The sequence below is a fragment of the Paraburkholderia sp. JPY419 genome (assembly GCF_050435705.1).
In the GTDB taxonomy this organism is placed as follows: Bacteria; Pseudomonadota; Gammaproteobacteria; order Burkholderiales; family Burkholderiaceae; genus Paraburkholderia; species Paraburkholderia youngii.
This window is the reverse complement of record NZ_JBNDKV010000003.1, coordinates 919,386-975,454: the sequence shown is the minus strand read 5'-3', so window position 1 is coordinate 975,454 and position 56,069 is coordinate 919,386. Positions and strand designations below refer to the sequence as shown.

Genomic DNA, 56,069 nt, shown 5'->3' with positions numbered 1-56,069 from the left:
TGCGGAACTGATCCGCACCAGTCACCCATCGGGTTCAAGGCGAGTGCCGGTGTTCTGGTCTTCGCCCCTGGCTCACGTGGAGCCCCAGAAAGCCGTCGGTACCAGGCCAATGTCCATGGGGTGAGACAACAATATGGTTACCTGTGTGGGCACCAGGCTTGCTCGGGCTCATGGTCTGGGCGTCTCAGTCGTTACGCTGCATCGGGGATGGCCGGGGGTGTGTCCCAATCAACTTGCTGGTTTGATGTCAACAATGCCGCCGGGCTCGTCACCCCCCGCCAAGGTCAGCTGAAACATCGGTTGAGGTCAAAGGGTTTGCCCTCCCGCATCATGTAATAAGCGGCGCGCGCGAGCTTGTGGGTTCTGTTGCAGTAAGGCCCACGTTAAAATTGGGTAGCGAATTTTTGAACTGTGCGATGAAGAAGACGAAGACACCGCAAACCACACTCGCGCCGGGCCTGGCCAAGGTCCTGAAGCGCCTTCACTACCCGCTTGAAGTGATTTTGCTGTGCGTGCGATGGTACGTGGCCTATTCGCTGAGTTTGCGCAATCTTGCGGAAATGATGGACGAGCGTGGTATCGCGGTGGATCATTCGACGGTGTACCGCTGGGTCATCAAGCTGCTGCCGCTCTTCCAAAGGCGCTTCCACAAGCACAAGCGTCCGGTTGGGAAAAGCTGGCGAATGGACGAGAGCTATAGTACGCCCAGCCAGCGTAGCCCGCCCGTATGGGGGTGAAACTGCTTGAGCATGTTTGGAATGCAGTACCCGGAGGAGTAGACATTGTAGTACCGGGCATGCCCTTCCTCTGCTGCGAGAGGAAGTGAGCCGAAGCGGCGGTGACTTGCCGACACTGGCAAGGTGACGTAGTCCGTGGGAAACGGGGCTTGCGGCGAAGCGGTTACGCCAAGATGAGCCTCCAGGCTGAGCATGGGACGGTTGAGGAACACGAACCTGTTAAACCGCATCTGAGGGTTGAAGTGTCACCCCTGCCCACACCGCTTTACGGGCAGGACGCGAACTGTCGCCGGTCACACGTATGGCCCGGTGACACGAATGCTGACTGGATATGTAGCGGGTCAGTATGGAACCACGGGGAGCGCGCAGCTAGACCGTGGTGTTCGCGACGACTTGCGGCAAGCAAGGATAAAGACTGCGACAGGCAACCTCCCCCATGCGTTGAGTCCAGCATGTGAACTGGGGAAGGCTTGCAAAGATGTTAAGGGAGTGTGCCCCCGATGATGTGCGAGCTGGCGGAGCCTCCGTAGTAGTCCGAGGCCGGGAAAGCCGGTCACATGGCGAAGGGAGGCAGTTGAAGTGGTTTGCTTGGTTGATTAACTGACCACAGTGAGGTGAAGACCTTTGATAATCAGTGAAATGCAAAGCAAACTGGCGGCATGGTCGACGGAGAACAAGGAGCGCAAGTTCGATCGACTCCTGAGACTGACTGCTGACAGGGATTGGCTGAGCGAAGCGGCTCGCATCACGCTGGCATCCGGCGGAGCCCGCACACCGGGAGTGGACGGCGTTGACAAGCGCATGATGGAAGCGAATCTCCAGCATGAACTGGCGACGATACGCGACGAACTGTTGGCGGGCTCGTATAGTCCGCTGCCTGCGCGGCGCGTGTACATACCGAAGGCGAACGGCAAGCTCAGACCACTCGGCATCCCTTGTCTACGGGATCGAATCGTGCAAAGGGCCATGCTGATGGCGATGGAGCCGATATGGGAGAGTGATTTCCATCCGGCTTCATATGGCTTCAGACCTGCCCGTAGCGTACATCACGCAATTCGCACGGTGAAGCTTCAGTTGCAGGACAGTGGTGAGCCAAGTGTCGCCGGACGCTGGGTTATTGAGGGCGACCTCGCCAGCTACTTCGACACCGTTCACCATCGTTTGCTTCTGAAAGGAATCCGCAAGCGGATCGCCGACCAGCGCTTCCTTGCCCTGCTCTGGAAATTCATCAAGGCAGGCTGCGTTGATCGCGATCTGTTCCGCGCCGCAAGCGAAGGGGTTCCTCAGGGCGGTGTCATCTCACCCCTGTTATCCAACATCATGTTGCACGAATTCGATGCGTGGATGGAGAGGAACTACCTGAGCAAGAAGGTGCGGAAGGATCGGTGGGCGTGGCACTTCGCTATTCTCAAACAGCGTCCCATTACTGTGCGAGAAAACCGGCAGTGGAAACCAGCAGTGGCCTACTGTCGGTACGCGGATGACTTTGTGATTGTGGTCAAGGGCACGCGCGAACATGCCGAGGCAGTACGTGAAGCGTGTCGCAGGTTCCTTGAAGGCGAACTGAAGCTCACGCTGAATATGGAGAAGACCCATATCACGCATGTGAACGACGGCTTCGTCTTCCTCGGTCATCGCATCATTCGCAAACGGGGACCACGTGGCCGCATGCGGCCGGTGACGACGATCCCGTGGGAGAAGTACCGGGGTTTCGCCGAGCGGTTAGTCAAGCAACTGTCGGGCAACTACGGCATGAACAGGATGGACCTGATGGAAAGCCTGAATCGGCAGATTGCCGGCTGGGCCGCCTTCTATCAATACACGGACTTCACGGCCACCATGTTCAGAAAGCTTGATCGGACGGTCTTCTGGAAATTCGGATACTGGCTCGCGCGCAGGTATCGGCGTGGGTTCCGGTCGCTGATGCGCGACTACATCCGGGCACCGGAACCGGGACAAGCTACGACATGGGTGCTACAAGGCCAGAATAGTCGAGGTTGGTATGGGGCGGTGGCGCTTCGGCGTCTCGTCACCAGCCGGAAGGGCCAATTCAGGTGGCGTTCACCGTCGGAAAATCCGTACATCCTGCGCGATGAGACACGCAGTACTATCGAGTCGCGCTATACCGATGTCGCCTTTGCTATGAGCAACACTTGAGCGGAGAGCCGGATGCGCTGAAAGGTGCAAGTCCGGTTCGGGGAGGAGAGGCCGGGAGATAGCTCGACTACGCCCGGTCTCTTACTCCACTCCCGATGGCGCGCGGCTTCGTGTATCTGACCGCCGTGGTGGACTGGGCCAGCCGGAAGGTACTGGCCCGCCGCGTAGCGATCACGATGGAGGCGATACACGCTGTCGAGGCGTTGGAAGAAGCGTTCGCGAAGTACGGGCAACCGGAGATCGTCAATACAGACCAGGGCAGCCAGGGCGGATTCAACCGGTCGTCGCAACACCAGATTGTTGAACGGATTTTAGGTACTCGTCCAGAGCTTCGGCAGGCGTTTTCCAGCCGAGCGTTTTCCGGGGCCTGGTATTTAATGTTTGAGCAACGGCTTGGATCTCCCGAGCACTCCACCGGGACAGATCTGTGCCCTTAGGAAAATATTGTCGTAGAAGGCCATTGGTATTTTCGTTCGTACCACGCTGCCATGGGCTGTGCGGGTCAGCGAAGAATACCTTCACGCCGGACTCGATAGTGAAGCGGGCATGATCGGACAGTTCCTTGCCACGATCCCAGGTTAATGATCGCCACAAGTGGGCGGGCAGGTCCACCACTGTCTTCTTGAGTGCGTTAGCCATCGTAACCGCTCCGTAGCCGGCCAGCGCGGGTCCGTTTTTTGTGCGCGGAATCAGTCCATAGCCTTTCTCCCGAGGCAAGTGCACGAGCATCGTGAAACGGCTCGATCTTTCCACCAGCGTCCCGATCGCAGATCGATTCAGGCCAATGAGCAGATCGCCTTCCCAATGGCCCGGCACAGCACGATCTTCCGCCTCTGCAGGCCGACTGGAAATCATCACCTCCTCGCTGACGTGCGCCCACGCCTTGGCACGCGCTCTCGCTCGGGGAACGCGCAACGCGCGACCGGTGCGCAGGCAGCCCACCAGTTCGCGCTTGAGCGCGCCGCGCCCTTGAATATAGAGCGCTTGATAAATGGCTTCGTGAGAGATGCGCATAGACTCATCGTCCGGGAAATCTACCTGCAATCGATTGGCGATTTGTTCAGGTGACCAGCCGGTGACCCACTTTCGGTCACCGCGATGTGGTTTATTTCGCCCCTTGAACGGTGCCTGCCTGGGCCCGGCAATTTCACGACCATGAGCGTCATGTACTTTGCCCTCCAGGCGCTCCTGTACATATTGGCGCAGCCTTGCATTAGTCGCCAGCTTCGCTGGTTTTGGTCGTTTGGCGAACCGTTCCGCCTTCCACTGCGCGACCGAGGCGCGATATTCAAGGCAACCACCACGAGTCGCCGCGTTGCGCGTGAGTTCCCGCGAAACGGTTGATGGGCTGCGTCCGATACGGCGGGCGATATCGCGCACCCCGAGGCCTTGGGCAGAAAGCAATGCTATCTCTTCGCGCTCAGCGAACGACAAGTACCGACCAGCGATAGGTTTCGACATGAATAGTGGCATGCCACCACGATAGCGGAACCAGCGCGACCCCACCGCTTGAGATACGCCTACCGCCTCTGCTGCTTTCTCGCTTGTGATGCCGGTCGCGATCTGGCGCCAGAACTGACGCTCGATCTCATGTCCAAGTGATGGCGCGCCCGGCGAGTACATCGCTCCTCGCCCTGTCAACCGATACACCTGTTTTGCGCTTTGTCCCATGCAACACCTCATTGATCAAAGGTGTTGCGACGACCGGTTGAATCCGCCCAGTTCACCGCGACAGGGTTCACCGAGGCCGTGCTTAGCCGGGGCATCAGCTTGTCCATGGACGGCAAAGGTGCCTGGCGAGACAACGTGTTCGTCGAGCGCGTGTGGCGAAGCGTGAAATATGAAGAGGTGTATCTGAAAGCCTATGAATCGGTCGGCCACGCCCGGCGCTCAATCGGCAATTACATCAATCTGTACAACCAGAGACGACCTCATTCGAGTCTGGAAGACCGCACGCCGGATGAGGCATACTTCGCGACGCTGTCTGCAATCAAATTGGCAGCATGACCGCCCCGGACGTTCCACTTAAAAATCTCAGAAGACTGTCCGAACAAGTGAGGCCACCTCTCACCAACAAGTAGTGCCATGCATTCGTGCTCATCGAATTCTACGTGGAAATCGACGACGCATCGTGTTCCTAGATCGCCATCAAGGCAAGCCTGTCTCTGCCCCTTTCCCTTCTAAACCGAATCGATTGCTGCTCGTACAGTGAGTGCCCTGCGCCTGTAAAGCGTCGACCGTCGCCTGAGAACCCATCGTGGCGACAGGCGTCGCGTGGACGCGGCAAAGCGAGCGGCTTGACGCTCATGGAAAGCAGACCAAGAAGTCCACCTCGCGGGCGCAGATGCGATGGTCTCAGGCGAAGGCCAATTGACAGAATTACTGCGCACTGATGTGAATTGACAACTTTCCTTCGCAGCGCAACGAAGCAAAGTCGTCAATTCAATGGCGCACGCGCTGTCCTGTTGGACATGAATACCGCCGAAACCCGCAACCAGTTGTACGTCAACACGCTGATGATCCAGTGTGTACTGGCAGAGCCACGCTGGTGGCCAATGGTGCAGGCCGCCGACTTCCGCGCGCTGTTGCCGTCGATCTACACCCATATCAATCCATACGGCCGGTTCGATCTTGACATCGGAAAGCGGCTGCCGCTCGAGGCATTATCGGCCTGAGTGAAATCGCCCTCCTATCAATAGGGCTTGATTTTGATCAAGCGATGACGAGTTAAAGTCGGTGGTCCTATGCCTTGGTATATAAATTGGCTCAACTAGCGTCTACCTTTCCGGGAGACATTAGAGGGTGTTAGCAACCTTGGACAATCGGCGCAGCATGAACGAGCATCAACATTGCGAAGACGACGAAATGAAGCCCTGCAAGCGTCTGCGGAAGTCGCTCGTAATCTCGTATGAGCCGCCGAAAGCGGTTCAACCAGCCAAAGCTGCGCTCGACCACCCAGCGACGCGGCAGGAGGACAAAGCCTTTTTTAGCCTCCGGCAGCTTGATAACCTGCAGTTCAATGCCTTCATCACGCGCGGCCTGCGCCGCATCCTCCCCTGTATAGCCTTGGTCAGCGAATGCCACCTTCACTGTCTGACCCGTTACCTGCTGAACCTGGCGGGCAAGCTCGGCAACCTGCGCTCGCTCCTGCTCGTTGGCCGGCGTAATGTGCACAGCCAGCAGCTTGCCCAGCGTATCGACCGCCATGTGTACCTTCCTGCCACGCTTGCGCTTATAGCCATCGTAGCCCGCACGCGGGCCGCTTTCGCACGTGGACTGCAACGTGCGTCCATCCAGGATAACCGCGCTGGGTTGCCCCCGGCGCTCCTGGGCGATACGCAGCACCGAACGCAAATCGCTAACCATCGCCTCGAAACAACCCGCGTTCAGCCACCGTTGTGTTTGCTGATAGACCCGTTCCCACGACGGGAAGTTGGTCGGCAGCATACGCCACGAGGCACCGGCTCGCGCCATCCAGCGCAGCGCATTGAACATTTCGCGAAGTTCGTATCGGCGTTGCGGTGCCTCTTCGTTCATCAAGGTCAAGTAAGGAGCGGCGAAGCTCCATTCTTCGTCCGTCACATCAGTCGGGTATGGCTTGCGTGGTGTCATCACACCAGGATACCAAGTCCAACTGAAAGTTCATAACACCCTCTAGCTAGAGAATCGAGTGCCGTACTAGGCTTGATTGCTCTATGCATTCATACACCCGCATTAATTGAAGATCTTCTGATTTTGTAGGCCAGTATCGAAGTGTCATAAAGTTTTGTTTTCAATTCATGGGGATTGACATGCGCAAGAAGCTTAAAAAAATGGTATTCGTTGGTTTAATGGCGGCGACTGTGCTTGTTGGAGCTATGCCTGCAGTCGCAGCGGAAATGGAAGGGTGGTCCGACGACTGCTTGTTCCTTGAAATCGGAAAGGGTGATTGGAAGATTTGTTTGTAACGCTGACGGGCGTAGGCGCTGCAGCCCTGACGGATTTGTCAGGTTGACGGTAAGGCGGCGGCAGAACGAAGGTGATGAAGAAAGCGGACATGGGAATCGAGATCGATTTCGTTGGGCTCATTGACACACCTGCCCCGAGAACTTTTCAGAAATGACAATTTGAATATTGAGCAACGATTCGTTATGTCGATCTCCGATCACCGCCGCCGATCCGGACAGTCCAGGCAATTCCGTGCTTTCGAGTCCAGTTAGAGCGGCTAACACAACCTGGACATCAAGCCCTAGGTTTCGTATCCTAGGCGCATGTTCAGAAGAAAAAGAGGCACGAAAAGCTTCCGACAAGGCGCGCCGCAAGGCATACAAGGAGAGCAAAGCCGACCAGGCACGAAAGCTCGCGCTCGTGGGTGAGGCCGTCTTGCGGCGAGTTGAGCGCGGAGAAATGGACGAAGCCGACTTTCGGCAAATGATGGATGAGGCTCTCACCCGGCCGGCAGACCGGGCATTGTTCGACCTCGACTGAACGCGCCGTCCGATTCGGACGGTGAGCTTTTGCAGGTATCGCCGGTGAGTCTTTTCAGGAGCCTGGTCCGATGCCCCCCCACAATGGCGCGCACGGCGCCGTCCATCTGCTGACTGACAGCGACGCGCTGACCGCGAGCGTGCGGCGCACGGTGCGACTCGAAGCTGCGCCCGACGGCAAAAGCCTGCTCCTGATCGACGTCGACCAGCGCAAACCCGGGACTCAGCGCGAGGTGCGCTATGAGATCACGCCGGCCGAGCTGATTGCCGCGATCCGTGCGCACGGCGCCGAGCTGCCCGGCGAGAGTCATGGCGAAACTGGCAAGTGAAAGCGATCAAATGGGCGTTGGTGCATAGATAGGTCGATGAAAGGGCTCCGGTGCAAATAGGTAGCGTGGTCAAAATAATCTTTATAGATTTGGATACCTTATCGATTGAACAGGACGGCGTTCCAAACCGCGGGCGCGGTGGTATCGCTGAGCCTGAGCGCGCAGAGGTCGAACTGCGCCTTGCGAATGCGATGCATCAACTCGATGCCTGAAATCGTGATCGCGGCACTTCTGAGCCGTTTGAATCCAAGCATCACGTTCGTTCTTGACTTGATGTGACGATGGTCCTGTTCGATCAGATTATTGAGATACTTCGAAGAGCGCACCTTCGTGTCCTCGGGAAGCAGGCCGTCAATTTTCATCTCACGCACGGCCCGGTGCGACGCAGCATACCCATCCAGGGTGACCGTCTCCGGTGGCCGGCCTTGATGTTTGACCGCCTTGCCGAAAAAGGCTTTTGCCGCGGCCACATCGCGCTTGGACCTGAGCATGAAGTCTACCGTCTGGCCGTCGCGATCCACCGCCCGATATAGATAAACCCATTTGCCCCGGATCTTCAGGTACGTCTCGTCAACCCTCCACGACCGTCCCGCAAACGTGGCAAAATGATTCCAGCGCTTGACGAACTCGGGCGTATAGCGGCGCACCCAACGCAGAATCGTCGTGTGAGCCAGCGACAACCCTCGCTCAGCCATCATCTCGACGAGATCGCGCAGGCTGAGTTTGTAGCGCAGATACCAGCGCACACAAAGAATGATCACCTCACGGTCAAAATGACGGCCGGCGAATAGCCCGTCCAGACTCTTCAGCTTGTTCATCGCGGCTCCTCAAATCGGTCAGGGCGACACTCTAGCCGATCCTTGAGCGCTATTTGCACCACAACCCGCCGACCTAATTCGCAGGTAGTCTAGTTGACGCAAGACAGTCCGTGCCGGATCGCGTACCGGATCACGTCGGTGTTGTTCGTGATGCCGAGTTTCTGCATCAGCCGCATCTTGTGGGTGCTGATCGTTTTTGCACTGAGCGCGCACACATCCGCGATTTCGTTAAGGCTCTTTCCCGCAGAGAGCATTTGCAAGACCTGAAACTCGCGGTCTGACAGCACTTCATGCGGTGGCACGTCGCCGCGGTGCCTGTCGAAGACCATTGCGTCGACGAGCCTCGGATCGATGAAACGCCCGCCGCCCGCGATCTTGCGGATGGCTTCGAGCAGCACGGCGGGGTCGCTGTCCTTTGTCAGGTAGCCCGTCGCGCCTGCACGCAGCGCTCGCGACGCCACCTGCGCGTCGTCGTGGATGGTAAGTACCAGCACTGGCAGCGCAGGCTGCTCGACGCACACGCGCCGGACGAGGTCGATTCCGCTGATGCCCGGCATGGTCATGTCGAGCAGCAGCACGTCGACGGCGCAGCTGCGCAGCTTGTCGATCACTTCCGAACCCTGTGCAGCTTCCGCGGCGACGATCATGTCGACCGTTGTCGCGATGATCTGCCTGATCCCGCTGCGCAAGATCGCGTGATCGTCCGCAATGAGTATTCTGATCATGTTCAGGCACTATTCCACGAGCGCACGCTTCTGATCTGCGCTGGCCGCTCGATCAGCTCATCAATCAGATCGGCCAGTTCACATAGTGCCTGAAACTCTGATTCGTCGAGTTGGTCGACGTGATAGAGCCGCAGATCGCGCATGGTTTCGCCAAGACGCTTAAGCATCTTCGGCGTGCTGTCGAGCAACGGCCAGCAGTGCATCAGATACGCAAGCAAGGTCACACGACGCGTCTCGCACCACTCATCGAACAGTCGTAGACAGACCGAATTAATTTCCTCGACGGCGTTCTCCGGCTCCGACAGATAGGCGATCATGATGCACCGGTTTTCCAATTGCGCTTCGACGACTCATAGTCAGCGACCACAATCCCTGTCACATTCAGCGGAAGCTGGAAAAACGAGGCGCGGCATCCTGATTTTCGCATCAGGAAATCCTTACATCCTCTTTTCCGCTTTCCCAGATCGATGGCAATCTGCCCAATCATGGGGTGAGCCGGTCCTTGACTTCCGCGGCCAGCCTTGCCGTCAAGTTCTCCCAGTTGCCCATGGTATCGGGTCGGAGCACACTGAGCACGATGTGTGTCGTTGTGCGAATAGTTCGGCATAACGCGGGCGAGCGTGACCACGGCGTGATGGCCAGCGATGAAACAAAGGTTTCGAAGCGAGTGATCAGCTTCGGCAGTAGTGCCGAAGATTGATCATCGTGTAGGCGAGGGTTTTCAAAGCGTAGTGCAGGTGGCTGAGTCGCTCAAGGCGCAGCAGCAGGCGCCGGAACTTGAAAATCATCTAGCGGGCCTCCCACCGCCGCCCTTTCGCGCGACGGGGTTAAAGTCATCTCGTTATACAGAAGTGTCATAGCCTTCGCGCAGGATCTGAATGGTGATTACCGCATCCATGACGCGTTGCATGCCAATCCACAGTGTCCTCGCGCCGGGTTCTCCATCGCCCTTGCGCCCCAGAAAGCCGCCCAGTGTCGCAACCATCCGGATCATCTGGTTGAGGGTCGGTGGCTTTTTCGGGTTCTGTCGCAGTAAGAGCGAGAGGTCGGCCAAGTCCGCCATGGTATGGACTCCTTATCTAGCCAGTGAATAGAATTGCTGCGCGGGAGTTTGCCCAACGCCGCCGTCGTTCAATTGCCCCTTGACGATCATGTGCATGATTTCGATGCCACCCAGGAGAATGCGGGCGCAACGAAATTTCTTGAACCCGAGCATCGGGCGGGTCCGGCGCTTGATCGCCCGGTGGTCCTGCTCGACGATGTTATTCAGATACTTTTTCTGGCGGACCTTGATCGGCAGATTCCGCCTGGCGTTGATCGCCTGCAAGGCAGCCAGATTCGATCCGCTCTTATCGAGCGTCACGGTCTCGGGCTCGCCATTCTGGTCGATTGCCTTTTCGAAATAGGCCCGGGCCGCAGCCTTGTCCCGTCGGGCTCGCAGCAGAAAATCAACGGTATTGCCTGCCTTGTCGACAGCCCGGTAGAGATACCGCCACTCCCCCCTGATTCGAATGTAGGTTTCGTCCATCCTCCAGCTCCTGCCGACTGTCCGTTTGCACCGTCGAAACGCCTTCTCCAAGACCGGCAACAGTTTGAGTGCCCAACGATGAACCGTCGAATGATCGACCGCAATCCCGCACTCGGCCATCATCTGTTCGAGATGACGCAGGCTCAGCGGATAGGCCAAGTACCATCGAACGCACAGCAACATCACGTCCAGCGGGTAATGCAACCGTTTGAGTACTTTTGCCACACCCGGACTCAGCTTCTTGGTCATCGATCAAGTCACCCATTAAGGCCCGTCAGCATAGCAGACCGCCTTATTGCGACAGATCCCAGCAACGCGCCTTTAATGTGGATCCCGCCGCCGCCCCCAATATCGAGCATCAAGCGATGCTGTCGGAGATCAAGACGCGTGGGCCAGACCGGCGCATGTGCGACGCTAAAAGGCCAGTTCAAAAAGAGCGCGGAAGGGCTGTTTACTTTCCCGCGAAACGGTTAACCTTGAATGCCTGAACAACGGATCAAGGAATGCCGGCACCTATCATCGATGACGAGCTGTGGGCACTGATCGAACCACTACTTCCACCGCCCAAACCGCGACGCAAGCGATACCCAGGGCGCCTGCCGGTCTCGGACCGTGCAGCACTCAACGGCATCCTGCTCGTGCTGAAGACAGGGATGCGATGGAACCATCTGCCGACCCGGTTGGGCTTCGGCTCCGGAGCGACCTGCTGGCGTCGGTTGCACGACTGGCAGCAGGCCGGGGGCTGGGACAAGCTGCATGGGCTGCTGCTCGACAAGCTGCGCGAATCTGGCCAGCTCGATTTCTCATATGCGGCTGTCGATTCATCGTCCGTGCGAGCCGTTGGGGCGGGCCAAAAACTGGGCCAAACCCCACCGATCGCGCACGACCAGGGTCCAAACACCACATCCTCGTAGACGCGAACGGCGTTCCTGTCAGCGCGATCCTGACCGGCGCGAACCGCAACGATGTCACGCAACTGCTGCCGCTGGTCGACGCTATCCCAGCGATTCGCTGGCACCCGCGGCCGGCCGCTTCGCAAGCCCAAAATCATCTACGCAGACCGAGGCTACGATTCCGACTCGCATCGCTGCCGACTTCGCGAGCACGGGATCAGACCGGTCATCGCCAAGCGCCGCGCTGAACACGACAGCGGCCTCGGCAAATTCCGGTGGGTCGTCGAACGGACTCATTCGTGGCTCCATGGTTTCCGTCGTCTTCGCATTCGTTTCGAACGCTGATCTGACATTCACGAAGCATTCCTCAAACTAGCCTGCTCACTCGTCTGCTGGAACATCTTCAGTCGTGCTGAGCAGCCTTTTTGAACTGGCCTTTAAAGCTTTGCATGGCTCTGGTGAACCGGATGCCGAGTTCCCGTTGCTGCTCTCGGGTACGGAATATATCTGCCGCAACGTATGCTTTGGGCGTATTGCGCTGCAGTGCCTCTTCGATACCATTGAGAGTATAAGTCTCGGCGTTGTCATACATCAAGTCCCAGAGAGCGCCAAAATATGTCGGGCTGCCCTCGAGTAGCAGATCCTCTCCAAGTGTCGTTAACCGGTATGCTTCCCCCTCACGATAGACAAAGCCAAGTGCGACAGCTGTATTTGCCAACGCTTCCGCTGGGCGTCTGGCGAGCCCAAGTGCGCAGCTAATCTCAGCGAGTGTGGATGCGCCTTCGCCCAGCCGACGAAATGATCCAAGGCGATGGGCAACCAGCATTGCCGGATAGATGAAGAGGCCAAAGGCGACATCGTACGCGGCGGTGTCGTCCTGGCGCGACGCGTCGTGTGCCATGATGGCGACCGCTATATGTGAAATGGCGTCTGCGCAGCTGCGCCACAATCAACGCTGTTTCCCGCCTTGGCAGCCAGTTCGATCTGGGCGGCGGCTTCATGTGACCAACCAGCGAACGCATCAAAGACTCGATCGACGAGAGCGATGCACCGATCCTGCTCTTCGCAGTTCAACTCAATGTGAGCCAGGTCGACATGTCCTCCATTTTGCAAGTGCCCTGATTCAAGAGCGAAATGGAACGCCCCCATGTAGCGCAGTTCGATACCTGTCTGGTCCCGCACTGCATCGGCCAACCGCGTGGTCAGTGCAAACAGCACGTTTCCAGTCTCTTCGATTGCTTCGATAACGGCGAGCTTTTCGACGCCGCTGCACCCAGCCAGGATTGCGCATAGTTCGTATACGAGCAAGCGGCTATGGTGGGTCTCCTCGGACCACAGGGCGCGCAACGCATCCGTAGTAGTAGCCATCTGGCTCCAGCCCAGTTTTTCCAGATCTTCGAGAAACCACGGCCAATGATGATCGTCTTCGTATGTATGTGCGTTCACCCGTTGCTGATAGATGTCGGTCGCTGGCAGGCGACGCAGTACATACCGATTGAGATCGCCAAACGCCATAATGAAAAATGCAAAACCGGGCATAAAGCCGAGCTTCACTAATGCCGATAGATTTCCGTCACGCAGGCATTCAAACAACGGAAGATCGTCATATACGCGCCTTTTGCGCATTATGTGGGTAAGCACCTTCTCCATGGCAAATGTCCCTTCACGTCCATCCGCACCTTCCGTCATCACGCGCACCAGCGCATCTTCGACTGCATCAGGTATGCGCCAGTCGTACGCATCGAGCATCTCCTTATCGTGCCATCGCGATATGCAATGACATTTCCATTTGCGCTCCTATGCAGTCTCGTTTCAAAACCACCATAGCTGTCTCGAATGATGTCGGTCGTGAACGACCGGGCCTGTTCGCAGGCCTACGATCCATCTGCAAACGACCAAGAGCACTTCATCGACTCGCCGCTGTTTGTCGAGATGCGTGCGCGATCTGCCGGTCGCACGGTGAGACGGTGTAGCTCCCCAATCCGCGAAGCATGTCGGTTGTCGCGGCATTGAGAATTCGATGCGCAAAATTGCTTCTGCACGCGCGATCCATTGACCGTGCTGCTTCGTAGTTTCGATTTCTCTGTCATCGGGGTAGCGAGTTCCACCGACGCGCTGTGCGACATCCTTTCCGTGTGCGTGGACTATTGTGGTACCTGGCAGCGCGACGACACGCCTCCCACTCCAGACGTGCCGCAAACCGCTACGACAGTCTTGTTCAGCCGAGCGGCCAGTTCAAGACCACGATGCCATCGTTATAGTCGCCATCGGTGCCGTCTTCCGAACCGACCAGCGCGAAATTCAGCCTGTTTGCGAGCGTTGTTTGGACCGAGACCAGATCCGATGCCTTGTTGTTAACGGTTACCATTATCTGAACGTTGCCTTTGCCGGAGTTCAGGACTTGCGAGCCGATCACTTTGTTGTCGGTGCTCTGGCCCGTGAAAGTCGCGCGGACTTCTTTGTCGACCAGCACATTGATCGTCTGAGTCCCCGCCGAATTCGCGAACCCCGTTATGCCGAAGCGGATGTTGGGCGGGAGCGTGAAGTAGCCTTGTGGGGGCATGATGAAGCTCCGAAATTGATCTTGTTTTCTGCCACCCGCAAGATTGGGAGCCTCAACGAGGCTCCCACCTCGGACGGCCCCGCAGAGACGGGCCGTCGCAGAAGCCAATGTAATCTTCCACTGCGGGTACTCTACGGTATCCATCGCGCGGCCCGAGATCTAGCTAGCAAGGTAGTCAGGTGCGCGCTGGCACGAAGTGTGAAGGGGTCTCGATCATCACGGCGCTCGCCGAAGAAGGCTTGATGTGCAATCCGACGGTTGAGCCGCTGCCGTTGAATGGACGACATGGTGGTCAAACGACGGGCTAACCGCCGCCGAGATCGGGCTGCTGCTCGCCAATGCGAGGATCGACGACATCGCCCCCGGCATCACGAGACGCAAGCGCCTGCTTAATGCGCGATCATATCCGGGCCCCTGAACCGGGGAGGACTACGACATGGGTGCTGCAAGGCCGGGATAGTCGGGGTCGGTACGGCGAAGTGGCGCTTCGGCGTCTCGTCACCAGCCGCAAGGGTCGATTCACCTGGCGAACCCCCATAGAAAATCCGTACATATTGCCCGATGAGACGCGTCGCACCATCGAGTCGCGCTACGCTGATGTTGCCTTTGCTATGAGCGACACCTCAATGGAGAGCCGGATGCGCTGAGAGGCGCACGTCCGGTTCGGGGAGGAGAAACAGGGAAATAGTTCGACTACGCCCTGTTTCTTACTCCACTGAAGATTCGTGGTAAGTGGGTTTACCTTTATCGAGCGGTTGATCGGGCTGGCCTGACGGTTGACTTTATGCTTCGTGCGAAGCGCGACGTGCAGGCGGCAAAAGCCTTTTTTCAGGAAGGCGATCAAACATCAAGGCCAGCCACCAAAGGTTGTGGTGCAAATAGCGCTCAAGGATCGGCTAGAGTGTCGCCCTGACCGATTTGAGGAGCCGCGATGAACAAGCTGAAGAGTCTGGACGGGCTATTCGCCGGCCGTCATTTTGACCGTGAGGTGATCATTCTTTGTGTGCGCTGGTATCTGCGCTACAAACTCAGCCTGCGCGATCTCGTCGAGATGATGGCTGAGCGAGGGTTGTCGCTGGCTCACACGACGATTCTGCGTTGGGTGCGCCGCTATACGCCCGAGTTCGTCAAGCGCTGGAATCATTTTGCCACGTTTGCGGGACGGTCGTGGAGGGTTGACGAGACGTACCTGAAGATCCGGGGCAAATGGGTTTATCTATATCGGGCGGTCAATCGGGACGGCCAGACGGTAGACTTCATGCTCAGGTCCAAGCGCGATGTGGCCGCGGCAAAAGCCTTTTTCGGCAAGGCGGTCAAACATCAAGGCCGGCCACCGGAGACGGTCACCCTCGATGGGTATGCTGCGTCGCACCGGGCCGTGCGTGAGATGAAAATTGACGGCCTGCTTCCCGAGGACACGAAGGTGCGCTATTCGAAGTATCTCAATAATCTGATCGAACAGGACCATCGTCACATCAAGTCAAGAACGAACGTGATGCTTGGATTCAAACGGCTCAGAAGTGCCGCGATCAGGATTTCAGGCATCGAGTTGATGCATCGCATTCGCAAGGCGCAGTTCGACCTCTGCGCGCTCAGGCTCAGCGATACCACCGCGCCCGCGGTTTGGAACGCCGTCCTGTTCAATCGATAAGGTATCCAAATCTATAAAGATTATTTCGACCACGCTACCTATTTGCACCGGAGCCGACGGGCGCTCGTTACGGCACCACGAGCCGCGCCACAAGCTCTCTGCCGAGGAACGCGCCGAGCTTCTGGCAGTCGCGAACTCGGCCGAATTCGGTCATCTGCCGCCAAGCCAGATCGTGCCGCGACCGGCAGACCAGCAACGCTATACCGCCTCGGAATCGACGTTCTACCCGGTACTGAAGGCCGAGAGCAACTCGCCCACCGGCGCAGCGAGCGGCCGGCCCATGCTCGCAGCAAACCCCGTTCGGTTTGCGCCGACGCGCCAAACCAGCTGTATTCCTGGGACATCACGTATTTGCCGACGACGATCCGTGGACAGTATTTTTACGGCATTGTCAACTTGTCGGCAGTGGCACGGACTACGGTGAAGAGTCAATCGCTCAGGAGACAGTCGACGGATTTTGAGCGATGCCGGTGAATTCGCGCCACGCAGCGAATCGGGATGCGAGTTGTTTGCGATAGAGCGAAGCACGTAGCAGGTGTCGCTTGAACGCGAACCGAAGCTGGAGAGAAAAGCCTGCGTGCGCTTCGGGTCGCGAAATCCGCGCATGCGCCGCTCACGTTCACGCGTAGGCTGATGACTATTCTCTGCCCGGTTGTTCACCCGGGCCGCAGCCTTGACGAACACATGCTTGACGTTCGCCAGTTCGGGGATGTCGGCCTTGGCTGCCGGGTAGCTGCGAAGCTGATCGGTGACAATCCTTCGTGGCGCGTCGGCACAGGCGGCCAGCACGCGGTTGAAGAAGCGCTTTGCTGCGGCCTTATCGCGACGTTTCTGCAGCAGGATGTCGAGTTCGGCGCCGTGCTGGTCGACGGCCCGCCAGAGCAGATAAGGCTCACCGCGCAACGTGACGAAGACTTCGTCCAGATGCCATGTGCGGCCAGGCTTGCGGCGAGCAGCTTTGACGCGATGTGCGAAGCCCGCGCCGAATTTGTCGCACCAGCGGCGGATCGTCTCGTAACTGACAACGACACCGCGCTCGAACAGCAGTTCTTCAATATCACGCAGGCTAAGTTGGAACCGGTAATACCACCGAACCGCGAGACTAATGATTGCCGCCGGGAACCGGTGGCCGTGATAAAGCGATTTTCTTTTCTTCATCGTGACATCTTACGTGACTACCTCGCCAACGTGACAGTGCCCTACAGAAGTATCGGACAGCAAGGAATGGACGCCGTGCTGCCCGCTGATGTGCCGATGGATCGGGTGATTGCCGATGGCGCGTACTACAGCATCGAGCATACCGAAGCGCTTTCGGGCGCGGGCGTGACGCCCGTCATCCCACCGCCAGCTCACGCTGTCGTACACGGCGAGGAGCGAACCCGCCGGCATGACCAGATCGTCAGATACATCGAGGACAAAGGTATCTATGCATTTCACAAGAAATACGGCTACGATGTGCGCTCGCTGGTCGAGGCACAGATCTCGCGCATCAAGCGCTGCATCGGCGAGCGCCTGCTGACGCAGGAGCTTGCGTCGCAGGAAGGCGAAGGCATAATCATCGCCAACCTGCTGAACCGGTGCAACGCCTTCGGCAAACCGGTTTGCGTCAAAAATGCATAGTCGCGTCCATGGCACGGGAACTCGTACCCATCCGGACAAAGCCGGACCTCATTACGTGAGAATGAAACCACATTAGTTGAGAACAGCCCGATTGCATCGACCAGGAACCACTTTGCGTGAGAACGCCTGGGGCGATACGCCGGCAAGAAGAAGTTGATACTGTACGCGTTGGCTGGCTGCAGCCAGCCGTTGAGTGTTCTACGTCATACCGTCCAAGGCGCAGGCTTGTCACTTTGCGCCCTATGGAGCTGGTATGTCGGGGTCAAACATCGGTTCGATCATTTTGCGCCGTCTCTTCCGTGCTTGGACGCCTGGCTGTCACAGCTTCGTAGTGTCCCTGCTGGTCCCAGATAACGACATGGTGCGTGAACGGGCACTCGCGCCAGAAGCGGAAATGATTTCCTTGCTCGTCACGGGGTATGCCGCGTCTAGAGCGTGTTAGGAACTTCGATTGAGACCTGGTATCCTGGCGGGATGAAAAGAACCGACCGCAAAGGGTATCCGACAGATGTGTCGGATGAGGAATGGAGTTTCGCGGCGCCGTATCTGACGCTGATGGACGTTGACGCGCCCCAGCGCAAATACGAACTGCGCGACATGTTTGATGCATTGCGCTGGATGGCTCGTGCCGGCGCGCCGTCGAGGATGCTGCCCAATGATTTCCCGCCGTGGGAGCTGGTGTATCAGCAGACTCAACGCTGGCTGCAGGCTGGCTGCTTTGAGAGCATGGTGAGCGACCTGCGCTCGGTGATACGCGTGGCACAGGGCCGTCGGGGACAGCCCAGCGCGGTCATCCTCGATGGCCGCACGATACAGTCGACCTGCGAGAGCGGCCCGCGTGCGGGCTATGACGGTTATAAGCGGCAGCGCGGTAGCAAGGTACATATTGCAGTAGACACGTTGGGACAGTTGCTGGCGGTGCACGTGACCCCCGCCAATGAACAGGAGCGCGCACAGGTAGCGGAGCTTGCGCGGCAGGTCCAGCAGGTAACGGGACGAACGGTCAAGGTGGCATTTGCCGATCAGGGATACATGGGCAAGGAGCCAGCGCAGGCTGCATTCGACGAGGGCATTGACCTTCAGGTGATCAAACTCGAAGAAACGAAAAAGGGTTTCGTTCTGCTCCCCTGCCGGTGGGTGGTCGAGCGCAGCTTTGGCTGGCTCAACCGTTTCCGGCGTCTCGCACGTGACTATGAACGGCTTCCCGAAACTCTCGCTGGGCTTCATTTCGTCGTCTTCGCAATGCTCATGCTTGTCCACGCCGTGCCAGTACTTCAAAGTTCCTAACACGCTCTAGCAGGCTGTTGAAAAGCGCCCCGTCATGACGACCGAAGCTACGTTCAGGAGACTTGCGCGTGCAATTTCCCGCTGAATTGCCGGTTTGCCGCGCGATCCGCGCGGGGCATGCGCACGCATGCAGCCCCGCTGGCGCGCAGTCTTCACGCCGTGACGGCTCATCGCGCCGCTCCTTGCGGCACCACCCCTGGCATTCGGGCCATGCGGGTCAGATTGCTCGCAACCATCGTCAGCTTGAAGTGCTGGTCGACGCGCTTGATACCGCGATAGACCGTCTGCCGGATCCGACCGACCGTTTTACCCCAGCCGAAATGCTCTTCGATTCGTTTGCGGATGATCTGGCTAATCCGGTAGCCCGTATGCCGCGAAGTGCGACCATCGATTGCGCTGCCGCCCCAACGCTCATCGTTGCGCGCGACATGCGGTGTCACGTTGCGAGCGCGGCAATCGTTCACGAAGTCGCGGGTGTCATACGCCTTGTCGGCACCAACTGTCTTCGCATGAGCGCCTGGCACGCAATCGAGCAATTGCAATGCGCTGGCCCGCTCGGCGAAACCATCTGCGTGACTCACCACGGCGCCGACCACCAGCCCCGAGCGATTCTCCATCAGGATGTGCCCGTGGTAGCACAGGATGGCCGGGCTCTTGTGGCTCTTCTTGAACAATCGCGCCTCCGGATCAGTAGTCGACTCGTGCGTGGCATTGCTACGTCGCTCGCCTTTCCAGTCAGTGTCGGCGTTGCGGCCACCGCCGGCTGGCGGACCATCGTCCGGGCCGTCCTTGCGGCGGAAGCTCTTGTGACTGGCCCACGCCTGAATCAGCGTGCCGTCCACCGAGAAATGCTCTCTCGACAGCAAGCCCCGCTTGTCCGCCAGGCTCATGACTTCGGTGAAGAACGCTTCCACGACTTCATGCTCCAGAAGCCGGTCGCGGTTCTTCGAGAACACCGAGTGGTCCCACACCGCGTCCTCAATCGCCAGCCCGACAAACCAGCGGAACAGCAGGTTGTAGCGCATCTGCTCCATCAGCATGCGCTCGCTGCGCACCGAGTAGAACACCTGCAACAGCAGCGCCCGCATCAGCTTCTCAGGCGCAATCGAGGCACGGCCGGTGTCCGCGTAGATGACGCTGAACAGCCCGTTGAGCCGTTTCAACGCGTCATTCACCAGCAACCGGATCGGTCGCAACGGGTGATCTGCCGGGACGAAGTCCTCGAGCTTGACCGTCGTGAACAGGGGTTCCTGCATCTCATCCATTCCGCGCATCGCATCCGCTGCCAAAGATCATGAACACGATATCCATAACGCCCGTCCCTCAAACCCCGTTTACACGGGACCCAAATTCAACAGCCTGCTAGGAGGTGTGTTTTATATTGCAGTCGAGGCTTCGCATACCCAATCCGAATAACTTGATGGCCCGGCAATCAAATCTCCTTGACAACGACGCGCCGTGAATTAGTTTTGTAAACGCGCTGGGGCCCATTCAATCCGGGCGCGTTACGTCATTCACTCGAGAAGGGGAAGAACATGTCGCAATACGACAAAGACGATGTACTCGATGCCGCCAAGCAAATCGAGGAAAACCGGCTTGGCCTCGTGCTTTCCGGTCACATCAAAAACGGAAAGCTGGTGCTTGATCAAGAAACGCTCGACGCAATCGCAGCGAAGTTCCCTAACGCCGATCGCGCGTTCGTCGCAGTCAACGCGCCCTTCGACCCTTGCTCCCATTCTCTCTAGGGGGACCCTGCGATGATGCTCGCTGGCTCTACGCCTGTTCCGTCAGAAGACGGGCTGCCTGTCGACGTATTGCTGGACGCCGATGAGACCAGCGAACGGATATTCATCGCTGCCAGGGTCGCTTTGTCGCAGTCGGGTCTCGGCGATCGGTGCCCGATTTATTTGTCGGCTTTGGAAGCCGCGCTGCAGGATGAGCCTCCCTACGGCACGCGCGCCTATGCGGCGGCTTACCGTGGCGCGTCGCAAAGCAGGCAGTGGCTGGCGACATCGCTGATCACGAATGCCGAGCGCGAAGGCGACGGGGCGACTCGCCTGTGGTCGATGGCGGCTTGCGCCGAAGAGGGGCAGGAACAGCACCTCCTCAAACGTCATGCGGTCGACGAATCCGGTCACGCGCTGTTCTATCTGAAGCTGCTGGACCTGACCTTTCCCGGCGCCGTCAGTCCGGCGTTTCGCATGGAACTGCGGCAGCTCTCCCCAGGCTACTCGATGCCGCAATCGCTGTTCGTGGTCGAAGGGTCGCCGTACGGAAGGCCGCCCACCGTGGACGATTTCATCCAGATGAATATCGCCGAGATCAGAACTACGATCCATCATCTGTTGCAGCGTGACGCACTCAGCGCCCACTGCCTGCCCGAAAGTCTTCCGCAGGTCGTGAAGCTGCTCGATACGCTACTGCGCGACGAGCTGAGTCACGTTGCGTATACCGGCATGCTGATCGAACGACATGCCGCGCGCATCGCTGCCGGCAAGATACATGACCTGTTCCGGAAGCGATTCCACGACTTCAACGAAATCACATTGCAGGAACTAGACAAGAAAGTATTCGACTGACACCGGCAGGTCGTTTCGGATCGGCAGGTTGTTCCGGCCAGAATAAAACATTCGCACAACGGGAAAAGAAATGAATGTGGAAGAATTTCTGCATTGGGGCGAAACCGACTTGCCGTCCGTCCGCACGAGTATTGCCGACATGGTCGGACTCGAGGACGACGACATCCTCCTAGCGGTTGGCTCGCTGGCCGAAGGCATGGGAACCCGCAAGTCCGACCTCGACGTGCTCCTGATCACCTCCCGCCCGGCGTCCGCGCTGCCACCGCGGGACGAGGTCATCTGGGCGCTGGGCAAATGCGTGGTGGACATCCGTATCTTTCCGGACAACGTGATCGAGAGCCTGATTCATCGTCTCGATCATTGGTCCCGCCAGCCATGGGATGTTTCCGATACCGCGAAGTTTACGTTTGACGAGCGTCTGCTGCTCCACCGGCTACGTCATGGACAACTTCTGCGCAGCCCGTCGGCGACGCGCTCCGACGCCGCATTCCGGCCGTCCGACACCGCGCTCGCCAGGCTCAAGCTGCAAGTCGCCCGCCACGCGGGGAGAACGATCCAGATCGACATGGTGGGATATGACGAAACCGGCGACTATCGCACGCTGGTTTTTGCCGCGCAGAAATTGCTCGGCCACGCGGTCGATGCGTTGCTGGCCGGTTACGGCCGCACCAATCCGTTGTCCAAGTGGCGCAGCCGCACGCTGGGTCAGTTGCCATCCGGGTGGGAACGCGAACTCCTCGGGCGACCCACGGGCCTGAGCGCTGCGGACCTGTTCTGGAATTTGCAGCGTACACCCGAATATCCGGACAGGGTTTCTTCGCGGGTCTACGCACGACGCATTGTCGCGTTCACCCGCGCGGCATTTCTATGGGCCGAATGCCGCGTGACCGGGAAACGATTCGACGGGCCGCAAGGTCATGACTGGATCGGGACCGAGTCGCCGATGACCGCGCCCCCCCTTCCGTCCCTCGAGTTCGACGTCGATTTCTCGTTTTCGGGCGATGGCATGAAGATCGCGCGATTGAATGAATTCGGCACGGTCGTGAACCTGTCTGCACAGGATGCTGCGCTCGTCTTCCTGTTCGACGGCGTCACGACCGCCGATGAAGCGCTAGCGCACGTGTGCGGTACGAAGTGCAGCGAAACGGCAGGGATGATCGATCGCGTGCAGCACGCGGTCGGCAACGCGGGCCTGACTGCTTCGACCTGATCGGCACGGTAAAGGGGACGGCTGCCCGTTACGCCCTCCACCTGGCAACGCGAACCAAGGATCGAACATGAACCGTTCGTCGCGAGGGAAATTCCCGAGTCCATTCGAAGTCGCGGTGCCACTGGGATGCGAAGGCTGGCAGCGGCTCTATCCGTACTATCACGTCTTCAGTGAAGAACGCCGGACATCCGAGGAAAGCAGGTTCTGGTTTGCGGACCGGATACATCATGCCGAGCCGCTGTACCCGTTCGACGCGATCATCTGCGAAGCCATCTGGGTCGCGCTATCGCAGTACAATACGCGTGTTTTCGTGATGCCGTCTGCGCTCGGTATCGACCAGCGCATCGTGAACGGATACCTGTATCTGAGTCCGAACCCGGTCACCGACCCTGCGTTGATCGAGCAACGCGCCGAACATTTCAGACGGCGCGCCGGATATTACTTTGAGCACTGGGACGAGCTCTACGAGCAGTGGCTGCGCAAGACCCGAGCCCATATCGAATCGCTCGAAGCGATCGAGATCCGCGATTTGCCGGAGCTCGAAGCGGAGGCTGTCGTCACCGAAGGTCAAGGCGTGGCCTCAGGCTACCACTTGCTCGAAGCCTACAATCGAACCATCGAGAATCTGCTCAAGATCTGGCAATACCATTTCGAGATGCTGAATCTCGGGTACGCCGCCTACCTGACCTTTCTGGAATTCTGCAAGCAGGCCTTTCCGGGCATTTCCGACCAGACCGTTGCGCAGATGGTATCCGGGACCGACCTCCTGCTCTTCCGTCCGGACGACGAATTGAGGAAGCTCGCGCGCCTTGCCATCGCGCTCGACATCGGGCCCGTCCTCAAGCAGGCCACGTCGCCGTCGAAAATACTTGCCGACCTCGAGGAAACGGAGAACGGCAGGCAATGGTGCAGCGCGCTGGATGAAGCGAAGCAGCCCTGGTTCAATTTTTCCACCGGTACAGGTTTCTATCATCACGATCGCAGCTGGATCGACGACCTTTCCTTTCCGTTCGTCGCGCTGCGCAGCTATATCGAGAAGCTCGAACAAGGCGGGAACATCGAACGCCCCCTCGACGCCATTCGCGGCGAACGCGACCGCATCACGACCGAATATGCACAGCTCGTGAAAAACGACGAGGACCGGAAGGTGTTTGCGGAGCTCCTGAACCTGGCCCGAACGGTGTATCCGTATGTCGAGAACCACAACTTCTTCGTCGAACATTGGCACCACACCGTCTTCTGGCAAAAGATGCGCGAATTCGGGAAGATCCTCGTTCATCACGGCTTCATCGCGTCGACGGACGACATCTTCTTTCTGAACCGATATGAAATCCAGGCGGCGCTTTACGACCTGATCGCCGCATGGTCGGTCGGTACCGACGCAAGAGGGCCGCGTATATGGCCTGACGAGATCGAGCATCGCCGGCGAATCTACCATGGGTTTCGCCGGTCGCCACCGCCGCCCGCGCTGGGAACGCCGCCCGAATCGATCACGGATCCGCTCTTGATCATGCTCTGGGGCATCACTCAGGAGACGGTGATCAACTGGCTCGGGATCGAGTCCGCCGAGGGCGAGCAACGGGAGCTGAAGGGCTGCGCGGCGTCGCCCGGCATCGTGGAGGGACCGGTTCGCATCATCAATCGTACCGAACAGCTCAACGAAGTCCAGCCAGGCGAGATTCTCGTTTGCCCGGTCACCTCGCCAAGCTGGGCCCCCGTCTTCAGTCGGATCAAGGCCACCGTGTCGGACGTCGGCGGTGTGATGTGCCATGCCGCTATCGTCTCGCGCGAGTATGGCTTGCCGGCGGTAGTCGGAACCGGATTCGGGACCCGGCTGCTCAAGACGGGACAGCGCATACGCGTCAACGGCGATTCGGGAACGGTGCAGATCCTCTCATGACATCGCAGTTGAACGACGCGCGGGCGTGGATCCGCCCGCTCTCCGAATGCAGCCTCGCGCTGCTCGCCCATGTGGGCGGAAAAAATGCGAGGCTGGGCGAACTGACGCGCGCCGCCTTTCCGGTTCCTGCGGGTTTCGCCGTCGCGACCGACGTATACGCAGCGCTTCTCGATCAACACGCGATGCACGCGCTTGACAGGTTGCTCGCCCGCATCGTCGTCGACGATCTCACCTCGTTGAGGAGAACGAGCCAAGCGATACGGCGGCTGATCGAATCCGTCGAGATTCCGCGAGCTTTCGAAGTCGCGATTGCCGAGGCCTATGCAAAGCTGTCCGGTGACTGCGGGGTCGCCGATCTTCCTGTCGCGGTGCGCTCCAGCGCGACTGCCGAATGCCTCGCGCACAGCAGCTTCGCCGGACAGCAGGAGACATACCTGTGGGTACGCGGCGCCGACAACGTGCTGGGCAAGATCCGGAAATGCTGGTCCAGCCTCTTCACGCCTCAGGCGATCTCCTACCGGCAGAAGGTACGCTTTTCGCACGAAAGCGCATTGATCGGTGTCGGCATTCAGAAAATGGTCGATGCCAGATCGGCCGGCGTCCTTTTCACGCTGAATCCCGCGAACGGCGATCGCTCGAAGATCGTGATCGAAGCCAACTGGGGCCTGGGAGAGAGCGTCGTGTCGGGGGAGGCCACGCCCGATCGCTACGTGCTCGATAAGGTCATGCTGGAAGTCATCGAACGGCATCTATCGTCGAAGCACTTCGAGTACGCGATCGACCATGAAAAGGATCGGGTCCGCCGTATGTCGATTCCCGTCGAAAAACGGCGAACCGCCTGTCTCGACACGGACGAGATCATCGCGCTGGCGCGCCTCGCAAAGCGGATCGAACAGCACTTCGCTGTGCCGCAGGACATCGAGTGGGCATTCGACCGCCATCAGTATCGTCCTGATGACCTGGTCATTCTGCAAAGCAGGCCGGAAACCGTCTGGCACAAGAGAAAGTCGCCGCAAATCATGGAAGTCCAGCCGAGAGCAATCGGTTATGTCTTGCACGGGATCGCGCGCAAGGTCCAGTCGCCGCCGATGCCGAAACCGTAGGGCCATTCTTCGCAGCGAGGGATCGAATGCTTGAAACCGGCCAGTTCTTTTGCCTCCTGGGTGTGGATGCAAGCGGCAAGACGACACTTCTCAATGCCATTTCCGATCGTTACCCCGACATCACGATCGCGCACTGGAAGCAGTTTTCGACGGTCACCCTGTTTCCCGATCTGCTGCCGGATCTGGATCCGCCGGAGACGTTGCGACGCCTGGGCCCCAATTCGCGCGCCGCGCAGTTTTGCTACCTCGCCGCGCTCGAGTACGACATGATCGTCCGTCCCGCTTTGGCCCAGCGCCACCCGGTCATCGTGGACTCTTACTGGTACAAGTTCGCGGCCAAAATGAAAGTCCTGGACATGGCTGCGCCCTTTCTCTATTCGGTGTGTCGATCGCTTCCGAAACCCGGGAAGGTGCTGTTCCTCGATACGCCGGTTGAAATCGCGCATCAGCGAAAACACGAGATGAACTTCTTCGAATGCAATGGCCGACCTGCCGATTTCGTGCCGTTTCAGCAATTGGTCAAGGCCACCATGCTGCACCTCGCGGCGGACGTCCCGCTGCTGCGCATCGACGGGCGCGCGCCCCTTGAGGAGTTGATCCAGCAGGTCGTCGAGATCGTCAACCCGGAATACGGCCGCATTCCGGTGTCAATGAGATGATTGGGCACCGCGCGCGGAAAGCAGGCAAAGGCCCTTCGAACCTCAAGCACATCGCACATGCCAGCCGTCATCGTCATCGGCGCAGGAATCGGCGGACTCTCGCTCGCCCTCGAGCTTCATGCGCGCGGGTACGCCTGCCAGGTGTTCGAGGCGGCATCCGCCGTGCAGACTGCGGGCGTCGGCATCAACATCCAGCCCTACGCAGCGCGCGAACTCCATCGACTCGGGCTGGTATCCGAGCTGCGCAATACGGCCATGCTGCCTCGCTCGTCCGTTTATGCGAGTTCGGTTGGCCAGATCCTGTTGAGCGAACCCTTGGGTATCGCAGGCGGTTTCGGATTCCCGCAATATTCAATTCACCGTGCGGCGTTGCAACACACGCTCCTGAATGCCGTTCACCGGCGACTGGGCGTCGATGCCGTCCAGTTCGGACACCGGCTGGTTCGAGTCGAGCAGGACAGACGTGAGGCACGTGCCTATTTCGACTGCCGCGACACCCCCGCCCGCGGCGACATTCTGGTCGGCTGCGACGGCATTCATTCCGCAGTCTGCCGGCAGTTCCATCCTGTTGCCTCGCGGGTCCGGCATTCGGGCATCGTCATGTGGCGCGGTATGACAAGGCGCTTCCCCCTCCTCGACCAACAAACGATGCTGCGTTGTGGCCGGATCGAGACCGGGAAACTGGTCGCTTATCCCGTCCGCGACCCTGACATGCCTGACGAGATCGTCGCGAACTGGGTGCTGGAGTTGCGCGACGATCCCGCGATCGGAGAGCGACACGCCGTCATCGCGCCGACATCGGTGCCAGCCGTCTTCCTCTCATGGAAGTTCGATTGGCTCGACGTGCGATCGCTCATCCTGAATTCGACGCAAGTTCTGCAAATTCCCATGATGGACCGCGATCCCTTGCCACGTTGGAGCCACCGTCCCGTCACGCTGTTGGACGATGCCGCTCATCCGATGTATCCTGTCGGATCGAACGGCGCGGGACAAGCGATACTCGATGCCGCAGCACTGGCGGCCTGCATCCATGGCGCCGGCATCATCCCGGGTCTCCGCACATACGACGCGTTGCGCAGACGACACGCCGCGGCAATCGTCGCGCGTGACCGCGCGGGTGGTCCCGACATCGTGCTTGAGGCGATCCACGCGGCGACGAACGACGCGCTTGCCCCCACCGAAGAAATGCCCGCGCTCAGTCAACGGCTGCGCACCCTGCTGACCACATATCGCGCCAGCGATGCATGAAGCGAATGTGCCGTGGCACTCCACCGTTTTCGCGCGAGACGCATGCGATGTTGGAGCGGCGAGGTGAGGCAAGGGCGGAGGCAGTTCAGCGCTCAAAGGGGAATGACAAAGCGTGCGCGGATCCATAGCCAGATCGCGGATGCGAATTGCTGCACCCGTCAGGCGAAGAGGTGATAGCGAAATCGCCTCGCAGGAGTGCTGCAGCCGGGACCGTTGCTCAAGCGAAAGATTCGAAACGCTTCCTGTATTTGATCAGCGGGGCAACTGCGCGTGCGCGTCGGCCGGCAGCCCACGCCGAGCGTGGCGATCACCGATTGGCAGTCGGTGAAGAAAACGGCAAAAGTGGGCAGCGCGGCTTCGACGCGTACAAGAAGTTCTGGGTCGCAAGCGGCACATTGCGGTAGACCCGATGGGCTTGTTGCTGCCCGTGGTGGTCAATGCCGCGGGCATCCGCGACCGGGTGAGCGCCAAGGCTTTGCTGCTGCGCCTGTTCGCCGCTTTCGGCTCGCTGCAGACTCTGTTTGCCGATGGCGGCTAGCTGATCGACTGGACGCATACAATGTTGGGCTGGCTGCATACGGTAGTGGAACGTAATTCAACGCATCGCCTCGTCTCGTCATATTGCCGAAGAGGTGGATCGTTAAGCGATCCTTCTACTGGATGAGCCATCGTCGACCCTAGGGCTGCTAATTTTTCCACGGAGTCGTACGCGCAATGGGAGCCGGGTATGTCGATGGCATGCCGCTGCGCCGCATCACTACGCGATGATTTTTAATTGCACCCGCCGCTTCGCATACCCAATCCGGATAACTTGACGCCCCTGTGGATGAATCATTCGCGAAGGCTTTCGAAGGACTAAGAGGTCTCCGTCAGGTCCGCCGAAGCATTCCGTCTGGATTTCCTGCATCAGACTGATGCTCGGGCGACTGAGACCACCTTGAGGACAGCTTCCAGGAAAGTTACAGATCCCGGAGGTTGTCCGGATCACGCAACGCGTCGGAGTGACGACTGCGATATGTCTTGCGGCAGTATATCGATCGATTTGAATCGTGCTTTCAGTTGTCGGTTTTCAAGTGACGGATCGCGCCAACATAACTATCATGGAAATCGAGCGGCAGTCGCTGGCATGGCCGAGTGACCATCCGGACGAGTGTGGTGCACAAAACGCAAACAAAGGCAGGCGCGATGGAACATGATTTTCAGGGCGTCGGTTTGGAATGCCGCAGGAGGGGTGAGGATGTCTTCGACACGGGATTGCTTGCGGATTGGCTGGCCAGATCGGGATATGGAGAATTTGTTGCGAATTTCGATCCGCTCATACCGAGGCCGAATGCCTGGCGGGCCTACCGGGAATCCATACCCGTTTCACTGAAGTCAGTTGTCGATTTGTTCCTGATGAACGAATCGGTGGAAGCGAATGCAATTCCCGCTTCCCTTCAGGCGTTGATTCCGGCGTTGATGGACATAGGACTGATTGTCGCGCTCGCCGAGAACCGGATCGCGACGCCGGGGCTCGTGATTTTGCCCGTCTGGGGCAACTGGTTGATTTGCGAGCGTCCCGGTCCCAATCCTGCGTTTTACTTCGGTGAAGATTCCGTCGCGTTATTGGCGCGCATGCTGCCGCGCAGCGGCGGGGATTGTCTGGATTTGTGCACGGGTCCGGGTTTACACGCGGTGCACTGCGCGCGATTCGCGAGAAGCGTAGCGGCCGTAGAGATCGATGCGACGGCGGCCCGGCTGGCGCGGATCAATGCGCGCCTGAATCGCGTTGCCGATCGCCTCGACGTTTTTCACGGCGACCTTTATCAGCCTGTCGAAGGGCGGCGGTTCCACACGATCGTCGCGAATCCTCCGCTGTTGCCGTATCCGGACGCACTGCCGGCACCGCGGGTCGGATACGCTGGCCCGGATGGGTTTCGCGTCATCGGACGCATCCTGGAAGGGTTGCCGCACGCGTTACGTGACGGCGGCGTCGCCCAGATCATCGGAATGACGCTCAGCGATGGGCGCACGCCAGTGATTGCCGGCCGACTGGATAGCATCGCGAAGGAATCGGATATGGCGATCCGGTTCAGTGCGTTGTCCCACAAGCGGCTCACGTCGGGAGACGGGTACTTCGACCTCGTGGCCGGTAGCATGATACGCGCGTCCGGAAAGGGAGAGTCACTCGTCAGGGATGCGCTCCGGAAGATGCTGGCGAGTCAGAAGTGCAACCATCTCTGCACGTTTTTTCTGCACGTGGTGCTGGGCAACGGGCAATTCGACCTTGTCGACGTATCGCAGCCCGATCGACCGGGATTCTGGTACATCTGAGAAAAGGCCGGTATGGCGACATTAATCAAGATCGGAGGCAGTCTCATTCCAGGCCACGTCGAGAAGCTATGCTCGTCGCTTCGCGAGGTCGCCGCCGCTCACCCTGTCCTCCTGATCGCCGGCGGAGGAGAACTCGTCGACGTGGTACGGTCGTACCGGAAGAAACTGGCGCTGAGCGATGAAACGGCCTATTCCATGGCGGTTCTTGCAATGGATCAGCATGCCTACCTGCTGGCGGAGATTGGGGGATTCGCTATTTCTCGCTCACTGCGGAAATTGAAGAAACAACGGACTGTTCCGCAGGTCTTCGCGCCGTCCGACGTGCTTCTGAATTTGCCGGTCAACGACGTTATCGACATCGACCGGATGACTTCGGATACGATTGCGGCGTTCGTCGCTGGGTGGGTGGGGGCCGACCTGATCATCGCGACCGATACCGACGGCATATATAGTGCTGATCCCGATGTCGTTCCCGACGCGATGTTTCTCGAACGAGTCTGCGCTTGCCAACTGACGCATGCGACATCAATCGACGCCGAAGCCGTCAGGATGATTCGCCGCTGGAACGTCAGGACTTCCGTGGTGAATGGGACCATGCCGGACCGCTTGGTGAGATGCTTGCGTGGCCAACCGACAAGAAGGACGGAGATTGTGCTCGACTGCGCCTGTTGACGCGCCCAGGGCACCTATCAACCTGGATAGGAGTGCATTGAACCTTCCTGTTGGCCACTGCGTATCGACTATATTCCCAGCAGAAGAAATCGAAAGAGAAGAACCCTTGGTGACCACGAGTCTTCATGGTCCGGCAGCGCATTTGGAGAGGTACGTCACGCGGGACTATCCGGGTAAGTCCAGACCAGACGACGATTCGTCGACAACACCGCTCTCAACCTGCGCCAAAGCATTGCGGATAGCGTTCGCTTGATCCCGCAAGGCGACATGAGCTCCTCATCTTCGGCCTGTCCGGATCAGGCGGGCAAACTCATAGCGCGGCACTTCCCCGCAAATGCGGTCCGCCGCGCCCCCTTCGTGGACGCCAGCTGCGGCACGCTCAGGTCGGCGAGAGTGGGCAGGGTGTCAGTGCCGGAGCGTTGTACCGGAGCGTTAAGCGCGCCGCCGGATATGAGAATTGGGCGCTTCGCCTCGCGCCGAAACCAACGCTTCAATTGCCAATTCGGGGGATAAATGAAGCTGCACCATGTTCAGATAAAGAACTTCCGACTTCTCTCGGATGTCGAACTTGCTTTGGAAGATCTTACTACAGTCGTCGTGGGCCGCAACAACAGTGGCAAGACGTCGCTTTCTGAAGTCATCCGACGGCTAATCGCCGACGGAAGCGCGCAGTTTCAGCTTGAAGACTTCTCAAGCGCCTGCTATGAGGACTTTCGTCGAACCTGGGAGGCTCGGAGCAACACTGAACACGACGATATTGTCCGGGCTCTCATCCCGTGCATCGAGCTGCGACTGACTTTCCAGTACGATCCGAATCAGCCGCAATTGGGACCGCTGAGTCCGTTTGTCATCGACCTCGACCCTGACTGCACCGAGGCGCTTGTAGTCGTTCGCTACGAGCTGAAAGACGGTCAGCTTTCCCCGCTTCTTGATGGTCTGCCGACAACGCCATTGTCCGCCGAAACTCGACTAACGTTCTTTCGTACGTTACGGGATCGGATACCAGGTAACTATGCAACACGCATATGGGCGGAAGACCCCAATGATGCTGGAAACCAGCGTCATCTCCTTCCGAGCGCAGTGAAGGGTCTGGTCAAGACGGGTTTCATCAACGCGCAGCGTGGCCTGGATGACGTCACGTCACGAGAGTCGAATGTCCTTGCAAAGACGGTCGAGCTTCTGTTCGCAACGGCATCATCCGCTTCGGCAGATGCGGCTGACAAACAGATCACAGATGCCTTGACCGAAGCCGTCCAGGGTATTCAATCGCAGATTGATACGAACTTCGTTGGACAGCTAAAGGGATTGATCCCCAGCCCTGAAGAGCTTTGGATACCCTGGGTTAGGCAATCAGGAACTGCATACCGAGCCCCTTCTTGACGTGCGAAAGCTATTGTCCAATTTCACGAAAGTTCGTTACGCCGGCTACAGCGGCGTCGCGTTGCCTGAATCGTACAACGGCCTCGGCGCGCGCAATCTGATCTTCATCCTCCTGCAACTGGCCGGGTTCTACAAAGCCTTTCGCGCCGAAACGACGGCCCAAGGCGTCCACCTCATTTTCATCGAGGAGCCCGAGGCGCGTCTGCATCCCCAGATGCAGGAGGTATTCATTCGGCAACTCGCCAAAACGGCCCAGTTGCTGGTGGACAGTACAGATGACAAGACGCCCTGGCCGGTCCAGTTCGTCGTTTCTACGCATTCGTCACACGTCGCAAACGAAGCGGGAGTCGAAAGTATCCGTTACTTCCTCGGACGGGACGTGCCTGGAGCGCAAGCCGGCGTCCGGCAGACGAGGTGCAAGGGGCTGGATGGCGTTTCCTACATTCACCAATACAACAAGCAGGCCACCCCGTTGAAATGGAAGTATTCCGATTCAACTCGACGCAGCCGGTGCAATTCATCTGGTTCAGTGGACTAGGATGTTCCCGCGGTGTCCCAGCTCGTTCTGGCAGTTCACAAAGGCGTTAGACGGTGTTATGAACTTTCGGCCAGACCTGGTATCCTGGCCGGATGAAAAAACGCAGACCCTACCCAACGGATGTGTCGGATGAAGAGTGGTACTTCGCTGCTCCGTACCTGACTTTGATGAGCAAAGACGCACCGCAACGCAGATACGAATTGCGCGAAATGTTCAACGCTTTGCGCTGGATTGTCCGCGCGGGGGCGCCGTGGCGTCTGCTGCCCAATGACTTTCCGCCGTGGGAGACGGTCTATCAGCAGACGCAACGCTGGATTCAGGCGGGCTGTTTCGAAGCCATGGTCCATGACCTGCGCTCGATCATCCGGGTGGCGCAGGATCGGCGAGGTCAGCCCAGTGCAGTGATCCTTGATGGCCGGACGCTGCAATCGACGTGCGAGAGCGGACCGCGTGCAGGCTATGACGGGTACAAACGCAAGAAAGGCAGCAAGGTGCACATCGCGGTTGATACCTTGTGGCAACTGCTCGCAGTGCATGTGACGCCGGCCAACGAACAGGAGCGCGCACAGGTTGGAGAACTGGCGCGGCAGGTCCAGCAGGTCACGGGTCAGACGGTCAAGGTAGCATTTGCGGATCAGGGGTACACCGGCGAAGAGCCCGCGCAGGCGGCACTCGACGAGGGCATTGAGCTTCAGGTCATCAAGCTCTCGGAGGCGAAAAAAGGCTTTGTACTGTTGCCACGTCGCTGGGTGGTCGAGCGCAGCTTTGGCTGGCTCAACCGCTTCCGCCGATTGGCCAGGGATTACGAGCGACTGCCCGAAACCTTGGCTGGCTTGCACTTTGTCGTGTTTTCCGTGCGTATGCTTGTTCACTTTGCATCCCTCACCAAAAGTGCATAACACCGTCTAGTGTTCCGTTCCAGAAATCACTTTGCAATGAATTGTGGTGTTCTATGATCAAGTGATGTTGAGTGGAGGCGATCATGGGGCGCAAGGGAATCGAGGTGTTGGTCTCGGAACTGGAGCGGGAGCAATTGCTGTCGATGAGCCGCTCGCGGTCGCTGCCTCATTCGCTGGTGCGCCGGGCAAAGATTGTGCTGATGGCAGCTGACGGTCATACGAATCGGGAAATCGCGGTTCAATGTGAAGTAACGTCCCCTGCGATCACGCACTGGAAAAAGCGTTTTGTCGCGCAGGGGCTTGCTGGTCTGCATGACGAAGCGCGCCCGGGGCGACCGCGCGCGCATGACGACGAAGCGGTGGCCGAGTTGCTGGCGCAGGTCCTGCATGAGAAGCCAGACGGGAAAACGCACTGGAGTGTGCGTTCTGCTGCCGCGCAAACGGGTATTTCGAAGAGCTCGGTGGCCCGATACCTGTCGCTGTTCGGCGTGCAGCCTCATCGCTCGAAGAGCTTCAAGCTTTCTACGGATCCGTACTTCGTAGAGAAGGTGCGCGATATTGTCGGCCTGTATCTGAGCCCACCAACCAACGCCCTGGTGTGGTGTGTCGACGAGAAGAGCCAGTGCCAGGCACTCGAGCGAACGCAACCGGTGTTGCCGATGGGTCTGGGCTACCGCGAAGGTGTTACGCACGACTATATCCGGCATGGCACGACAACCTTGTTTGCTGCGCTCAATGCGGTGACGGGCGAAGTCATCGCGCAATGCAAGTCGCGTCATCGACATCAGGAGTTTCTGGCCTTTCTGAAGCATGTTGATCAGGCGGTTCCGGAGGATCTTGACGTGCATCTGATTGTCGATAACTACGCTACGCATAAGCATCCCAAGGTCAAGGCGTGGCTGGCGAAGCACACGCGTTATCACATGCACTTCACGCCGACGTATTCGAGCTGGCTCAATCAGGTGGAGCGCTGGTTTGGCCTGATCACGCAGCAGGCTATCCGGCGCGGCTCCTTCAGAAATGTACGCCAGCTATTGAGATTTACTAAATTCACGACAACCGATTCTCTGCTGGTGCGTTATACGGTCATCACGTTGAAGGGAGACGGGGTTGATGGCCAAAATGGACGACGCTACGCGCAAGCGGGTGCGTGCCGGTCGCTTGATGTTGGCGGGCAAGACGCCCGCCGAAGCGGCAAAGATGGTCGGAGTGGCGCGGCAGACTGCATACACATGGAAGGCCCGACTCGACGAAGGTGGCATCGATGCGCTCCGCGTGATGGCCACGGGGCGGCCGGCGCAACTGGATGCGGCCCAACTCGAAGGTCTGCGCGCAGCGCTGCTGCAGAGCCCGTTGACACACGGATTCGGTACCGAACTGTGGACGCTCAAGCGCGTACGGGTGCTCATCGAGCGACTGTACGGCGTTACCTTCAGCGAGGTACATGTGTGGCGGTTGCTGGGCGCCTTGGGGTTCAGCTCGCAAAAGCCGGAGCGCCGGGCGATCGAGCGCAACGAGGACGCGGTACTGACCGGGAAGCGCAAGACCTGGCCCGCGCTCAAAAAAAGAGTACCGCCGAAGGAAGACTGATCGTCTTCATTGACGAATCCGGCCTCTCGGAGCGCCCCACACGAGTGCGCACCTGGGCGCCCAAGGGCTGCACGCCGATCATTCAGTACCACTTCAACTGGAAGCACGTTTCGGCCATCGCCGGTCTTACCCGTACCAACTTCGTGTTCCGACTGCACGACGGCGCGATCAGAAGCGCGCAAATCATCGAATTCCTCAAAGCGCTGCGCGCGCAACTCAGGCGCAAGCTGATGATCGTGTGGGACGGCGCAGCGCAGCACAAGAGCCGCGTCGTGCGCGAGTACCTTGACAGCACGGATGGCGCAATCCAGATGGCGCTGCTGCCCGGCTACGCCCCGGACCTGAATCCAGTCGAATACCTTTGGGCCTGGCTCAAGCGGCACGCATTGGCGAACTTCTGCCCTGATAACCTGGCCGAACTGAAGCACACCGCTCGAAACAAGCTCAAGAGCGGCCAGAAGCGCAAATCGATCATCGTTGCCTGCTGGAAGCAAGCCGAGCTTTGGTGATGTCATGAATTACGTAACTCTCAATAATTGCCAGCATTGAGCGCTATGTTGCACAGTACAACCAGCACAACCGTCCGTTCGTCTGGACGGCAACCGCCGAATCCATCCTTCAGAAAGTGGCTCGGCTATGCAAGGTTATTTCTGGGACGGAACACTAGGTTAACCCGGCGTCAAGGCACTATGGATTGGCATGCAGCGTGTAATGGACGCAGTGATCATCATCCAGATCCTGAGCGAAGGGTACGACACTTCTGTATAACGAGATGCACTGACTGAGCCCGGTCGAATACCGGGAGAGTCTCGGAATTGCGGCATAGCCCAGTTCAAGACTTTTGCCGCACCCATCACTGATGCCTTGCTATATTCTTACCGCCGTAATGCTCTTCGGCGGCTTTCTTGCAGACTTCCTCATAGAAGCGGTCAGCCTCTTCGATCGTGTATCCAGCGCCTGCAAAGCACCCTCTCGCTATCTCGTGAAGCGTGTGCCTAAACCCGCTTGCGTCATCATATACCGCATTGAGGGATCCAATGAGCACCACCACGTCATCCTTTGACAAGCGCTCTTCACCGCTCATCAACCTTGCATGGTTAATACACGCAACGGCGTTGGCACAGGTAAACGAATCGCCAAATCCTGAACAGTCCTCGAAGCCGCTGCCTCGCTCGTTCAGCTTGAAATGAGCGATTGGTAAATTTTCCATGTTCTTCGATGCGATCATCGGCTTGAGGTCTTCTAGAGCTTCGGGATCGTCCCTATAACGAAACTTTGCAATGCGGGTCTCGAGCCTGTGCAACTGCGGCCCCATGACGCCAGTGTTACGCTTGAAGATGCTTTTCGATGTATCTTCGAACATCAGACTTTGGTCGATCTTGGCGGTTTCATCGAGCAACAGAAAACCATGCTCTGCCAGCGTTTTCATGACAACATTTGAGCTTGCCCGCAAAAAATGGATCCCTTGCTGAGTGTGTAAAACTCACGCAAGGAGGAAGGAAAGATGGGGAATCCGAGAGCACGGTACACGCTGGAATTCATGATAGAAGCCGTGCGCATGGTCCGCGGCGGCCAGAGCATGGCTGCGGTGGCAAAAATACTGGGCATCAGCCCGAAGACGCTGCACAACTGGGTTAAGGCCGATGCCGCGGGCAAGCTGAGTGGCGCAGGCAAGCAGGTTTCTCCTGAACAGATGGAGATTGCCCGGCTGCGCGCGGAGTTGGCACGCGTGAAGATGGAGCGCGACATATTGGAAAAAGTCACCGCGTATTTTGCGAAGGAGTCGGCATGAAGTACGCGTGGATCGAGAGTCACAGCCGACAATGGCCGGTATCGCTGCTGTGTCAGGTACTGGGCGTCAGCCCCAGTGGCTACACGCCTGCAAGGCCCGGGACGTCGATACGGACCGTCCACGCCGACGCATCAGCAATGACGCGTTGCTGGTGCACATCAAGGCCGTACACGCGCAATCGAAAGGAGAGTACGGCTGGCCTCGTGTGTGGAAGAAGCTGCTTGCCCAGGGCGTTCGCGTCAGCAAGGATCGCGTCCAGCGGCTCATGAAGCTGCACGGTGTCAAGGCGAAGACCAAACGCCGCTTCAAAGCCACCACCGACAGCAACCACAACCTGCCGGTCGCGCCGAACCTGCTGCAACGCGACTTCTCGCCCGGTGGCCCCGATCAGGTCTGGAGTACGGACATCACATACCTTTGGACTGACGAGGGCTGGCTGTACCTGACGGTCATACTCGACCTGTTCAGCCGTCAGGTTGCTGGTGGCGCTGATTGACCAAGCCGATACCCGTTGGTGGGGTGGTCATGTCGATAACTGGCAGCCGGACGAAGCACTGTTTTCCTCAGGGACGGCACTGAAGCGTTACCGGAAACTCGTGACCCGTTTCAAGAAAGGCGAAACCGCAAAGGCACACGTGCTGATGATGCACATCGACGGCACGTTCGGGGCCGTCATGTTTGGCGTGGAGTCAGCCGAGGAAGCGCAGCAGCTTCTTGAGGATACGCTGGAAGAAATACGAGCCAGAACCTCAGATTGATGCCATCAACGCCGCGCGTGAAGCCCCGGTGAGGATCCACCAGAACAAGTATCTAAATAACATGATCCAGCGGGACGGATTGACAGATACAGCCTTTAATATCACACCAACGTTCACTTTCCACCGGTTGCCTGAGCAGACTTCAATTCGATGACAGAACGGTCGGACCGTGGTGGGCCAAACCCGCTTTGCACCAAGGGCGATCAAGCCCGTGGCTCTGATGGGGTACCTACCCGCGGATATTCATCGTGGGCCTGCAGCGAGCTGCTGCGAACCGAGCCCGGATATATGGCTGCAACCTCGACCTGATGCCAGAGAACCCGGACTGCTTGACAACAGGTAGTCGTCCATACATGGTGCAAAGGTGCAAATAGGTAAGCGGATTGAGAAAGTTCATATAGGTAGGAAGGCTTATCGATCAAACCGGACCGCATTCCATACGGCGGGCGCAGCGGCCTGCTTGAGGCCGAGCTTTACATTTACGCAAACTGCTTCGTTTTTTTGGTGCCCGCTTGCAAAGCGGTTCTGTCGCGATAAGGATGGCAGACCGAGCCTGTTCCCATATAGATAGGATTGCTTATGTCGCCAGCGAGTAGAACTGGGCGGCTGCCGTTCGGTTATCGCCGTCGTTTTTCATCTGCCCCTTGCGAATCATATGCATCACCTCAATACCAGAGAGAATGATGCGCGCACACCGAAAATTCTTGAAGCCCATCATTGGTCTGATGATCCGTTTGATCGCCCGATGGTCCTGTTCCATGAGGTTGTTCAGGTCTCTGTTCTGCCGGATCCTGATCGGGGTTTCGCGCTCGGCGTTGATGGCGTCAAGTGCGGCCAGATTCGCGCCGCTTTTGTCGATAGTCACCGTCTCGGGTTCGCCATTGAGGGCGATCGATTTTTCGAAATATCGCCGCGCCGCAGTCTTATCTCGATGGGCCCGCAGCAGGAAGTCGATGGTGTTGCCAGCCTTGTCGACGGCGCGATACAGGTATTTCCATTGGCCATTGACCTTAATGTAGGTCTCATCGACGCGCCAACTCTTGCCGACGGGGCGTTTGCGGCTACGAAACGTCTTTTCCAGCACCGGCAGCAGCTTGAGGGCCCAACGATGCACGGTTGAATGATCCACTGAGATGCCTCGCTCCGCCATCATTTCTTCCAGGTTTCGCAGACTGAGCGGATAGGCCACATACCAGCGCACGCAAGTCAGGATCACATCAAGCGGTTAATGCAGGCGTTTGAGCACGCGGGCCACGGTCGGATTCAGCGTCTTCATCCAGCTTTCAATCGTTCGTCTTGTTACGAACATCATAGCCGACTGCCTAATTGCAACAGAACCCTACGTCCAGACGCAGTGCGTCGCAGAGCGCCAGCAACACGGATCAAGCGGTCGCATCAGACGCCGTTCCTTTGCGGCCGTCTCCCACCCCATTTCTGACTCGTCTATTCCGACCGAACCGTTACGCAGGCCTCGGACGTCTGCAGCAGGAACGTGAAGCTCTCCTGCAAATAGAGATGCACGCTTTGGTCATCATGGCTCAGATATCCAATCGACACATCCTGTCCAAGGTGGAGCGCGAAATCGCCACCGCGTGTGCTGAGAATACAGCCCCCAGCGATGGCCGGTGCCCAGATGAGCTCACCGCTCACGAATCGACGAATATGCTCGAGCACAGGATAGCCTTGCTCGTTCGCCTCGCTTACGGTTGTATAGGCGTTCGTGCCGAGCACCAACGTATACGGACCGTCCACGCCTTGAAGGCGCAGTTCTTCGAGCGCCTTCGCGATCACGGCTGGATAGCCTGCGGCGTCCGTGGGCAGCAGCAGCACCGGGTTCGACGCAGCTCCGCGGATGCCTGTGATCTGCGCGGCCCGGTAGCCGTCGAAGATCGCGCGGTCTTCCGCGAACGCGAGCCGCGTGGCCGCGTCCTTAGCGGGCTGCCAGTCGGAGTCTTCAGCGCCGCGTTCGACGTCGTCGATAGCGTTGCGCGACAGCGCGAAAGGCACGCGCAACTCGACGAGCGATTGAACTTCGCGTTGGCTCGCGCGAATTCCTTCCAGCGGCGCCTCGATGCCGTTCTGATGCCCCGTGCCGACGCCTGCGAGATCGGCACCGCCCGATCCCGTAACGTCCACGACTCGGCGGCCCGCGACCAGGCGCTTGAACGTGCGCGCGACTTCATCTTCGATCTGCGACCAGGCCGCGCTGGAAATGGGCGCCAGCTCGCGGTGGAGATTATTCATACCGTGGTGCTCCTTTGAGGGATCTGATGGCAAGCGAGCCATCGCCGGACGGCATGTTCTGGGTTGTCTGCGCGTCTGGGATATCCCGGGACGATGCAGACGCGACGGTAATGGTGTGAGCGATTCCTGGGTCGCGCTCGGCGAGCGCCTTGAGCAGAGGCTCGGACGGCACGAAGAACAGTCCGCCCGTCACGGCACGGCTGAAGTCGAGCAGGCGGTCGTAGTTTCCAGCCGGTCGGCCGACAAACATGTTTTCCAGCATCTGTTCGATGGGCTGCGGCGAGCGTGCATAGCCGATGAAATACGTGCCGAATTCGCCAAAGCCGGGCCTGCCGAACGGCATGTTGTCCCGGAGAATCTTGATCTCGTCCCCGTTGGCATCTTCGAGCGTAGTCAGGGAACTATGCGACCAGCTCGGCTTCACCGAATCGTTCAGCTCGATGTCCCGGAGCTTCGTGCGGCCGATGATGTGCTCCTGCGCTTCTACTGACAGCGCACCCCAGCGTCTCATGTCGTGGAGGTACTTCTGCACGAGCACGTAGCTGCCGCCCACGAAGTTCGGGTCTGTGTCGCCGATCACCGTGAAATGCACGGCCTCTTCACCGACCGGATTTTCCGTGCCGTCGACGAAGCCGATCATTGCGCGCATATCGAAGTTGCGAAAGCCATGGACTTCATCCACCGTCGTCGCCGCTCCTTCGAGGCGGGCCATCAATTCTGTGGCGAGTTCGAAGCAGAGGTCCATGTGGTTGGCACGAATGTGCAGGAGCAGGTCCCCCGGTGTCGCCATCGCTACACGCCCACCGGCGCCGAATTCGCGGAACGGGTGGAGTTCAGCCGGACGAGGCGCACCGAAAAGCGCGTCCCACGCGTGCGAGCCGAACCCAACGACGCATGTGAGATTGCCTGATGGCACACGCTTGCCGATGGCGCGCGTGAGATTCGCGACATCGGCGCACCAGGCGCGCACGTTGGCCCGGCTCGCGGCGTCATCGTTGATGGTCGCGACGATGAAAATTGCGTTGCGCGTGACCGGCGAGAAGACGGCTTGGGGAAACGGCGGTACTGAGGATCGTGTCATTTTCTGATGTACTGTTCAGTGGAAGAAGACACCGGACGACCGGTGCGCCTGTGACTCGTTTCAGCAATTTTGCCAGAGCCCCTCATCGCGCGGGGCCACTGAGTGCGCCCTTCATCGCGGCCGTACCCCTACTCTCCTCTGGTCCGGTATATAGCGGCAGCGTGATGCGGAAGACAGCCCCCACTACGGACGCAACGTCGGCGCCGATGTTCCCGCCGTGAGCCTCCACGATTGAACGGCAAATGGAAAGACCCATGCCCATATCGTTCGCCCTGGTCGTGAAGAACGGACGGAAAAGCTGTTCGCGGTCTTCAAAAGCGATCCCGGGACCGCTGTCCTGAATGCTGAGCCGAACCTCGCGTCCCTCCAGCACCTCTGTACAGATGCGGATCAGCCGAGGTCCGTTCTCAAGCCCTGACATTGCTTGCATGGCGTTCATCAGCAGATTAATGATTACCTGCTAGTGGATTCCGACGGGGCAGATGCAGTCCAACGATGTCACGTGATAGCCAATCTCCTTTTGTTATGGCGCAATGACCTTCGGCTTTCGTTTGGTGTGGCCAGAAAAAAGGCCTGCAAGACAGGGCTGACTCATAGAGAAGTTGTCTACGTGCAGTCCGCAGCGCCGCTCCTTCGGCAGCATTTCGAACTCGACGGCCTGCCGTTGGGCTTCCTAGCCGTGCCTCAGGCAAAAGCGCGCGGAGCACACACCAGCACCCGTTTTCGCAAATGCACTGAGCCGGTCGATCAGTTCCACAAAACTTGCGAGGCTTGCCGTGCGAAGTCGATAGCAAGCGATATGATTGCGCTCACAGATGCACTCGAACATCTTCACGGTATCGTCGTCGATACAGTCGGCAGGGAACATGAGCATGTCGACATCTAGCAACGCGTCGGCCAGCAAACCGGTACTGTCCACAGCGTCGCTGCCGCGCGCCATCGTTCCGCCTGAGGCTTCCACGACCCACCGCATCGCAGGGAGAGATTCGGGCCGCCCCCCGACATATAGAACGCGCTTGCCCTGCAAAGCAGCGAGCGGATCGGCCTGCCGACCCGATGGGTAGTGCGCAGGATTCCCCAAAACCCGCTCCATCGCACTTGCTTCCGCTTGCAATGCTCTATTCAGCACATCCATTTCATTCAGCCGTACCCGCATTGCGCGCGTGCTTTCACGCTCGGCCGCAGCGCGCTGTTCCGCACTTTCGCGATAAATCGTATGAAGGGCGATCAGGTCGTCACTTTTGGTAAGTGCTTCGCGCAACATGAGGATTTCCCTTCGCAGTTCCACTTCGACGGTCGCCAGTTGCTCGTTCGGGCATGCAGCGAACCGTTGCTTCTGTATCGCTGCATCGCGCTCGGAACTAGTCTCGTGCAGTCGGCTCCGCTGTCGGTAGAGTTCCGCCCGCAGCGAGGAGCTCTCCCTTTCCGGCGCGACCGGGTGCGTGGTGTCCGTAGGAATTGCTCCGCTAACGGAATCCGGGGCTGCTTGTAAGCAGTCGAACGCGGATTGGTTCATATGCAGCTCCGTTTCGTGACGGGCTTTCATTGCGCCGCGGATCAGCGGATTATCGCCAGCCGTGGCGGCATTTTGCGATAAAGCGAGAACCGCACCCGAAGTTCTAGTGGTGGATAACAGGGATCTTGCATCGGCGCAGCACTTTTCGACTGACTTTCGCCGTGTGTTGGCACCGACCCAGCGTGAATTCAGAAATATATCGCGCGTTTCGCGCGGGCTCCGGCAGACTTCCGATCTTCGGGCTGTGAAAATACACATCTAGTTTCCAGGCTGGTTCGCCTTTACCCCTCTCTTAGATATGCTTTCAACAACGCGATCACGCGTCGTCAGCGCACTGCGCAGGCTGCTCGGTCACATCACTTCTCGGATCGCCGCTCGGTCCAATACTGCTATTTTATCCGTCGATTCGCCACCCGCCATACGAATGGGAACCCAGAACATGGAGCCGACCGCTGGACGCGCGAACGAGTCCTTGCGAATGCAATTGAATATAGCGAATGCGCTATCGTGCCAGTTTGATCAGTCTCAAAGCATCGGTAGTTTGCATCGCCTTGTTTCAGCCAAAACTTGCTCAACGACGTTGCATTTTCGCTGACTGAGGACGTAGCAGGGCCAGCGCATTGTACGCCCGTTAAGGGCAAAACGGCCACGACGACGATCGTGTCGGTGTGGACGTCAAGATGAGGAGCCTTCGTTAGATTGACATTTCGCAAATAAATTGTGCCCGAAATGGGACGAAAATTATTGTCCTTCCGTCTCTCTCATATGAATGTTTGTTCGAGATGACGTTGCAGGGCGCGCCCCTTCAGGAGGCAATTCAATCGGTTCTGTTGCAGTAAGGGTGTCGGGACGAGAAATGTCGATATGATAAGTATTGCTTATGACACAAGGGAGTAAAACTGCTGGGAAGCAGGCGACGGGTCTTTGCCCGCACATTTCATCTGTCCTTTCCTGATCATGTGCATTACCTCGATGCCGCCGAGAATAACCCTCGCACGGTGGAAGTTCTTGAATCCCAGCATCGGCCGGGTCCGGCGTTTGATAGCCCGATGGTCCTGTTCGACAATGTTGTTCAGATACTTGATCTGACGGACCTTGATCGGCGTCCCGCGATCGGCATTCACCGCATCCAGTGCGGCCAGATTGGAGCCGCTTTTGTCGATGGTCACGGTCTCTGGCGTACCATTATGGGCGATCGCCTTTTCAAAGAACCGCCGGGCAGCGACCTTGTCCCGCCTGGCCCTGAGCAGGAAGTCGACCGTGTCGCCCGCCTTGTCCACTGCCCGGTAAAGATATTTCCACTCACCTTTGATCTTGATATAGCTCTCGTCCATTCGCCAGCTTTTCCCAACCGGACGCTTGTGCTTGTGGAAGCTCCTTTCGAAGAGCGGCAACAGTTTGATGACCCAGCGGTACACCGTCGAATGATCCACCGCGACACCACGCTCGTCCATCATTTCCGCAAGATTGCGCAAACTCAGCGAATAGGCCACGTACCATCGCACGCACAGCAAAATCACTTCAAGCGGGTAGTGAAGGCGCTTCAGGACCTTGGCCAAGCCCGGCGCGAGTGTGGTTCGCGGTGTCTTCGTCTTCTTCATCGCACAGCTCAAAAATGCGCTGGCGTACTTCGCAAAGGTGTCGGATTGAAGTACGCCTGGATTGAACTTCACAGCCGACAATGGCCGGTTTCCCTGACCTGCCAGGTGCTGGGTGTCAGCCCCAGTGGTTACCACTCCCGCAAGGCCCGGGACGTCGATACGGAGCGTCCGCGCCGACGCATCAGCAACGACGCGCTGCTGGTTCACATCAAGGCCGTGCACGCTGAATCCAAAGGCGAGTACGGCTGGCCGCGGGGTTGGAGGAAGCAGCTTGCCCAGGGCATTCGTGTCAGCAAGGATCGTGTCCAGCGGCTCATGAAGCTGCACGGCATCAAGGCGAAGACCAAACGCCGCTTCAAGGCCACCACCGACAGCAACCACAACCTGCCGGTCGCGCCGAACCTGCTGCAACGCGACTTCTCGCCTGCTCGCCCCGATCAGGCCTGGAGTACGGACATCACCTACCTCTGGACTGACGAGGGCTGGCTGTACCTGACGGTCATCCTCGACCTGTTCAGCCGTCAGGTGGTGGGCTGGTCGATGCAGCCACACATGCGCACGGAGCTGGTGTCTGACGCTCTGCGTATGGCGTGGTTTCGCCGCCGGCCGGAAGCGGGCCTGATCGTCCATAGCGACAGGGGTAGCCAGTATTGCAGTCATGACTTCCAGGACCTGCTTAAGGGCTACGGCATGCGCAGCTCGATGAGCCGTCGAGGAAATTGTTGGGACACGCGCCGACCGAGAGCTTGTGGGGATCGCTCAAGCGAGCACGCATCCTTGGCCAGCGCTTTGCAACGCATCGCGAAGCGATGGATGAGGTAATCGACTGGCTGAGCTTCTACAATCATTCGCGCTTGCACTCGACGTTGGGCTACGTCAGCCCGATGCAATTCGAGCAGGACTGGTACGCCGCCCAGAACACACGGGTGGCATAATCTCCGCTCAGTTAAGGGATCCGAAATTTGCGGGCAACGTCAATTCTCGGCATGCCCCCAATGGTCATTCGCAGCATAGATCTGCCTGAAGGTCAAGATGGCTCGGCCAGCAGCGAATTGCGCCACTTCGGGAAGCTTCTCGTTCGTTTTCAGCAAGGCATCGATCGACTCCATACACTGCCGCGGTGTCAAGCCTTCCGATTGTGAAACGTTTTCAAAGTCTTTGCATCCCTTGAGCACGAACGGTCTGGTGATCGAACGCGAGGTGTACCCTCGAGCCCCTGTCTCTCTCTATTTGCGACGCCTGTCAGGGCATACTTGTTCTTCTTGTCGTATAGGCAGCTTTTTGTTAAGTCAAAATTTTTTGAAACATGGGGCGGATTGTATTTTTCGCCCGCCCCAATCGCACGAATCGAAGACGAATCCACGACCACGCGCGAGAAGTCGATCTTGTTCACCGCTCGCAACCTCGCCAAAAGCATTGCGTGCAATCGATCCCATACGCCGGCTTGTTGCCAATCGCGTAGCCTTCGCCAGCAACTGACGCCGGAGCCGCATCCCATCTCTGCTGGCAAATCTCGCCATCGGATACCAGTCTTTAGCACAAACAAGATGCCCGTCAGCGCGGCCCGATCCGGAACCGGCTTGCGGCCCGGATACTTGAAGCGGCGTGGCTTCGCTAGTGGTAGCAGTGGCTCGATCAGTGTCCACAGTTCGTCGTCGATGATTGGTTTGCCCATCTCCTCGATCCTGTTGTCACGACGATCGAGGTTAACAGGTTGTGTTGCGGGTTAACAGCGGCTTTGTCCGGATGGGTACGAGTTCCCTTGCCATGGACGCGACTATGCATTTTTGACGCAAACCGGTTTGCCGAAGGCGTTCCACCGGTTCAGCAGGTTGGCGATGATTACGCCTTCGCCTTCCTGCGACGCAAGCTCCTGCGTCAGCAGGCGCTCGCCGATGCAGCGCTTGATGCGCGAGATCTGTGCCTCGACCAGCGAGCATAGATGCCTTTGTCCTCGATGTATCTGACGATCTGGTCATGCCGGCGGGTTCGCTCCTCGCCGCGTACGACAGCGTGAGCTGGCGGTGGGATGACGGGCGTCACGCCCGCGCCTGAAAGCGCTTCGGTACGCTCGATGCTGTAGTACGCGCTATCGGCAATCACCCGATCCATCGGCGCATCAGCGGGCAGCACGGCGTCCATTCCTTCGCGGTCCGATACTTCTGTAGTGGTGATGCGGATCGCGTGTACGTTCATGTCAGCGTCGATCGACAGATGCATCTTGCGCCACGGCGTGCGCGCGGCCTTCTGCCGTACTTTTCCTCGTACCACTGGCTCGTCCGCCCAAAGCTCAATCCCGTGCTGTCGACGATGAGACTGACCGTCTCGCCGCGCCCGAGACGCCGGGCCAGCTGTTCGCAACGCTGCGTGACGCTCACCTCCAGTGAAGCGAACCGTTCGGCCAGCTGACTGGCGCTGGGCACCAGGATGTCCAGCCCGCGAGTCTCCCAGTAGTCCTCCATATAGCCGGTGATCTGCCGCATCCCCCAGCCGAACAGCCGGTAGAAGGTAAAGATCAGCTCGATGTACGCCGTGGTGTAGGTCGGCTCACGCCCCGACACGCCCGGCGTACGGATCTTTGCGTTGATAAGCTGCGCCTTCAGATCGCCGCCCGGCACATACAGGCTGATCATGCTGCGCTTTCTCAGGCTCTGGTTATCCACCCGCGCGTTCGTCACCCGGTATCCCGGCTTCTTGCGCTTGCGCGGTTCACCCGTCTTTAGTCTGGCTTTATATGGCATTATTCAATGCTGGCTTCATGATGTTGCGCTTTTACACAACCCGCAGCATCTTTGCAATTCCCCCATCCGGACAAAGCCCTTCTCAACATCCTGCCGCTTCCCCTGTACACCAGATTCGACAATAGCTCTTTGATTTTGCCCATGCACCTTTAGACCGGTGCAATTTCATTGGTTCAATGGACTAGTCGTGAAGCCCCCTCGCACGGAGGTAGTCGCGTAGCCCTGTCGGTTTGTCGGTGGTTATGAACGTAAAGCTTTGCCCGCGCAAATAGTCAAAGTCGCCTCGATTGTCGGCCGTGTCCTTGCCGCCGGAATAAGAGAAATAGAGATCTGATAACCGGTAGCAACAATGTCCGTCGTTGTAATAGAACTGGCCGTCACCTGGCCCATCAGGGATAGCGTTAAAGACGCCAACTGCATAGTTGGCATTTTTGACCGTGTCGAGTTGGCCTTGAAGCAATCCAAGGAACTGTTTTACGTTGACCTCGAATGCAGTGCTGCCGCGGCGTTCCCGCCAATCATCGATCGAAGCCGGTACATCAATTTTCCCCAACATATTGGTTGTGTAAACGGGTATGGCTCGAATAGCGGTTGCATCACTACTGAATGAAGCGTAGGTCGGATAGAGAGTTGCGTTGACCTTTACGGCGACAATGTCGCGCGCTCGATCCCCGAATTGTTCTCGTGCGCGGACGTCGATGGCATGCACCGCATCTTTCGTTTTGGCATCGAAGATGATCGGAATCGTCAAATGATGTTCTTTCCAATAGTCGAACACGTCAGTGACACTGGGCACGGTATAGTCTGTGGCGCTGTCACGCGACGGCGTTAAGAGATTCAGTCCCTTGACGGTTTCCCAAGGCACTGTGTTCACGGCAGGATTCGAGCCTGTGTTTAGAATTGGATCATATTGTGTCTTATCGCCGACGAAGTTATACACGTCCGTCGTGCGCCCCAGGTTGAAATCGTGCATGATGACCGGTACGCCTTCGCTCGTTAGCTTCACGTCGAGTTCCACCGCGTCGCAGCATGCATCATCTGCCGCCTGCAGCGACGCGAGCGAATTCTCGGGCGTGCGCGGATTCGGCGCGGACTCGCCCCAGAGTCCGCGATGCGCGAGCACTGTGACGTTAAAATGTCCTTTTTGTGGATCAAACAAGGCGGCCATTCTTGCTTCAACTGACGGACAGGCCGCTGACGGTTGAGACGTAAGAATGAAGGCGGCGAGAACGACAAACCCGGAAAAGTGTGTTCGAAGACGTGACAACGAGGGCACCGCGTACATAGATCACTCCAATTGGCTATTTGAAGCGACCCGGATTTTGTGGATGCTTCAACTTTTGAGACGAGCCTTGAATAAAAAGGGCGACTGCGCCATCCGTATCGAAAGTCTGGCATTCATCCATGAAGCCTTCGTGAACCTCGTCTGTTGCATCATCTGCTGGACAAGGAGGGATTCCCTGTGCTGTCAGGCGAAAATGCGAAGATAGGAGACCTCATTTTGTTAAGGTTTACCAAAGTCCAGGCATTGACGCCCCGCTCAGCTATCTCGAAAGCAGCGCGAATCAGTTGGGGAAGAGTAATGTCGCGGTTGAGTCTTGGCCGGGAACTGTCGGCTTTGTCCGGATGGGGGAATTGCAAAGATGCTGCGGGTTGTGTAAAAGCGCAACATCATGAAGCCAGCATTGAATAATGCCATATAAAGCCAGACTAAAGACGGGTGAACCGCGCAAGCGCAAGAAGCCGGGATACCGGGTGACGAACGCGCGGGTGGATAACCAGAGCCTGAGAAAGCGCAGCATGATCAGCCTGTATGTGCCGGGCGGCGATCTGAAGGCGCAGCTTATCAACGCAAAGATCCGTACGCCGGGCGTGTCGGGGCGTGAGCCGACCTACACCACGGCGTACATCGAGCTGATCTTTACCTTCTACCGGCTGTTCGGCTGGGGGATGCGGCAGATCACCGGCTATATGGAGGACTACTGGGAGACTCGCGGGCTGGACATCCTGGTGCCCAGCGCCAGTCAGCTGGCCGAACGGTTCGCTTCACTGGAGGTGAGCGTCACGCAGCGTTGCGAACAGCTGGCCCGGCGTCTCGGGCGCGGCGAGACGGTCAGTCTCATCGTCGACAGCACGGGATTGAGCTTTGGGCGGACGAGCCAGTGGTACGAGGAAAAGTACGGCAGAAGGCCGCGCGCACGCCGTGGCGCAAGATGCATCTGTCGATCGACGCTGACATGAACGTACACGCGATCCGCATCACCACTACAGAAGTATCGGACCGCGAAGGAATGGACGCCGTGCTGCCCGCTGATGCGCCGATGGATCGGGTGATTGCCGATAGCGCGTACTACAGCATCGAGCGTACCGAAGCGCTTTCAGGCGCGGGCGTGACGCCCGTCATCCCACCGCCAGCTCACGCTGTCGTACGCGGCGAGGAGCGAACCCGCCGGCATGACCAGATCGTCAGATACATCGAGGACAAAGGTATCTATGCATTTCACAAGAAATACGGCTACGGTGTGCGCTCGCTGGTCGAGGCACAGATCTCGCGCATCAAGCGCTGCATCGGCGAGCGCCTGCTGACGCAGGAGCTTGCGTCGCAGGAAGGCGAAGGCATAATCATCGCCAACCTGCTGAACCGGTGGAACGCCTTCGGCAAACCGGTTTGCGTCAAAAATGCATAGTCGCGTCCATGGCACGGGAACTCGTACCCATCCGGACAAAGCCACGCTGTAGGGTCGCGAGCGGGTGCTCTGTACCTCGCCGACAAGGATATCGTCAGCCTACCACTGTGAATCCGAGACAGCCAGACCATAGTCGCGCGACTTCGCGACCGTGTAGGCGTCCAGCCATGCGGTGATCTGTTACATTTGTCGCAAATGCGACGTTGAGAACATTGAAGCTGCCGCTTCGGAAGACTCGCTGGAATACCGAACTGACGTGGGATTTGCCGCCTCATGCAGACTTGGCACAAAAAATGCTGATCAAGAGAGAAGTTAGTGGGTGCGGCAGCAGGCAGCGTGGTGCAAGGCATTGCACATCGCCACGCCCAACTCGTTCAACGTAGCGATCGTTAGGGCTACCCAATGATAGCGTTATCGAAAGGAGAGGCGGGCGAAGGCCGTGCTGCCCACGGAGAGCTATCCCCCCGGCATGAAGGCCGGGATTCCCCGCGCATTCTAATGAAAAAATTTTTAGTATCAATCGCCTCGTTTGTGTTGCTACTGTCGATGACGGTGACCTCAGCCGCTGCAGCCGTGGCTGCCCCCGCGCCGTTGCCAAAGTGGAGCGTGTTGATTTTCATGAACGGGAAGAATGATCTCGAACCGTTTGCTCTGCAAAACTGGAGGCAGATCGCGAACGCGGGAAGTACAGACGAGGTGGCCATTGCCGTCGAGTTCGGACGAATCGGCGATCCCGATGAACCCGGTAGCTGGGGCGGCGTGAAGCGCTTTTTTGTCGAGAAAGGCATGACTCCGGATGCGGCGAACGCAGTACAGGACCCAGCACAGCTAGTGCGGAATGCGGACATGGGCGACTTTGATGCATTTCGTGAATTCCTCGCATGGGGAAAGAAGTACCATCCTGCGAAGCACTATATGGTGGTTGTTTGGAATCACGGAGCGGGGTGGCGCGCGAACCGAAAGTCGTCGCCTCCGATGCGATCCGTGTCGTTCGATGAAGAAACTCAACACGCACTTTATAACGTCGACGTGTCAAATGCGATCCAGCAGGTATTTGGAGAAGAAAAGATCGACGTCGCTGGCTTTGATGCTTGTCTAATGGCGAATCTAGAAAATGCATACGAGTTGCGCTCGCGAGCGAGTTATTTGGTTGGAAGCGAGGAACTGGAGCCGGGCGCGGGATGGGACTACGGGTTCCTCGGCGAACTCGTCAAAAATCCGGCAATGAGCGGGAGCGATTTGTCCAAATCGATTGTCGCACATTACGCAACTTACTATACCGCTAACCCGTCGGGTCACGTGACACTTTCCGCAATCGATCTTGGTAAAGTCGTCCAGATTGTCGAGGGGCTAAATCGAACTGCCGCGTCGATCGAGGCCAACGCGCCCGTCGCATTCGTGCCACTGGCATCGTCGTTCGATCGCGGCGCTGTGTCCTCATTGTCAGAGCCGTCGTTCGACAGTGCTGCGGCTGCGCGCGAATCGCGCGCACCTCTGCGCTACTACGGCGACGCGACCGTCGGCGCAGTCGACCTCTCCGCTTGGCTGGACAACCTTGTCGCGACCAAATTGACCAATCCAGTGACGGCCTCCTCCGCAAGCAGCGCGCGGACCGCTCTCCGGGCGGCTGTTCTCGTCAATTTTCACGCAGGCTGCTCGGCTAGCGCGACGGCTTGCGGTGACAATGGTCTATCGATCCTCTTTCCCAAGAGCGGTACGGACTACAAGTTGCTGGTCGATGCAAGCGGTTATGACAGGACGAATGTGTTCAAGCCCGGGGCGTTCGTCAAAGAGACAGGTTGGCCGAAGTTTCTTCACGACGTGTTCGGCATTCCGCTGAAGCTCTAGTGTGGTGAGTTAGAAATTCATTTCATTAATCAGTTTTGCTGCCAGCGATGACGAAGTGCTGCTTGAAGAGGCGTTCGGATTCGCGCAAACCGTCGTCGGTGAGGATCACGGATTTCGCTTTATTGACCGGATCGCCGATCAGGCCGCGTTCGTAGAGTCGGTTGGGCGCATCCCAATCGAAGCTCTTCCAGGCGCGGTTGTGGTCGTGCAGTGTCAAATAGAGAAGCGCGAGGACGGTGTCGTCAATCGCGGCAGTGTCGATGTTCATGGTGTTCATCCCGATAACGTTTAGATCCGTGTGCAGAATCTTTCGAGGCTGGCGAGAATTTCGTCAGCTGACTTGCTCCAGACGAACGGCCGGGGATTCGAGTTATAGACATCGAGGTAATGCCGGATCGCCTCTTCAAGTTGCCGTGTCGAGCGATGCGTGCCACGTCGAATGTATTTTTCGGTCAGCGTTGCAAACCAACGTTCCACCTGATTGAGCCACGACGCTGACGTTGGCGTGAAGTGAATATGGAAGCGAGGGTGTCGCGCGAACCAGTTTTTGATCGAAGGTGTCTTATGCGTGCCGTAGTTATCCATCGCCAGATGAACTTCCATCTCAGCGGGCACGCTGGCATCTACCGTGCGCAGGAACTGCACGAATTCACTGCTGCGATGGCGACGATGCAATTCGCCGATGACTTCGCCAGTGGCAATGTCCAGCGCGGCAAACAATGTGGTGGTGCCGTGGCGCATGTAGTCGTGAGTGCGACGCTCGGGAATGCCGGGCGCCAAGGGCAGTATGGGCTGCGTTCGGTCCAATGCCTGGATCTGGCTCTTCTCGTCGACACACAGCACCATCGCCTTCAGTGGCGGATCGAGGTACAGACCGACGATGTCACGAACCTTGTCAACGAACAGCGGATCGCTCGAGAGTTTGAAGGTTTCCTGCCGATGCGGATGCAGGCCGAAGGCTCGCCAGATTCGCGACACTGCAGTTTGCGAAAGGCTCATCTCCCGAGCCATCGTCCGTGTACTCCAGTGCGTCGCTCCTTTGGGTACGGACTCCAGCGTCTTCGCGATAACGGCATCGACACGTGCGTCGTCGATCGATCTGGGTGCGCCCGGACGCGGCGCGTCAAGCAGGCCATCCAGCCGATGCATCACGTAGCGCCCACGCCACTTCGAAACAGTTTGCTGGGTGAGCCGCAGTTTCGCCGCGACCGTCCTGTTGTCGGTGCCCTCGGCGCAGGCCAGCACGATCCGCGCTCGCAATGCCAACGCCTGCGCCGTCTTGCGGCGCATCGTCAGGGCCGTGAACTGCTCGCGTTCCGCTTCGCTCAACACGAGCTCTGCTTTGGGTCTTCCGCTCATTGCCGCCTCTTCGTGTCCGTCGCATTGACCACACGGTACTACAGGCAGCAAATTGTTCAACGAATTTCTAACTCACCACACTAGCGGGCTGTTGAATTTGGGTCTCGTGTAAACGGGGTTTGAGGGACGGGCGTTATGGATATCGTGTTCATGATCTTTGGCAGCGGATGCGATGCGCGGAATGGATGAGATGCAGGAACCCCTGTTCACGACGGTCAAGCTCGAGGACTTCGTCCCGGCAGATCACCCGTTGCGACCGATCCGGTTGCTGGTGAATGACGCGTTGAAACGGCTCAACGGGCTGTTCAGCGTCATCTACGCGGACACCGGCCGTGCCTCGATTGCGCCTGAGAAGCTGATGCGGGCGCTGCTGTTGCAGGTGTTCTACTCGGTGCGCAGCGAGCGCATGCTGATGGAGCAGATGCGCTACAACCTGCTGTTCCGCTGGTTTGTCGGGCTGGCGATCGAGGACGCGGTGTGGGACCACTCGGTGTTCTCGAAGAACCGCGACCGGCTTCTGGAGCATGAAGTCGTGGAAGCGTTCTTCACCGAAGTCATGAGCCTGGCGGACAAGCGGGGCTTGCTGTCGAGAGAGCATTTCTCGGTGGACGGCACGCTGATTCAGGCGTGGGCCAGTCACAAGAGCTTCCACCGCAAGGACGGCCCGGACGATGGTCCGCCAGCCGGCGGTGGCCGCAACGCCGACACTGACTGGAAAGGCGAGCGACGTAGCAATGCCACGCACGAGTCGACTACTGATCCGGAGGCGCGATTGTTCAAGAAGAGCCACAAGAGCCCGGCCATCCTGTGCTACCAGGGGCACATCCTGATGGAGAATCGCTCGGGGCTGGTGGTCGGCGCCGTGGTCAGTCACGCAGATGGTTTCGCCGAGCGGGCCAGCGCATTGCAATTGCTCGATCGCGTGCCAGGCGATCATGCGAAGACAGTTGGTGCCGACAAGGCGTATGACACCCGCGACTTCGTGAACGATTGCCGCGCTCGCAACGTGACACCGCATGTCGCGCGCAACGATGAGCGTTGGGGCGGCAGCGCAATCGACGGTCGCACTTCGCGGCACGCAGGCTACCGGATTAGCCAGATCATCCGCAAACGAATCGAAGAGCATTTCGGCTGGGGTAAAACAGTCGGTCGGATCCGGCAGACGGTCTATCGCGGTATCAGGCGCGTCAACCAGCACTTCAAGCTGACGATGGTTGCGAGCAATCTGACCCGCATGGCCCGAATGCCAGGGGTGGTGCCGCAAGGAGCGGCGCGATGAGCCGTCACGGCGTGAAGACTGCGCGCCAGCAGGGCTGCATGCGTGCGCATGCCCCGCGCGGATCGCGCGGCAAACCGGTAATTCAGCGGGAAATTGCACGCGCAAGTCTCCTGAACGTAGCTTCGGTCGTCATGACGGGGCGCTTTTCAACAGCCTGCTAGAAGGTGTTATGAACTTTCGGCCAGACCTGGTACCCTGGCGGGATGAAAAAACGCAGCCCCTACCCAACGGATGTATCGGATGAAGAGTGGTACTTCGCCGCGCCGTACCTGACATTGATGAACAAGGACGCGCCTCAGCGTCGCTACGAATTGCGCGAGATGTTCAACGCTTTGCGCTGGATTGACCTCGCGGCAATGTGCAGCAGCGAGAGTTGCACATAGGCCATGTGGACGCAACACGGATCAATGTCGATACAGGTCGCGTGCATCACCTGCTAATAGTTGTGGCCGGCAGCATGCAAAGATTCCGCCGCAGCGATCACCATGCCGCCAGCGCCACATGCGGGCTCCTGAAGCCGGATGAAACCCTGCCGTTGAACTTCGGCACCGCAATCGCCCATCAGCATCATCGACATCATCCGGGAGACGAGAACTGCCCTGCCCTGTCGTTTCCGAGCCCCAGCTGCATCATGTAGGTCTCGCCGAGGACGTCCGTCAGGCCACCGCCAATCAATTGAGCGCCTGACGTTGGCTTGCCGATCATCGCCACACGCAGCTCGAACGCGACTCAACGAGAAGGCCAAGCATTTGCGGGAATTTCGCAACTTCCTCCTTTTTGTACTTCCCGACGATATCGAGGTAGCGCTTCTCGCGGGCATCGAACTGCGCACGGTCCACACTGTTGCTGATCGCCAGCGCACTCAACTCGACGAAGTCGGAAAACACCGTATGCAGATGATGTCCGTAGGAAAACGACTGGATCAGTTTCACCAGCTCTTTCTAGCACGAATCCGCGCTCAGATCGTGCTTACGTTGTGCCATGCCCAAGGTCCGAAAAATAGACGAGGCATGCCCCGAGGGGCGTGCCCCACGGGGTTAATGAATTAGTCCTAGATGCCGTGACGGGAACACGCCCGCAACGGGTGTGAACCCGTCGGGGGAATGAAAAGCGCCCACGTGCTGCGGGCGTTTAGTCGATGCGTCAGTGACGCGATGGATGCCTAGATGCTACCGCTCGCGTTCCGGCGGCATTCCCGAAATGGGCGCGAATTCTGTATGGCTTTCAGGCTTTTCCGCGCTCACACGTCGGCGCATGCTTATCCACAGATTTTCTGGATAACCCTGTGGATTGTTTCTTGCCGGCCGCTCGCCGCAAGGCGATTATCAGGTTTGCATCAAAGAGCGGCACCAGCAGGAAGCGTGAGCCGGCTCAGCCACTTAACCGGGAAACCTCCCGAAAACCGTATAGCTTTCGCCGCATCAAAGCGCACCATTAAAGCTCCCGTAAGCGTGCAGCTTTCGCATGTCACCGTACTCGCCGCGCGGCCCAAAATGGCTTACGCGCCTTGTCCGCGCGGATTCAATGAGCCAGTTTTGATGCCCGATGCCGCCGAGGTCCTTCGAACGCCTCTATGGCGAAATTCAATGGTGCGTGCAACATGTTCAACGTAAGCTTCGACGGCGGCACATTCCCCTTAAGCGACGTTCAGGAAAATCCCGCGCGGTACATGAGGCGGCTTGAACGCGCAAAGGTAACGCCCGGGTACGCCACATGCGAATGCGGGGGTGCTGCTTCGCTCCAGCTTGTGATCCGCCGCTACGGGTCGCTGCTCCATCTGGCCGGCTGGCCAGACGATGGACATCGTCACGATCGCGCCTGCTCGTTCTTCAAAGATCCGAACGTTGCACCTTCCGTCCGCGGCGGCGACTCCAAAGCAGCCATCCTGTCGACACCCACAGGCCTGAACGTAAAATTGGACGCCGCGCTAACCACGCGAGAAACCACCATCGGCTCTCGCGGCTCGGCGACGGAAACCCGATCCCGCCAGAGCCGGCGCTCGGCCAGCCTGCTCGCCTTCCTCCAGACCTTGTGGGCCGAAGCAGATCTCAATCAATGGACAGGCACAGCATCATCGCGCCACTGGGGGCAATGCAATGGGCAGCTGCTGGCTAAGGCAGGGACGGCCCTGATCAACGGTGCCGATGCCCAGAACGTCCTGCACATCATGCGTCGCTTCGATGAAGCCGATCGCGTCGCGATCAATGCAGAATTCGATGCTTTTATCGCGCGGCTCACGACAGAAAAAGGAACGACGCGGCGCGGGCTCATCATTGGGGAGGCAAGCGAGGTGGCTCC

The 56,069-nt window shown here is 58.4% G+C and carries 52 protein-coding genes and 13 pseudogenes (1 of these 65 only partly in view); 37 read left to right on the top strand and 28 right to left on the bottom strand.

From position 1 onward, the window contains the following. Positions 1-416: 416 nt before the first annotated feature. From QFZ91_RS28300 to QFZ91_RS28290, 3 genes and pseudogenes are all read left to right on the top strand, one after another. A pseudogene (locus tag QFZ91_RS28300) lies at positions 417-698 on the top strand (IS6 family transposase); the annotation flags it as partial. Positions 699-1,376: 678 nt separating this feature from the next. Continuing rightward, a complete protein-coding gene (gene ltrA / locus QFZ91_RS28295; RefSeq protein WP_429568868.1) occupies positions 1,377-2,894 on the top strand; it encodes a group II intron reverse transcriptase/maturase in 1,518 nt (505 codons plus the stop codon). A gap of 83 nt (positions 2,895-2,977) precedes the next feature. Next, positions 2,978-3,160: pseudogene (locus QFZ91_RS28290) on the top strand (DDE-type integrase/transposase/recombinase); the annotation flags it as partial. A 7-nt stretch (positions 3,161-3,167) separates the two neighbouring features. Here QFZ91_RS28290 and QFZ91_RS28285 read toward each other — a convergent pair. Then, positions 3,168-4,565, bottom strand: coding sequence for an IS30 family transposase (locus tag QFZ91_RS28285; RefSeq protein WP_429569111.1), 1,398 nt, complete (start codon positions 4,563-4,565; stop codon positions 3,168-3,170). Between the two features lie 39 nt (positions 4,566-4,604). Here QFZ91_RS28285 and QFZ91_RS28280 point away from each other — a divergent pair. Together QFZ91_RS28280 and QFZ91_RS28275 are read left to right on the top strand one after the other, a co-directional pair. Further along, a pseudogene (locus QFZ91_RS28280) lies at positions 4,605-4,901 on the top strand (integrase core domain-containing protein); the annotation flags it as partial. Between the two features lie 464 nt (positions 4,902-5,365). Next, a complete protein-coding gene (locus tag QFZ91_RS28275; protein WP_176369961.1) occupies positions 5,366-5,569 on the top strand; it encodes a Tn3 family transposase in 204 nt (67 codons plus the stop codon). 130 nt (positions 5,570-5,699) lie between these two features. Here QFZ91_RS28275 and QFZ91_RS28270 read toward each other — a convergent pair whose 3' ends face one another. Then, positions 5,700-6,506 carry an IS5 family transposase gene (locus tag QFZ91_RS28270; RefSeq protein WP_429569110.1) on the bottom strand — a complete coding sequence of 269 codons (807 nt, stop codon included), beginning with the start codon at positions 6,504-6,506 and terminating at the stop codon, positions 5,700-5,702. Between the two features lie 179 nt (positions 6,507-6,685). On the opposite strand from QFZ91_RS28270, the gene QFZ91_RS28265 reads away from it, so the two are divergent. After that, on the top strand, positions 6,686-6,841 hold the full coding sequence (locus tag QFZ91_RS28265; RefSeq protein ID WP_429569109.1) for a hypothetical protein: 156 nt from the start codon (positions 6,686-6,688) through the stop codon (positions 6,839-6,841). A 590-nt stretch (positions 6,842-7,431) separates the two neighbouring features. Further along, positions 7,432-7,689 carry a hypothetical protein gene (locus QFZ91_RS28260; protein WP_429569108.1) on the top strand — a complete coding sequence of 86 codons (258 nt, stop codon included), beginning with the start codon at positions 7,432-7,434 and terminating at the stop codon, positions 7,687-7,689. Between the two features lie 98 nt (positions 7,690-7,787). Here the strand turns inward: QFZ91_RS28260 and QFZ91_RS28255 are convergent, their stop codons facing one another. From QFZ91_RS28255 to QFZ91_RS28235, 5 genes and pseudogenes are all read right to left on the bottom strand, one after another. After that, complete coding sequence (locus QFZ91_RS28255) at positions 7,788-8,507, bottom strand: IS6 family transposase (protein ID WP_429569107.1); 720 nt, start codon at positions 8,505-8,507, stop codon at positions 7,788-7,790. Between the two features lie 89 nt (positions 8,508-8,596). Then, entirely contained in the window at positions 8,597-9,232 is a 636-nt protein-coding gene (locus QFZ91_RS28250) for a response regulator (RefSeq protein ID WP_429524093.1), read from the bottom strand. 2 nt (positions 9,233-9,234) lie between these two features. After that, complete coding sequence (locus QFZ91_RS28245) at positions 9,235-9,549, bottom strand: hypothetical protein (RefSeq protein WP_429569106.1); 315 nt, start codon at positions 9,547-9,549, stop codon at positions 9,235-9,237. Between the two features lie 524 nt (positions 9,550-10,073). Then, positions 10,074-10,253, bottom strand: a pseudogene (locus QFZ91_RS28240) (IS4 family transposase); the annotation flags it as partial. A gap of 54 nt (positions 10,254-10,307) precedes the next feature. Further along, positions 10,308-11,009, bottom strand: a complete 702-nt coding sequence (locus tag QFZ91_RS28235) for an IS6 family transposase (RefSeq protein WP_429524095.1) — start codon at positions 11,007-11,009, stop codon at positions 10,308-10,310. 254 nt (positions 11,010-11,263) lie between these two features. On the opposite strand from QFZ91_RS28235, the pseudogene QFZ91_RS28230 reads away from it, so the two are divergent. Then, positions 11,264-12,082, top strand: a pseudogene (locus tag QFZ91_RS28230) (IS5 family transposase). On the opposite strand, the gene QFZ91_RS28225 reads toward QFZ91_RS28230, so the two are convergent. From QFZ91_RS28225 to QFZ91_RS28215, 3 genes are all read right to left on the bottom strand, one after another. Further along, positions 12,057-12,554, bottom strand: a complete 498-nt coding sequence (locus tag QFZ91_RS28225; protein WP_429569105.1) for a hypothetical protein — start codon at positions 12,552-12,554, stop codon at positions 12,057-12,059. The pseudogene QFZ91_RS28230 and the gene QFZ91_RS28225 overlap by 26 nt on opposite strands. 11 nt (positions 12,555-12,565) lie before the next feature. Continuing rightward, complete coding sequence (locus tag QFZ91_RS28220; protein ID WP_429569163.1) at positions 12,566-13,303, bottom strand: hypothetical protein; 738 nt, start codon at positions 13,301-13,303, stop codon at positions 12,566-12,568. A 568-nt stretch (positions 13,304-13,871) separates the two neighbouring features. Further along, on the bottom strand, positions 13,872-14,216 hold the full coding sequence (locus tag QFZ91_RS28215; protein ID WP_429569104.1) for a fucose-binding lectin II: 345 nt from the start codon (positions 14,214-14,216) through the stop codon (positions 13,872-13,874). Between the two features lie 709 nt (positions 14,217-14,925). Between QFZ91_RS28215 and QFZ91_RS28210 the strand changes: the two are divergent. Further along, positions 14,926-15,051, top strand: a pseudogene (locus QFZ91_RS28210) (DDE-type integrase/transposase/recombinase); the annotation flags it as partial. 96 nt (positions 15,052-15,147) lie between these two features. Beyond that, on the top strand, positions 15,148-15,867 hold the full coding sequence (locus QFZ91_RS28205) for an IS6 family transposase (protein ID WP_429569103.1): 720 nt from the start codon (positions 15,148-15,150) through the stop codon (positions 15,865-15,867). A gap of 436 nt (positions 15,868-16,303) precedes the next feature. Here QFZ91_RS28205 and QFZ91_RS28200 read toward each other — a convergent pair. Then, positions 16,304-17,025, bottom strand: a pseudogene (locus QFZ91_RS28200) (IS6 family transposase). A gap of 66 nt (positions 17,026-17,091) precedes the next feature. On the opposite strand from QFZ91_RS28200, the gene QFZ91_RS28195 reads away from it, so the two are divergent. Next, complete coding sequence (locus QFZ91_RS28195; RefSeq protein ID WP_429569102.1) at positions 17,092-17,487, top strand: transposase; 396 nt, start codon at positions 17,092-17,094, stop codon at positions 17,485-17,487. Positions 17,488-17,961: 474 nt separating this feature from the next. Then, on the top strand, positions 17,962-18,774 hold the full coding sequence (locus tag QFZ91_RS28190; RefSeq protein WP_429569101.1) for an IS5 family transposase: 813 nt from the start codon (positions 17,962-17,964) through the stop codon (positions 18,772-18,774). A gap of 167 nt (positions 18,775-18,941) precedes the next feature. Here QFZ91_RS28190 and QFZ91_RS28185 read toward each other — a convergent pair whose 3' ends face one another. After that, positions 18,942-20,048 carry an IS5 family transposase gene (locus tag QFZ91_RS28185; protein WP_429522659.1) on the bottom strand — a complete coding sequence of 369 codons (1,107 nt, stop codon included), beginning with the start codon at positions 20,046-20,048 and terminating at the stop codon, positions 18,942-18,944. Between the two features lie 261 nt (positions 20,049-20,309). Between QFZ91_RS28185 and QFZ91_RS28180 the strand changes: the two genes are divergently transcribed. From QFZ91_RS28180 to QFZ91_RS28105, 16 genes and pseudogenes are all read left to right on the top strand, one after another. Then, a complete protein-coding gene (locus QFZ91_RS28180; RefSeq protein WP_368718823.1) occupies positions 20,310-20,519 on the top strand; it encodes a hypothetical protein in 210 nt (69 codons plus the stop codon). A 12-nt stretch (positions 20,520-20,531) separates the two neighbouring features. Continuing rightward, a complete protein-coding gene (locus QFZ91_RS28175) occupies positions 20,532-21,353 on the top strand; it encodes a hypothetical protein (protein WP_429569100.1) in 822 nt (273 codons plus the stop codon). Positions 21,354-21,423: 70 nt separating this feature from the next. After that, positions 21,424-22,563 carry a nucleotidyltransferase domain-containing protein gene (locus QFZ91_RS28170; RefSeq protein WP_176369945.1) on the top strand — a complete coding sequence of 380 codons (1,140 nt, stop codon included), beginning with the start codon at positions 21,424-21,426 and terminating at the stop codon, positions 22,561-22,563. Between the two features lie 67 nt (positions 22,564-22,630). Next, the gene (locus QFZ91_RS28165; RefSeq protein WP_368718821.1) at positions 22,631-24,463 is read left to right on the top strand and encodes a PEP-utilizing enzyme; all 1,833 of its coding nucleotides are present in this window, start codon (positions 22,631-22,633) and stop codon (positions 24,461-24,463) included. Then, a complete protein-coding gene (locus QFZ91_RS28160) occupies positions 24,460-25,566 on the top strand; it encodes a PEP/pyruvate-binding domain-containing protein (RefSeq protein WP_176369947.1) in 1,107 nt (368 codons plus the stop codon). The genes QFZ91_RS28165 and QFZ91_RS28160 overlap by 4 nt, the downstream gene beginning before the upstream one ends. A gap of 26 nt (positions 25,567-25,592) precedes the next feature. Next, positions 25,593-26,225, top strand: coding sequence for a hypothetical protein (locus QFZ91_RS28155; protein WP_368718820.1), 633 nt, complete (start codon positions 25,593-25,595; stop codon positions 26,223-26,225). A 57-nt stretch (positions 26,226-26,282) separates the two neighbouring features. Then, complete coding sequence (locus QFZ91_RS28150; protein WP_429569099.1) at positions 26,283-27,473, top strand: FAD-dependent monooxygenase; 1,191 nt, start codon at positions 26,283-26,285, stop codon at positions 27,471-27,473. A gap of 376 nt (positions 27,474-27,849) precedes the next feature. Next, complete coding sequence (locus QFZ91_RS28145) at positions 27,850-28,011, top strand: transposase (protein WP_429524369.1); 162 nt, start codon at positions 27,850-27,852, stop codon at positions 28,009-28,011. A gap of 647 nt (positions 28,012-28,658) precedes the next feature. Then, positions 28,659-29,786: a methyltransferase gene (locus QFZ91_RS28140; protein ID WP_429537861.1), complete on the top strand. Its 1,128-nt coding sequence runs from the start codon at positions 28,659-28,661 to the stop codon at positions 29,784-29,786. A gap of 12 nt (positions 29,787-29,798) precedes the next feature. Next, positions 29,799-30,458, top strand: a complete 660-nt coding sequence (locus QFZ91_RS28135) for a hypothetical protein (RefSeq protein WP_176370189.1) — start codon at positions 29,799-29,801, stop codon at positions 30,456-30,458. Positions 30,459-30,971: 513 nt separating this feature from the next. After that, complete coding sequence (locus tag QFZ91_RS28130; RefSeq protein ID WP_429569098.1) at positions 30,972-31,838, top strand: AAA family ATPase; 867 nt, start codon at positions 30,972-30,974, stop codon at positions 31,836-31,838. Next, complete coding sequence (locus QFZ91_RS28125; RefSeq protein WP_429569162.1) at positions 31,777-32,376, top strand: ATP-dependent nuclease; 600 nt, start codon at positions 31,777-31,779, stop codon at positions 32,374-32,376. The genes QFZ91_RS28130 and QFZ91_RS28125 overlap by 62 nt, the downstream gene beginning before the upstream one ends. 92 nt (positions 32,377-32,468) lie before the next feature. Next, on the top strand, positions 32,469-33,275 hold the full coding sequence (locus tag QFZ91_RS28120) for an IS5 family transposase (protein ID WP_429569097.1): 807 nt from the start codon (positions 32,469-32,471) through the stop codon (positions 33,273-33,275). 83 nt (positions 33,276-33,358) lie between these two features. Then, positions 33,359-34,315, top strand: a pseudogene (locus QFZ91_RS28115) (IS630 family transposase); the annotation flags it as partial. A 73-nt stretch (positions 34,316-34,388) separates the two neighbouring features. Beyond that, positions 34,389-35,374 (top strand): IS630 family transposase gene (locus tag QFZ91_RS28110; protein ID WP_429568700.1). Its coding sequence is split into 2 segments (ribosomal slippage): positions 34,389-34,848 and positions 34,848-35,374, totalling 987 coding nucleotides; the frame shifts between segments, so codons are not numbered across the junction. 23 nt (positions 35,375-35,397) lie between these two features. Further along, a pseudogene (locus QFZ91_RS28105) lies at positions 35,398-35,532 on the top strand (IS630 family transposase); the annotation flags it as partial. Between the two features lie 186 nt (positions 35,533-35,718). Here the strand turns inward: QFZ91_RS28105 and QFZ91_RS28100 are convergent. Then, positions 35,719-36,294: a hypothetical protein gene (locus QFZ91_RS28100; protein ID WP_429569096.1), complete on the bottom strand. Its 576-nt coding sequence runs from the start codon at positions 36,292-36,294 to the stop codon at positions 35,719-35,721. Positions 36,295-36,369: 75 nt separating this feature from the next. Here QFZ91_RS28100 and QFZ91_RS28095 point away from each other — a divergent pair. Together QFZ91_RS28095 and QFZ91_RS28090 are read left to right on the top strand one after the other, a co-directional pair. Next, a pseudogene (locus QFZ91_RS28095) lies at positions 36,370-37,141 on the top strand (IS3 family transposase); the annotation flags it as partial. After that, positions 37,140-37,415 (top strand): hypothetical protein, encoded by a 276-nt coding sequence (locus tag QFZ91_RS28090; protein ID WP_429524225.1) that lies wholly within the window; start codon positions 37,140-37,142, stop codon positions 37,413-37,415. The pseudogene QFZ91_RS28095 and the gene QFZ91_RS28090, both read left to right, overlap by 2 nt. 577 nt (positions 37,416-37,992) lie before the next feature. On the opposite strand, the gene QFZ91_RS28085 is transcribed toward QFZ91_RS28090, so the two are convergent. The 6 genes from QFZ91_RS28085 to QFZ91_RS28060 all read right to left on the bottom strand — a co-directional run bounded on the left by QFZ91_RS28085 (position 37,993) and on the right by QFZ91_RS28060 (position 43,857). After that, a complete protein-coding gene (locus tag QFZ91_RS28085) occupies positions 37,993-38,631 on the bottom strand; it encodes an IS6 family transposase (RefSeq protein WP_429569095.1) in 639 nt (212 codons plus the stop codon). A gap of 227 nt (positions 38,632-38,858) precedes the next feature. Further along, positions 38,859-39,659, bottom strand: a complete 801-nt coding sequence (locus QFZ91_RS28080; RefSeq protein ID WP_176370018.1) for a family 1 encapsulin nanocompartment shell protein — start codon at positions 39,657-39,659, stop codon at positions 38,859-38,861. Continuing rightward, positions 39,652-40,740, bottom strand: a complete 1,089-nt coding sequence (locus QFZ91_RS28075) for a Dyp-type peroxidase (RefSeq protein WP_176370019.1) — start codon at positions 40,738-40,740, stop codon at positions 39,652-39,654. The genes QFZ91_RS28080 and QFZ91_RS28075 overlap by 8 nt, the downstream gene beginning before the upstream one ends. Positions 40,741-40,822: 82 nt before the next feature. Then, entirely contained in the window at positions 40,823-41,179 is a 357-nt protein-coding gene (locus QFZ91_RS28070) for an ATP-binding protein (protein ID WP_429569094.1), read from the bottom strand. Between the two features lie 234 nt (positions 41,180-41,413). Beyond that, complete coding sequence (locus QFZ91_RS28065; protein ID WP_176370021.1) at positions 41,414-42,256, bottom strand: DUF2325 domain-containing protein; 843 nt, start codon at positions 42,254-42,256, stop codon at positions 41,414-41,416. Between the two features lie 878 nt (positions 42,257-43,134). Then, a complete protein-coding gene (locus tag QFZ91_RS28060; protein ID WP_429569093.1) occupies positions 43,135-43,857 on the bottom strand; it encodes an IS6 family transposase in 723 nt (240 codons plus the stop codon). Between the two features lie 9 nt (positions 43,858-43,866). On the opposite strand from QFZ91_RS28060, the pseudogene QFZ91_RS28055 reads away from it, so the two are divergent. Further along, positions 43,867-44,792 (top strand): annotated as a pseudogene (locus QFZ91_RS28055) (IS3 family transposase); the annotation flags it as partial. Positions 44,793-44,831: 39 nt separating this feature from the next. Here QFZ91_RS28055 and QFZ91_RS28050 read toward each other — a convergent pair. From QFZ91_RS28050 to QFZ91_RS28030, 5 genes and pseudogenes are all read right to left on the bottom strand, one after another. After that, positions 44,832-44,966 carry a hypothetical protein gene (locus tag QFZ91_RS28050; protein ID WP_368719155.1) on the bottom strand — a complete coding sequence of 45 codons (135 nt, stop codon included), beginning with the start codon at positions 44,964-44,966 and terminating at the stop codon, positions 44,832-44,834. A 203-nt stretch (positions 44,967-45,169) separates the two neighbouring features. After that, a pseudogene (locus tag QFZ91_RS28045) lies at positions 45,170-45,532 on the bottom strand (transposase); the annotation flags it as partial. A 203-nt stretch (positions 45,533-45,735) separates the two neighbouring features. Beyond that, positions 45,736-46,053, bottom strand: a complete 318-nt coding sequence (locus tag QFZ91_RS28040) for a transposase (RefSeq protein ID WP_429569092.1) — start codon at positions 46,051-46,053, stop codon at positions 45,736-45,738. Beyond that, positions 46,050-46,598 (bottom strand): transposase, encoded by a 549-nt coding sequence (locus tag QFZ91_RS28035; protein WP_429569090.1) that lies wholly within the window; start codon positions 46,596-46,598, stop codon positions 46,050-46,052. The genes QFZ91_RS28040 and QFZ91_RS28035 overlap by 4 nt, the downstream gene beginning before the upstream one ends. Before the next feature lie 181 nt (positions 46,599-46,779). Then, complete coding sequence (locus QFZ91_RS28030) at positions 46,780-47,766, bottom strand: glycerophosphodiester phosphodiesterase family protein (RefSeq protein ID WP_429569091.1); 987 nt, start codon at positions 47,764-47,766, stop codon at positions 46,780-46,782. A 524-nt stretch (positions 47,767-48,290) separates the two neighbouring features. Between QFZ91_RS28030 and QFZ91_RS28025 the strand changes: the two genes are divergently transcribed. The 3 genes from QFZ91_RS28025 (at position 48,291) to QFZ91_RS28015 (ending at position 51,133) form a co-directional block, all read left to right on the top strand. Further along, positions 48,291-48,839, top strand: coding sequence for a transposase (locus QFZ91_RS28025; RefSeq protein ID WP_429569090.1), 549 nt, complete (start codon positions 48,291-48,293; stop codon positions 48,837-48,839). Continuing rightward, entirely contained in the window at positions 48,836-49,285 is a 450-nt protein-coding gene (locus tag QFZ91_RS28020; protein ID WP_429569089.1) for a transposase, read from the top strand. Before QFZ91_RS28025 ends, QFZ91_RS28020 begins: the two co-directional genes overlap by 4 nt. A 498-nt stretch (positions 49,286-49,783) precedes the next feature. Further along, the gene (locus QFZ91_RS28015) at positions 49,784-51,133 is read left to right on the top strand and encodes a clostripain-related cysteine peptidase (protein WP_429569088.1); all 1,350 of its coding nucleotides are present in this window, start codon (positions 49,784-49,786) and stop codon (positions 51,131-51,133) included. A gap of 25 nt (positions 51,134-51,158) precedes the next feature. On the opposite strand, the gene QFZ91_RS28010 is transcribed toward QFZ91_RS28015, so the two are convergent. Then, positions 51,159-51,401, bottom strand: coding sequence for a DUF6429 family protein (locus QFZ91_RS28010; RefSeq protein ID WP_176370162.1), 243 nt, complete (start codon positions 51,399-51,401; stop codon positions 51,159-51,161). Between the two features lie 20 nt (positions 51,402-51,421). Continuing rightward, on the bottom strand, positions 51,422-52,492 hold the full coding sequence (locus QFZ91_RS28005; protein WP_429569087.1) for an IS630 family transposase: 1,071 nt from the start codon (positions 52,490-52,492) through the stop codon (positions 51,422-51,424). 172 nt (positions 52,493-52,664) lie between these two features. Between QFZ91_RS28005 and QFZ91_RS28000 the strand changes: the two genes are divergently transcribed. Next, on the top strand, positions 52,665-53,771 hold the full coding sequence (locus QFZ91_RS28000) for an IS5 family transposase (protein ID WP_429569086.1): 1,107 nt from the start codon (positions 52,665-52,667) through the stop codon (positions 53,769-53,771). 203 nt (positions 53,772-53,974) lie between these two features. After that, positions 53,975-54,115: pseudogene (locus tag QFZ91_RS27995) on the top strand (transposase); the annotation flags it as partial. 92 nt (positions 54,116-54,207) lie between these two features. On the opposite strand, the gene QFZ91_RS27990 reads toward QFZ91_RS27995, so the two are convergent. Together QFZ91_RS27990 and QFZ91_RS27985 are read right to left on the bottom strand one after the other, a co-directional pair. Further along, entirely contained in the window at positions 54,208-54,342 is a 135-nt protein-coding gene (locus QFZ91_RS27990) for a hypothetical protein (protein WP_429569085.1), read from the bottom strand. 130 nt (positions 54,343-54,472) lie between these two features. After that, positions 54,473-54,703, bottom strand: a complete 231-nt coding sequence (locus tag QFZ91_RS27985) for a hypothetical protein (protein ID WP_429569084.1) — start codon at positions 54,701-54,703, stop codon at positions 54,473-54,475. A gap of 641 nt (positions 54,704-55,344) precedes the next feature. On the opposite strand from QFZ91_RS27985, the gene QFZ91_RS27980 reads away from it, so the two are divergent. After that, positions 55,345-56,069: the 5' portion of a DUF1173 family protein gene (locus QFZ91_RS27980; RefSeq protein ID WP_429537820.1), read on the top strand. 526 nt of this gene lie beyond the right edge of the window; only the first 725 of its 1,251 coding nucleotides appear in the window; it begins with the start codon at positions 55,345-55,347; the stop codon falls past the right edge of the window.

Excerpts from the sequence above, each read along its gene's own strand:
- ltrA (WP_429568868.1), top strand. The coding sequence starts at position 1,377 with ATGCAAAGCAAACTGGCGGCATGGTCGACGGAGAACAAGGAGCGCAAG.
- QFZ91_RS28285 (WP_429569111.1), bottom strand. The coding sequence starts at position 4,565 with ATGGGACAAAGCGCAAAACAGGTGTATCGGTTGACAGGGCGAGGAGCG.
- QFZ91_RS28275 (WP_176369961.1), top strand. The coding sequence starts at position 5,366 with ATGAATACCGCCGAAACCCGCAACCAGTTGTACGTCAACACGCTGATG.
- QFZ91_RS28270 (WP_429569110.1), bottom strand. The coding sequence starts at position 6,506 with ATGACACCACGCAAGCCATACCCGACTGATGTGACGGACGAAGAATGG.
- QFZ91_RS28265 (WP_429569109.1), top strand. The coding sequence starts at position 6,686 with ATGCGCAAGAAGCTTAAAAAAATGGTATTCGTTGGTTTAATGGCGGCG.
- QFZ91_RS28260 (WP_429569108.1), top strand. The coding sequence starts at position 7,432 with ATGCCCCCCCACAATGGCGCGCACGGCGCCGTCCATCTGCTGACTGAC.
- QFZ91_RS28255 (WP_429569107.1), bottom strand. The coding sequence starts at position 8,507 with ATGAACAAGCTGAAGAGTCTGGACGGGCTATTCGCCGGCCGTCATTTT.
- QFZ91_RS28250 (WP_429524093.1), bottom strand. The coding sequence starts at position 9,232 with ATGATCAGAATACTCATTGCGGACGATCACGCGATCTTGCGCAGCGGG.
- QFZ91_RS28245 (WP_429569106.1), bottom strand. The coding sequence starts at position 9,549 with ATGATCGCCTATCTGTCGGAGCCGGAGAACGCCGTCGAGGAAATTAAT.
- QFZ91_RS28235 (WP_429524095.1), bottom strand. The coding sequence starts at position 11,009 with ATGACCAAGAAGCTGAGTCCGGGTGTGGCAAAAGTACTCAAACGGTTG.
- QFZ91_RS28225 (WP_429569105.1), bottom strand. The coding sequence starts at position 12,554 with ATGGCACACGACGCGTCGCGCCAGGACGACACCGCCGCGTACGATGTC.
- QFZ91_RS28220 (WP_429569163.1), bottom strand. The coding sequence starts at position 13,303 with ATGGAGAAGGTGCTTACCCACATAATGCGCAAAAGGCGCGTATATGAC.
- QFZ91_RS28215 (WP_429569104.1), bottom strand. The coding sequence starts at position 14,216 with ATGCCCCCACAAGGCTACTTCACGCTCCCGCCCAACATCCGCTTCGGC.
- QFZ91_RS28205 (WP_429569103.1), top strand. The coding sequence starts at position 15,148 with ATGAACAAGCTGAAGAGTCTGGACGGGCTATTCGCCGGCCGTCATTTT.
- QFZ91_RS28195 (WP_429569102.1), top strand. The coding sequence starts at position 17,092 with ATGGACGCCGTGCTGCCCGCTGATGTGCCGATGGATCGGGTGATTGCC.
- QFZ91_RS28190 (WP_429569101.1), top strand. The coding sequence starts at position 17,962 with ATGAAAAGAACCGACCGCAAAGGGTATCCGACAGATGTGTCGGATGAG.
- QFZ91_RS28185 (WP_429522659.1), bottom strand. The coding sequence starts at position 20,048 with ATGCGCGGAATGGATGAGATGCAGGAACCCCTGTTCACGACGGTCAAG.
- QFZ91_RS28180 (WP_368718823.1), top strand. The coding sequence starts at position 20,310 with ATGTCGCAATACGACAAAGACGATGTACTCGATGCCGCCAAGCAAATC.
- QFZ91_RS28175 (WP_429569100.1), top strand. The coding sequence starts at position 20,532 with ATGATGCTCGCTGGCTCTACGCCTGTTCCGTCAGAAGACGGGCTGCCT.
- QFZ91_RS28170 (WP_176369945.1), top strand. The coding sequence starts at position 21,424 with ATGAATGTGGAAGAATTTCTGCATTGGGGCGAAACCGACTTGCCGTCC.
- QFZ91_RS28165 (WP_368718821.1), top strand. The coding sequence starts at position 22,631 with ATGAACCGTTCGTCGCGAGGGAAATTCCCGAGTCCATTCGAAGTCGCG.
- QFZ91_RS28160 (WP_176369947.1), top strand. The coding sequence starts at position 24,460 with ATGACATCGCAGTTGAACGACGCGCGGGCGTGGATCCGCCCGCTCTCC.
- QFZ91_RS28155 (WP_368718820.1), top strand. The coding sequence starts at position 25,593 with ATGCTTGAAACCGGCCAGTTCTTTTGCCTCCTGGGTGTGGATGCAAGC.
- QFZ91_RS28150 (WP_429569099.1), top strand. The coding sequence starts at position 26,283 with ATGCCAGCCGTCATCGTCATCGGCGCAGGAATCGGCGGACTCTCGCTC.
- QFZ91_RS28140 (WP_429537861.1), top strand. The coding sequence starts at position 28,659 with ATGGAACATGATTTTCAGGGCGTCGGTTTGGAATGCCGCAGGAGGGGT.
- QFZ91_RS28135 (WP_176370189.1), top strand. The coding sequence starts at position 29,799 with ATGGCGACATTAATCAAGATCGGAGGCAGTCTCATTCCAGGCCACGTC.
- QFZ91_RS28130 (WP_429569098.1), top strand. The coding sequence starts at position 30,972 with ATGAAGCTGCACCATGTTCAGATAAAGAACTTCCGACTTCTCTCGGAT.
- QFZ91_RS28120 (WP_429569097.1), top strand. The coding sequence starts at position 32,469 with ATGAAAAAACGCAGACCCTACCCAACGGATGTGTCGGATGAAGAGTGG.
- QFZ91_RS28100 (WP_429569096.1), bottom strand. The coding sequence starts at position 36,294 with ATGAAAACGCTGGCAGAGCATGGTTTTCTGTTGCTCGATGAAACCGCC.
- QFZ91_RS28080 (WP_176370018.1), bottom strand. The coding sequence starts at position 39,659 with ATGAATAATCTCCACCGCGAGCTGGCGCCCATTTCCAGCGCGGCCTGG.
- QFZ91_RS28075 (WP_176370019.1), bottom strand. The coding sequence starts at position 40,740 with ATGACACGATCCTCAGTACCGCCGTTTCCCCAAGCCGTCTTCTCGCCG.
- QFZ91_RS28070 (WP_429569094.1), bottom strand. The coding sequence starts at position 41,179 with ATGAACGCCATGCAAGCAATGTCAGGGCTTGAGAACGGACCTCGGCTG.
- QFZ91_RS28065 (WP_176370021.1), bottom strand. The coding sequence starts at position 42,256 with ATGAACCAATCCGCGTTCGACTGCTTACAAGCAGCCCCGGATTCCGTT.
- QFZ91_RS28060 (WP_429569093.1), bottom strand. The coding sequence starts at position 43,857 with ATGAAGAAGACGAAGACACCGCGAACCACACTCGCGCCGGGCTTGGCC.
- QFZ91_RS28050 (WP_368719155.1), bottom strand. The coding sequence starts at position 44,966 with ATGGAGTCGATCGATGCCTTGCTGAAAACGAACGAGAAGCTTCCCGAA.
- QFZ91_RS28040 (WP_429569092.1), bottom strand. The coding sequence starts at position 46,053 with ATGAACGTACACGCGATCCGCATCACCACTACAGAAGTATCGGACCGC.
- QFZ91_RS28035 (WP_429569090.1), bottom strand. The coding sequence starts at position 46,598 with ATGCCATATAAAGCCAGACTAAAGACGGGTGAACCGCGCAAGCGCAAG.
- QFZ91_RS28030 (WP_429569091.1), bottom strand. The coding sequence starts at position 47,766 with ATGGCCGCCTTGTTTGATCCACAAAAAGGACATTTTAACGTCACAGTG.
- QFZ91_RS28025 (WP_429569090.1), top strand. The coding sequence starts at position 48,291 with ATGCCATATAAAGCCAGACTAAAGACGGGTGAACCGCGCAAGCGCAAG.
- QFZ91_RS28020 (WP_429569089.1), top strand. The coding sequence starts at position 48,836 with ATGAACGTACACGCGATCCGCATCACCACTACAGAAGTATCGGACCGC.
- QFZ91_RS28015 (WP_429569088.1), top strand. The coding sequence starts at position 49,784 with ATGAAAAAATTTTTAGTATCAATCGCCTCGTTTGTGTTGCTACTGTCG.
- QFZ91_RS28010 (WP_176370162.1), bottom strand. The coding sequence starts at position 51,401 with ATGAACATCGACACTGCCGCGATTGACGACACCGTCCTCGCGCTTCTC.
- QFZ91_RS28005 (WP_429569087.1), bottom strand. The coding sequence starts at position 52,492 with ATGAGCGGAAGACCCAAAGCAGAGCTCGTGTTGAGCGAAGCGGAACGC.
- QFZ91_RS28000 (WP_429569086.1), top strand. The coding sequence starts at position 52,665 with ATGCGCGGAATGGATGAGATGCAGGAACCCCTGTTCACGACGGTCAAG.
- QFZ91_RS27990 (WP_429569085.1), bottom strand. The coding sequence starts at position 54,342 with ATGATGCTGATGGGCGATTGCGGTGCCGAAGTTCAACGGCAGGGTTTC.